Annotated in this window: 53 protein-coding genes and 1 pseudogene (1 of these 54 cut by a window edge); 10 read left to right on the top strand and 44 right to left on the bottom strand. The window is 67.2% G+C overall.

Annotated features, from left to right (window positions below):
- From CDO81_RS25155 to CDO81_RS25075, 17 genes are all read right to left on the bottom strand, one after another.
- Nucleotides 1-511, bottom strand: the 5' portion of a protein-coding gene (locus CDO81_RS25155; RefSeq protein WP_088486005.1) for a dihydrolipoyl dehydrogenase. It extends 911 nt beyond the left edge of the window; the window shows 511 of its 1422 coding nt (coding positions 1-511); the start codon lies at nt 509-511; its stop codon lies beyond the left edge, outside the window.
- A gap of 64 nt (nt 512-575) precedes the next feature.
- Nucleotides 576-1523, bottom strand: a complete 948-nt coding sequence (locus tag CDO81_RS25150) for a LysR family transcriptional regulator (protein WP_088486004.1) — start codon at nt 1521-1523, stop codon at nt 576-578.
- Nucleotides 1520-2293 (bottom strand): SDR family oxidoreductase, encoded by a 774-nt coding sequence (locus CDO81_RS25145; RefSeq protein WP_088486003.1) that lies wholly within the window; start codon nt 2291-2293, stop codon nt 1520-1522. The genes CDO81_RS25150 and CDO81_RS25145 overlap by 4 nt, the downstream gene beginning before the upstream one ends.
- Nucleotides 2290-3477: a glycosyl hydrolase 53 family protein gene (locus tag CDO81_RS25140; protein ID WP_088486002.1), complete on the bottom strand. Its 1188-nt coding sequence runs from the start codon at nt 3475-3477 to the stop codon at nt 2290-2292. Before CDO81_RS25140 ends, CDO81_RS25145 begins: the two co-directional genes overlap by 4 nt.
- Nucleotides 3477-4460 carry an L-arabinose ABC transporter permease AraH gene (gene araH / locus CDO81_RS25135; RefSeq protein WP_088486001.1) on the bottom strand — a complete coding sequence of 328 codons (984 nt, stop codon included), beginning with the start codon at nt 4458-4460 and terminating at the stop codon, nt 3477-3479. Before araH ends, CDO81_RS25140 begins: the two co-directional genes overlap by 1 nt.
- Nucleotides 4461-4462: 2 nt before the next feature.
- Complete coding sequence (araG, locus tag CDO81_RS25130; RefSeq protein WP_088486000.1) at nt 4463-5977, bottom strand: L-arabinose ABC transporter ATP-binding protein AraG; 1515 nt, start codon at nt 5975-5977, stop codon at nt 4463-4465.
- Nucleotides 5974-6951, bottom strand: a complete 978-nt coding sequence (locus CDO81_RS25125) for an arabinose ABC transporter substrate-binding protein (RefSeq protein WP_088486043.1) — start codon at nt 6949-6951, stop codon at nt 5974-5976. Before CDO81_RS25125 ends, araG begins: the two co-directional genes overlap by 4 nt.
- A 28-nt stretch (nt 6952-6979) precedes the next feature.
- Nucleotides 6980-7876, bottom strand: a complete 897-nt coding sequence (locus CDO81_RS25120) for an SMP-30/gluconolactonase/LRE family protein (RefSeq protein ID WP_088485999.1) — start codon at nt 7874-7876, stop codon at nt 6980-6982.
- Nucleotides 7876-10518, bottom strand: coding sequence for a TonB-dependent receptor (locus CDO81_RS25115; RefSeq protein ID WP_144397403.1), 2643 nt, complete (start codon nt 10516-10518; stop codon nt 7876-7878). Before CDO81_RS25115 ends, CDO81_RS25120 begins: the two co-directional genes overlap by 1 nt.
- Before the next feature lie 137 nt (nt 10519-10655).
- Nucleotides 10656-13049, bottom strand: coding sequence for a beta-galactosidase (locus CDO81_RS25110; protein ID WP_088485997.1), 2394 nt, complete (start codon nt 13047-13049; stop codon nt 10656-10658).
- A gap of 40 nt (nt 13050-13089) precedes the next feature.
- Nucleotides 13090-13707, bottom strand: coding sequence for a 2-dehydro-3-deoxy-6-phosphogalactonate aldolase (locus CDO81_RS25105; RefSeq protein WP_088485996.1), 618 nt, complete (start codon nt 13705-13707; stop codon nt 13090-13092).
- A gap of 1 nt (nt 13708) precedes the next feature.
- Nucleotides 13709-14620 (bottom strand): 2-dehydro-3-deoxygalactonokinase, encoded by a 912-nt coding sequence (locus CDO81_RS25100; protein WP_088485995.1) that lies wholly within the window; start codon nt 14618-14620, stop codon nt 13709-13711.
- Nucleotides 14614-15762 carry a galactonate dehydratase gene (dgoD, locus tag CDO81_RS25095; protein WP_088485994.1) on the bottom strand — a complete coding sequence of 383 codons (1149 nt, stop codon included), beginning with the start codon at nt 15760-15762 and terminating at the stop codon, nt 14614-14616. Before dgoD ends, CDO81_RS25100 begins: the two co-directional genes overlap by 7 nt.
- 783 nt (nt 15763-16545) lie before the next feature.
- On the bottom strand, nt 16546-16917 hold the full coding sequence (locus CDO81_RS25090) for a rhodanese-like domain-containing protein (protein ID WP_088485993.1): 372 nt from the start codon (nt 16915-16917) through the stop codon (nt 16546-16548).
- Complete coding sequence (locus CDO81_RS25085) at nt 16911-17120, bottom strand: YgaP family membrane protein (protein ID WP_088485992.1); 210 nt, start codon at nt 17118-17120, stop codon at nt 16911-16913. Before CDO81_RS25085 ends, CDO81_RS25090 begins: the two co-directional genes overlap by 7 nt.
- Nucleotides 17117-20317: an efflux RND transporter permease subunit gene (locus tag CDO81_RS25080; protein WP_088485991.1), complete on the bottom strand. Its 3201-nt coding sequence runs from the start codon at nt 20315-20317 to the stop codon at nt 17117-17119. The genes CDO81_RS25085 and CDO81_RS25080 overlap by 4 nt, the downstream gene beginning before the upstream one ends.
- Nucleotides 20317-21351 (bottom strand): efflux RND transporter periplasmic adaptor subunit, encoded by a 1035-nt coding sequence (locus CDO81_RS25075; protein WP_088485990.1) that lies wholly within the window; start codon nt 21349-21351, stop codon nt 20317-20319. The genes CDO81_RS25080 and CDO81_RS25075 overlap by 1 nt, the downstream gene beginning before the upstream one ends.
- Before the next feature lie 143 nt (nt 21352-21494).
- Here CDO81_RS25075 and CDO81_RS25070 point away from each other — a divergent pair, with 143 nt between their 5' ends.
- Nucleotides 21495-21854, top strand: coding sequence for an ArsR/SmtB family transcription factor (locus CDO81_RS25070; protein ID WP_088485989.1), 360 nt, complete (start codon nt 21495-21497; stop codon nt 21852-21854).
- Here the strand turns inward: CDO81_RS25070 and CDO81_RS25065 are convergent, their stop codons facing one another.
- The gene (locus CDO81_RS25065; RefSeq protein WP_088485988.1) at nt 21855-22130 is read right to left on the bottom strand and encodes an ArsR/SmtB family transcription factor; all 276 of its coding nucleotides are present in this window, start codon (nt 22128-22130) and stop codon (nt 21855-21857) included.
- Between the two features lie 153 nt (nt 22131-22283).
- On the opposite strand from CDO81_RS25065, the gene CDO81_RS25060 reads away from it, so the two are divergent.
- Nucleotides 22284-22433: a DUF3149 domain-containing protein gene (locus CDO81_RS25060; protein ID WP_088485987.1), complete on the top strand. Its 150-nt coding sequence runs from the start codon at nt 22284-22286 to the stop codon at nt 22431-22433.
- Between the two features lie 69 nt (nt 22434-22502).
- Here the strand turns inward: CDO81_RS25060 and CDO81_RS25055 are convergent, their stop codons facing one another.
- Complete coding sequence (locus CDO81_RS25055; protein ID WP_206602174.1) at nt 22503-23927, bottom strand: MFS transporter; 1425 nt, start codon at nt 23925-23927, stop codon at nt 22503-22505.
- On the bottom strand, nt 23924-24463 hold the full coding sequence (locus CDO81_RS25050; RefSeq protein WP_144397402.1) for a hypothetical protein: 540 nt from the start codon (nt 24461-24463) through the stop codon (nt 23924-23926). The genes CDO81_RS25055 and CDO81_RS25050 overlap by 4 nt, the downstream gene beginning before the upstream one ends.
- Before the next feature lie 135 nt (nt 24464-24598).
- Here CDO81_RS25050 and CDO81_RS25045 point away from each other — a divergent pair, with 135 nt between their 5' ends.
- Nucleotides 24599-25531, top strand: a complete 933-nt coding sequence (locus CDO81_RS25045; protein ID WP_088485985.1) for a LysR family transcriptional regulator — start codon at nt 24599-24601, stop codon at nt 25529-25531.
- Between the two features lie 56 nt (nt 25532-25587).
- Here the strand turns inward: CDO81_RS25045 and CDO81_RS25040 are convergent, their stop codons facing one another.
- From CDO81_RS25040 to cydP, 5 genes are read right to left on the bottom strand one after another with little or no spacing between them, the layout of a single operon-like run.
- Nucleotides 25588-25866 (bottom strand): cyd operon YbgE family protein, encoded by a 279-nt coding sequence (locus CDO81_RS25040; protein WP_088485984.1) that lies wholly within the window; start codon nt 25864-25866, stop codon nt 25588-25590.
- Nucleotides 25863-25985, bottom strand: a complete 123-nt coding sequence (cydX, locus tag CDO81_RS25035; RefSeq protein ID WP_088485983.1) for a cytochrome bd-I oxidase subunit CydX — start codon at nt 25983-25985, stop codon at nt 25863-25865. The genes CDO81_RS25040 and cydX overlap by 4 nt, the downstream gene beginning before the upstream one ends.
- An 11-nt stretch (nt 25986-25996) precedes the next feature.
- A complete protein-coding gene (cydB, locus tag CDO81_RS25030; RefSeq protein ID WP_088485982.1) occupies nt 25997-27139 on the bottom strand; it encodes a cytochrome d ubiquinol oxidase subunit II in 1143 nt (380 codons plus the stop codon).
- Nucleotides 27140-27149: 10 nt separating this feature from the next.
- A complete protein-coding gene (locus tag CDO81_RS25025; RefSeq protein ID WP_088485981.1) occupies nt 27150-28706 on the bottom strand; it encodes a cytochrome ubiquinol oxidase subunit I in 1557 nt (518 codons plus the stop codon).
- Nucleotides 28703-28879: a cytochrome oxidase putative small subunit CydP gene (gene cydP, locus CDO81_RS28390; RefSeq protein ID WP_168928275.1), complete on the bottom strand. Its 177-nt coding sequence runs from the start codon at nt 28877-28879 to the stop codon at nt 28703-28705. The genes CDO81_RS25025 and cydP overlap by 4 nt, the downstream gene beginning before the upstream one ends.
- A gap of 231 nt (nt 28880-29110) precedes the next feature.
- On the opposite strand from cydP, the gene trxC reads away from it, so the two are divergent.
- The gene (gene trxC / locus CDO81_RS25020; protein ID WP_088486041.1) at nt 29111-29536 is read left to right on the top strand and encodes a thioredoxin TrxC; all 426 of its coding nucleotides are present in this window, start codon (nt 29111-29113) and stop codon (nt 29534-29536) included.
- A gap of 200 nt (nt 29537-29736) precedes the next feature.
- Here the strand turns inward: trxC and CDO81_RS25015 are convergent, their stop codons facing one another.
- From CDO81_RS25015 to CDO81_RS25000, 3 genes are all read right to left on the bottom strand, one after another.
- Complete coding sequence (locus CDO81_RS25015) at nt 29737-33171, bottom strand: hypothetical protein (RefSeq protein ID WP_158218423.1); 3435 nt, start codon at nt 33169-33171, stop codon at nt 29737-29739.
- A gap of 675 nt (nt 33172-33846) precedes the next feature.
- A complete protein-coding gene (locus tag CDO81_RS25005) occupies nt 33847-34362 on the bottom strand; it encodes a TlpA family protein disulfide reductase (protein ID WP_088485979.1) in 516 nt (171 codons plus the stop codon).
- 8 nt (nt 34363-34370) lie between these two features.
- On the bottom strand, nt 34371-34727 hold the full coding sequence (locus CDO81_RS25000; protein ID WP_088485978.1) for an ArsR/SmtB family transcription factor: 357 nt from the start codon (nt 34725-34727) through the stop codon (nt 34371-34373).
- 113 nt (nt 34728-34840) lie between these two features.
- Between CDO81_RS25000 and CDO81_RS24995 the strand changes: the two genes are divergently transcribed.
- The gene (locus CDO81_RS24995) at nt 34841-35953 is read left to right on the top strand and encodes a YeeE/YedE family protein (protein WP_088485977.1); all 1113 of its coding nucleotides are present in this window, start codon (nt 34841-34843) and stop codon (nt 35951-35953) included.
- On the opposite strand, the gene CDO81_RS24990 is transcribed toward CDO81_RS24995, so the two are convergent.
- The 14 genes from CDO81_RS24990 to CDO81_RS24925 all read right to left on the bottom strand — a co-directional run bounded on the left by CDO81_RS24990 (nt 35926) and on the right by CDO81_RS24925 (nt 48122).
- Complete coding sequence (locus tag CDO81_RS24990) at nt 35926-36444, bottom strand: TlpA family protein disulfide reductase (RefSeq protein WP_088485976.1); 519 nt, start codon at nt 36442-36444, stop codon at nt 35926-35928. The two genes, CDO81_RS24995 and CDO81_RS24990, sit on opposite strands and share 28 nt — an antisense overlap.
- Before the next feature lie 78 nt (nt 36445-36522).
- Nucleotides 36523-36807 carry a heavy-metal-associated domain-containing protein gene (locus CDO81_RS24985; RefSeq protein ID WP_338139996.1) on the bottom strand — a complete coding sequence of 95 codons (285 nt, stop codon included), beginning with the start codon at nt 36805-36807 and terminating at the stop codon, nt 36523-36525.
- A gap of 109 nt (nt 36808-36916) precedes the next feature.
- On the bottom strand, nt 36917-37843 hold the full coding sequence (locus CDO81_RS24980; protein WP_088485975.1) for an MBL fold metallo-hydrolase: 927 nt from the start codon (nt 37841-37843) through the stop codon (nt 36917-36919).
- Nucleotides 37840-38943: a YeeE/YedE family protein gene (locus tag CDO81_RS24975; RefSeq protein WP_241517149.1), complete on the bottom strand. Its 1104-nt coding sequence runs from the start codon at nt 38941-38943 to the stop codon at nt 37840-37842. Before CDO81_RS24975 ends, CDO81_RS24980 begins: the two co-directional genes overlap by 4 nt.
- A 44-nt stretch (nt 38944-38987) precedes the next feature.
- On the bottom strand, nt 38988-39401 hold the full coding sequence (locus CDO81_RS24970; RefSeq protein WP_088485974.1) for a DsrE family protein: 414 nt from the start codon (nt 39399-39401) through the stop codon (nt 38988-38990).
- A 23-nt stretch (nt 39402-39424) separates the two neighbouring features.
- Nucleotides 39425-39934, bottom strand: coding sequence for a GlcG/HbpS family heme-binding protein (locus CDO81_RS24965; RefSeq protein ID WP_193466538.1), 510 nt, complete (start codon nt 39932-39934; stop codon nt 39425-39427).
- Between the two features lie 14 nt (nt 39935-39948).
- The gene (gene soxB, locus CDO81_RS24960; RefSeq protein WP_088485972.1) at nt 39949-41688 is read right to left on the bottom strand and encodes a thiosulfohydrolase SoxB; all 1740 of its coding nucleotides are present in this window, start codon (nt 41686-41688) and stop codon (nt 39949-39951) included.
- 7 nt (nt 41689-41695) lie between these two features.
- Entirely contained in the window at nt 41696-42328 is a 633-nt protein-coding gene (gene soxX, locus CDO81_RS24955; RefSeq protein ID WP_088485971.1) for a sulfur oxidation c-type cytochrome SoxX, read from the bottom strand.
- Between the two features lie 10 nt (nt 42329-42338).
- Nucleotides 42339-43160 carry a sulfur oxidation c-type cytochrome SoxA gene (gene soxA / locus CDO81_RS24950; RefSeq protein ID WP_088485970.1) on the bottom strand — a complete coding sequence of 274 codons (822 nt, stop codon included), beginning with the start codon at nt 43158-43160 and terminating at the stop codon, nt 42339-42341.
- A gap of 40 nt (nt 43161-43200) precedes the next feature.
- Nucleotides 43201-43512, bottom strand: a complete 312-nt coding sequence (gene soxZ / locus CDO81_RS24945) for a thiosulfate oxidation carrier complex protein SoxZ (protein ID WP_193466537.1) — start codon at nt 43510-43512, stop codon at nt 43201-43203.
- 49 nt (nt 43513-43561) lie between these two features.
- A complete protein-coding gene (gene soxY / locus CDO81_RS24940) occupies nt 43562-44029 on the bottom strand; it encodes a thiosulfate oxidation carrier protein SoxY (protein ID WP_088486038.1) in 468 nt (155 codons plus the stop codon).
- 67 nt (nt 44030-44096) lie between these two features.
- On the bottom strand, nt 44097-45188 hold the full coding sequence (locus CDO81_RS24935) for a c-type cytochrome (RefSeq protein ID WP_088485968.1): 1092 nt from the start codon (nt 45186-45188) through the stop codon (nt 44097-44099).
- A complete protein-coding gene (gene soxC / locus CDO81_RS24930; protein ID WP_241517148.1) occupies nt 45172-46533 on the bottom strand; it encodes a sulfite dehydrogenase in 1362 nt (453 codons plus the stop codon). Before soxC ends, CDO81_RS24935 begins: the two co-directional genes overlap by 17 nt.
- A 248-nt stretch (nt 46534-46781) precedes the next feature.
- On the bottom strand, nt 46782-48122 hold the full coding sequence (locus CDO81_RS24925) for a sigma-54 interaction domain-containing protein (protein WP_088485967.1): 1341 nt from the start codon (nt 48120-48122) through the stop codon (nt 46782-46784).
- A 252-nt stretch (nt 48123-48374) separates the two neighbouring features.
- Between CDO81_RS24925 and CDO81_RS24915 the strand changes: the two genes are divergently transcribed.
- The 4 genes from CDO81_RS24915 to CDO81_RS24900 all read left to right on the top strand — a co-directional run bounded on the left by CDO81_RS24915 (nt 48375) and on the right by CDO81_RS24900 (nt 52771).
- The gene (locus CDO81_RS24915; protein WP_241517147.1) at nt 48375-49298 is read left to right on the top strand and encodes an MBL fold metallo-hydrolase; all 924 of its coding nucleotides are present in this window, start codon (nt 48375-48377) and stop codon (nt 49296-49298) included.
- A 28-nt stretch (nt 49299-49326) separates the two neighbouring features.
- Entirely contained in the window at nt 49327-50994 is a 1668-nt protein-coding gene (locus tag CDO81_RS24910) for a bifunctional protein tyrosine phosphatase family protein/NAD(P)/FAD-dependent oxidoreductase (protein ID WP_088485964.1), read from the top strand.
- Nucleotides 50995-50998: 4 nt separating this feature from the next.
- Nucleotides 50999-51811 (top strand): sulfite exporter TauE/SafE family protein, encoded by an 813-nt coding sequence (locus tag CDO81_RS24905; RefSeq protein WP_241517151.1) that lies wholly within the window; start codon nt 50999-51001, stop codon nt 51809-51811.
- 636 nt (nt 51812-52447) lie between these two features.
- Entirely contained in the window at nt 52448-52771 is a 324-nt protein-coding gene (locus CDO81_RS24900) for a DUF6119 family protein (RefSeq protein ID WP_088485963.1), read from the top strand.
- 3 nt (nt 52772-52774) lie between these two features.
- Here the strand turns inward: CDO81_RS24900 and CDO81_RS24895 are convergent.
- A pseudogene (locus tag CDO81_RS24895) lies at nt 52775-53131 on the bottom strand (ATP-binding protein); the annotation flags it as partial.
- A gap of 125 nt (nt 53132-53256) precedes the next feature.
- On the bottom strand, nt 53257-54291 hold the full coding sequence (locus CDO81_RS24890; protein ID WP_158218422.1) for a DNA-binding protein: 1035 nt from the start codon (nt 54289-54291) through the stop codon (nt 53257-53259).
- Nucleotides 54292-54466: 175 nt separating this feature from the next.
- On the opposite strand from CDO81_RS24890, the gene CDO81_RS24885 reads away from it, so the two are divergent.
- The gene (locus CDO81_RS24885) at nt 54467-55627 is read left to right on the top strand and encodes a tyrosine-type recombinase/integrase (protein ID WP_241517145.1); all 1161 of its coding nucleotides are present in this window, start codon (nt 54467-54469) and stop codon (nt 55625-55627) included.
- Nucleotides 55628-56122: the final 495 nt, after the last annotated feature.

Genomic DNA, 56122 nt, shown 5'->3' with positions numbered 1-56122 from the left:
GCGGCAGGTCCTGCCAGTCGAACACATCATCGTTGACGATCAATCGCTGACCGAGTCGCTCCCGCCAGCCCGGCGGCACGACGGGTTGTGAGCCGGTGGCCACGACGACAGCACGCGCTGCCACCTGCTGGCCGTTCACGTCCAGCAGGCCCGGCGCCACGAAGCGAGCCCGGCCCCACAGACGCGTGGCCTGCGGCCAGCCCTCGATGGTGTCGAGCACGAAGCCGACGAAGCGGTCGCGCTCGCTGCGCACCCGCTGCATGACGGCCACACCGTCGATGCGAGGCGCTTCAGCCTGCACGCCGAAACGGTGGGCCTCGCGCACGGCCTGCGCGGCCTCGCCGGCGGCGATCAGCAGCTTGCTGGGCATGCAGCCGACACGGGCGCAGGTGGTGCCGTAATGCGCGGCTTCGATCAGCAGCACCCGGTCGGTGTGGGCGCGCGCGGCACGGTAGGCCGCCATGCCGGCAGAGCCGGCGCCAATGATGGCGACATCGCAGGACAGGGTCATGGGCAGCTCTCCGGGGCTCGGGCAAGTCAAGGATAGCCCGCCCAGACGCCGGTGCCGCCGCAGGTCAGCTGGACGGCGGTCGACCTGCGGCCTCGCGCAGGCAGGCGAGCATCAGCTCGGCGCCGGGCGACAGCTGGTGCCCCCGGCGGGTGACGATGCCATAGACGTCCATGCGCAGCCCCAGGTCGACGGGCAGTTCGATCAGCTGCCCGGCTTCGAGATAGGGGCGCACCAGTTCGCAGGGCAGGGCAGACACCATGTCGGACTGCGCCATCAGGCTGGTCATCACCGGCAGTGACAGGGTCTCGACCGTGTGCTGCGGCAGGTCGAGGCCGGCCGACAGGAATACCGCCGTCAGGCGGTCCCGCAGGATGCTGCCCGCCGGCGGCACGATCCAGCTCTGCCGCGCCAGCTCGGCCAGGCTCAGGTCTTGCCGGCCAGCCAGCGGATGGCCGGCGCGTGCGACCAGGGTGTGGGGTTCATCCGTCAGCGGCTCGAAACTCAACTGCGCTGCTGACTCGCTGTCCAGCACGCGGCCGATGACCACGTCCAGCTCGCCGTTTTGCAACTGCTCGATGAGGATCTTGCTGGTGTCGACCAGGATCGCGACATGCACCCGCGGCTGGCGGGCCTTCAACGCGGTGATGGCGGCCGGCAGCAGCGTGGTGGACGGCGTGAGCACCGCACCCACGGCCACACGCCCGGCCATGCCGGACAGCAGTTCCATGACCTCCTGGTGAGCCGCGTCCAGCTCCGCGAGGGCCGCGCCGGCACGCCGGATCATCACCTCGCCGTACCAGGTGGGCGCCACGCCGCGCGGCAGGCGCTCGAAGAGCTTCACGCCCAGGACATGCTCCAGGTCGGACAGCAGCTTGGAGGCCGCCGGCTGCGTGAGATTGGCTGCCTGGGCTGCATGCAGGATCGAGCCGTGACGGCCGAGCTCCACCAGCAGCACGAGCTGGCGGGTCTTGAGGTGGGAGCGGACGAAGCGATCCGATCGCGGGTCGGTCATTCGTGATAGAGCTGGGAGCGGCCGCCGTCGATGAGGATGTCGGTGGCATTGATGAAGCGCGCTTCATCACTGGCCAGGAACAGCGCAGTGTAGGCAACCTCGATCGGCTCCCCGATGCGCTTGGGCGGCAGCAGATCGATCTGGCGCTGCGCCGCGGCCGGGTCGCTCTGCAACCACTGCACCACACGCTCCGACAGGATCAGCCCGGGCGAGATGGAATTCACCCGCACGTTCTGCGCGGCGTACTGGATGCCCAGGGCCTTGGTGAGGCCGATCAGCGCATGCTTGGCGACCGGGTAGGGGAAGGCGTTCGGGATGATGCGATGCCCATGCACCGAGGCGATATTGACGATGCTGCCGCCGCCGCCCGCCAGCATGCCCGGCAGCACCGCGCGGCTGCAGTGCAGGGCGCCTTCGAGATCGACCGCGAGGCAGCGCTGCCACTGGGCGGCCGTCATCGCCAGCGGCTCGGCAAACACGTCCATGCCGGCGTTGTTGATCAGCACGTTGATGGCGCCGAACCGCTCGACGCCGCGCGCCACCATGGCCTTCACTGCGGCTTCATCGCCGATGTCCGCCGGTGCAAACAGCACGTGCTGTGCCCCCAGCTCTTCGACCAGCGCCTCACCCAGCGCGGCCTCGCTGGGCAGGCCATTGAGGATGACCTGCGCGCCTTCCTCCACGAACAGCCGGGCGATGGCCCGGCCAATGCCCTGGGTTGAACCGGTCACCAACGCGACCTTGCCTTGAAGACGGGGAACGAGACTCATGAGGTGTACTGGTGCCAGATGTCGAGCACGGGCAGGGCCCGGCCCTTGAAGTCAAAAAGGGTGGTGTTGGAGACCACGTTGGGGCCCGGCAGGTGGCTGCCTTCCTTCAGTGCCCAGCCGACCTTGGGGTTGGCGATCATGATCGGGTCCCAGTACAGCAGGCCAAGCACCCGTGGCGTGGCCTTCAGCGTACCGAGGAGATCGGCCATGAAATCGCGTTGGCCTTCAGGGCTGCTCATGCTGGCGGGGTAGGGGCCGTTGTGCTCCAACTGGCCCGGCCAGCCATCGGGCCGCAGGGGCGTCCAGTTGAAGCCGGTCTCCATGACGAGCAGGTCTCGGTCGTAGCGTTCGGTCACGCTGCGGCAGAAGGCTGCCATCTCGGCCACGGTCTTGCCGGTCCAGAACGGGTAGTAGCTGCTGCCGATCACATCCCAGTCGACGCCGTGGGCGCGGGCGTGGTCGAACCAGTCGCGGTACTTGGCGAGATCGCCCCCGCCGTCCAGGTGCAGCACGGTGCGCGCCGACGGCAGCACGGATTTCACCGCCGCGTGGCCCGCCTTCAGCAGCGCCGCCAGGCGCGGCCAGTTCTCGGGCGTCGCGCGGCCGTAGGGGTAGAGCATGCCGGCTTCGATCTCGTTGCCGAGCGACACGAAGGCCGGTGGCGTGCCCTGCTTGAGCAGGGCCTGCATCACGACGCGCGTACGGGCGGCCACCAGCTCCACCAGCCGGTCCATGCGGCTCGTCTCGTCGGGCAGCGTGGCCAGGTGCTCAGCCCAGCGGTGCGGGATGTCCTGGTCCTTGGCATTGGTCCAGAAGTCGCTGAAGTGCAGCGTGAGCTGGATCTGCAGGCCCAGCGCCGCCGCCCGGCGTGACAGGGCCAGCGCATCCGGCAAGTCCATGGAGCCGGCCGGCCAGTACCAGCCGTCGCGACCCGTGCCCGGTCCGGTGCGCTCGTAGAGCCGGATGCGCACGATGTTGTGGCCCGCCGCCTTCAGGATGGCGAGCACGTCGCCTGTCCTGCCCGTCCGGTCGCTGTAGCGCGCGCCGGCCGCCTCCATCCAGCTTAGCGCGGAGATGTCGCCACCCGCGAGGAAAGGCGGCGCCGGGTTCACCCCCGGATCAGCGCCGGTGTGCGCCGGCAGCGCGGCGGCCAGCGCCGACGCCAGCAAGCTGCGACGTTGCATCAGCGGCGCTCCCCGCGCGTCTTGAGCTGGTCGAGCAGCACCGCGGCCAGCAGGATGAGGCCGCGTACCAGGTACTGGTAGAAGGCATCCACATTGAGCAGGTTCATCACGTTCTCGACCGTGCCCATGATGAGCACGCCGATCACGACGCCGAAGATGCGCGCCTTGCCGCCCTGCAGCGACACGCCACCCAGCACGCAGGCGGAGATCACGTCCAGCTCGAAGCCTGTCGCCGCATTGGGCTGGCCGCTGGTGATGCGCGCCGACAGCACCAGGCCGGCCAGGGCCGTCACCACGCCCTGCAGCAGAAAGATCCACACCCGCAGACGCTCGACCCGCACGCCGGCCAGGCGGGCGGCTTCCGGGTTGCCGCCGATGGCCAGCGTGTTGCGGCCGAACACGGTGTGATTGAGCAGCACGCCGAACACGATGAAGCAGACGAAGGTCAGCCAGATCGGCAGCGGCAGGCCGAGCACGGCGGTGTCACCGAAGGAGATGAAGGTCTCGTCGGCGATGCCCACGGCCTGACCCTGCGAGGCGATGAAGGCCAGGCCGCGCACCATCAGCATGGTGGCCAGCGTGGCGATCAGTGCATTGACACGCAGATAGGCAATCAGCACACCGTTGCCCGCGCCGATCAGCGCGCCCGCGAGCAGGCCACTGCCAATCGCCAGGCCGACGCTGCCGGTGCGCTCCAGCACCATGGCCCCCAGCACGCCTGCGAAGGCGATGGTGGAGCCGACGGAGAGGTCGAAGTCCCGCGAGGCCAGGCACAGCATCATGGTGCAGGCCACCATGCCGATCTGGGCGACTGACAACAGCAGGCCGACGATGTTGGCCGTCGAGAAGAAGTTCTCGACCGTGAAGGACAAGGCGACGAAGAGCAGCAGGTAGCCCAGCGTCATGCTGTGCTCCTTGAGCAGGGCACGTGAAGTCGGGTTCATCGCGGGCGCGGGTGTCGCGGCGGTCGGGGTGGTGTTCATGGTCAGTGTGCGGGCGCGGCGGGCGCGCCGTCAGGGAGGGCGAGGGCGAGCGCGGCGGTCTCGCTGGCATGGGCGCGGTCCAGTTCACCGCTGATGCGACCGTCGCGCATCACGATGACCCGGTCGGCGATGCCCAGCACTTCGGGCAGTTCGCTGGAGATGACGATGACGCAGCAGCCGCTGGCCGCCACGTCGTGGATGATCCGGTAGATCTCGTTCTTGGCGCCCACGTCGATGCCGCGCGTGGGCTCGTCGAGGATGAGCACCTTCAGGCCCGGCTCGGCCAGCCAGCGGGCCAGGATGACCTTCTGTTGATTGCCGCCGGACAGCAGGCGGATCTCCTGCTCGCGGCTGGGGGTCTTGATGCGCAGCTTCTTGATGAAGTCGTCGGCTCGCTGGGCCTCCTGGCCGTGGCGCAGGAACACGCCGGCCGCCAGGCCGTGCCGCCGGCAGCTGACGTTGATGTTCTCGGCAACGGAGCTTTGCGCGAGGATGCCCTGCTCCTTGCGGTCCTCTGGGCAGAGCACGATACCGGCCGCAATCGCATCGGCGGGGCTGCGTGCCGCCACCGGCTGGCCGTCCAGCCAGACCTCACCTCCGCGTCGGGCATCGGCGCCGTAGAGCAGCCGCATCAGCTCGCTGCGCCCGGCACCCACGAGGCCGAAGAAACCCAGCACCTCACCCCCGCGCATGGCGAAGCTCAGGGGTTCGGGCAGGCGCTTGCTGTGCAGGCCGCGGACATCCAGCCGCACCGGGCCGTGGCCGCGGCTGCGGTAGTCGTAGATGTCCTGCAGCTCGCGGCCCACCATGTCCGCGATCAGGCGTTCACGGGGCACGTCGGCCATCACGTCGTGCGTGGTGATCTTGCGGCCGTCGCGGAAGATGGTGCAGGCATCGCACAGTGCGTAGAGCTCTTCCAGGCGGTGAGAGATGTAGATCAACGTGCGACCCTCCGCACGCAGGCGCTTGACGAGGCGAAACAGGATCTCGGTCTCACGGTGCGACAAGCTGCTGGTGGGCTCGTCAAACGCGATGACCTTGGCGTCCTGCATGACCGCCTTGCAGATTTCCACCATCTGGCGCTGCGCGATGGAAAGGTCAGACAGGCGCGCCGCCGGGTCGAGATCGACGCCGATGGCTGCGAGTTGTGCCGCGACCTGCCGGCGCGCGGCCTTGTGATCCACCAGCCCGAAGCGTGTGGGCAGCCGGCCGAGCAGCACGTTTTCGGCCACGGTGAGCTCCGACACGTACTGAAGCTCCTGGTGAATGATGGCCACGCCCGCGGCGATGGCGTCACCCGCCGATGCGAAGTGCCGGGCCTGGCCGTCGATGAGCAGCCGTCCGCCGTCCGGCTTGTACTGCCCGCCGAGGATCTTCAGCAAGGTGCTCTTGCCCGCGCCGTTCTCGCCGAGCAGGCCCATGACCTGCCCAGGGCGCGCCTCGAAGCTCACGCCGTTCAGCGCCTTCACACCCGGGAAGTGCTTGCTGATGTTGTCGAACTGCAGCAGCGCCATCACAAGCCCATCTGCTTGCGGATCTCGGCCTGGTTCTGCCGGGTCATCAGCACACCGCTGGTCAGCGTGACCGGCGGCGGTGCCTTGCCCTGGGTGGCCCATTCGAAGACGGCGACCGCGGTCTCGTAGCCATGCCGCTTGGGGCTGATCAGCACGGTGCCGTAGAAGGCGGTGGGCGTGGGTTTGGTGAACTCGTTGAGCGCCGTCTGGCTGCCGCCGATGCCGATCGCGAGCATCGCGTCCTGCTTGATGCCGCGACCCTCGGCGGCGCGCACCGCGCCGAGAGCGGCTTCGTCGTTCAGGCCGAACGCCACCCAGCGCTTGAACTTGGCATTCTTGGTGAAGGCGATGTTGGCGGCGTTGAAGGCGCTTTCGGTGTCGGTCTTGGCCTGCGGGGCGTCCACCACGTTGCTGGCTGGCAGGCCGCCTGCGCGCAGGGCGTCGACGGCGCCCATGGTGCGGTCGCGCGCCGTGGGGAGCTGGTCGAAGGCCACGCGCAGCACGCCCACTTCTTCCGGCTTCCAGCCGCGGGCCTTCATCTCGGCCAGCAGTCCCTGGCCGACCTGCTTGCCGATCTCGTAGCCGGAGATGCCCATGTGCGGGATATCGGCGATCGGCTTGCCGGCACCGTCGACCAATTGGTCGTCGACCGACATCACCTTCAGGTTGTGCCGCTTGGCCGCGCGGTTGACGGCCACGCCCAGCTTCACGTCGGGCGCGCAGATGACGAAGCCCACGGCCTTCTGCGCCGCGAGGTTGTCGATGGCGGCCATCATCTTCTCGCCGTTCGGGATGCCGATCTTGACCAGCGTGAAGCCCTTGTCCTTGGCGGCCTGCTCGGCGAAGCGCCATTCATCCTGGAACCACGGCTCCTCGGCCTGCTTGACGAGGAAGCCGACTTTCACCGGCTCGGCCGCCTGGGCCGCCAGCGGCAGCACGGCCAGCAGGGCCAGGGAGAGGGCGGCGCGTCGTTGCATCTTCATGGTTGTCTCCTTGTCTCGCGGTTCAATCTTCAAACAGGGGTTCGGGCACCGCCAGGGCCTGGGGCAGGCGCAGCCCGAACAGGCTGCCGGACAGCGGCTGCGCGGCCAGCGCGTCCCGTCCCAAGCCGGAGCGGGCGCTGGTGAGCAGCAGTTCATCCATGCCATCGCCGCCGAGGGCTGGGCAGGTGGTGTGGGCGGCCGGCGCGGTCAGCACGCCCATCAGCATGCCTGCAGGGTCGTAGCGTGCCACGCGGCCCGCGCCCCACTGCGCGTTCCACAGGCAGCCTTCGGCGTCAATGATCGAGCCGTCGGGCCAGGCGCCGGCGTCGTCCATTTGCGTGAACAGGCGCAGGTTGTCCACCTGGGCGGTCTCGGCGTCGTAGTCGCACTGCTGGATTCGCTGCGACAGCGTGTCGCAGAAGTACATCGTGCGGCCATCCAGGCTGAAGCAGATGCTGTTGGCGATGGCCACGGCCGGCAGCGCCAGCCGGCGCAGGCCGTGCTGCATCGAGAACTGGTAGAAGCTGGCGATGGCGCGCTTGTCTCGGGCCTCGTTCAGCGTCCCGAAGACGAAGTTGCCTCGCCGGTCGGTGCGTCCGTCGTTGATGCGCGTGCGCGGTTCGGCCGCGTCCACCGGGGCCAGGGTCTGCAGTTGCGTGAGCGCCATCGCGTCATCGAGGGCGGCGATGGCCAGCCGTTTGGTCAGGCCCAGCAGCAAGCGGCCCGAACGGCAATGGGCAAAGCTGCCCAGCCGATCGGGCAGACGGCAAGACTCGACCGTGCGCTGCCCCGGGCGCCAGGCATGCAGCACCGACGCCTCGATGTCGGTCCACCACCAGCGACCACGCTGCCAGAGCAGCCCTTCGCCGAGGGTGGCGCCGTGGGGCAGGACGAGTTCGAGTTCGCCGTCGAGCTTCATCAGAAGTTCAGGTGCAGGCTGACGGCGTAGCGGCGGTCATCGGCGTAGGTGCCGCGGGGCAGATCCCCGATGCCGTACTGGCTGTGGCGCACCGTGCGCGTCAGGTTGTTGGCCTCGACGGCGAGCTTCAGGCTCGGCGTCAGCGCCCAGCTGGCGTAGGCATCGAGCATGCCGTAGCCCTTCAAGATGATGGGCGTCTGGGCGATGACGGTGCCGTTGCTGGGGTAGTAGTTGCTCGTCCCGGCGATGTAGTTGCTACGGTAGTTGTAGGCCAGGCGCAGCGAGAAGGCATCGTCGTCATACATGCCGACGATGTTGAAGCTGTCGCGCGACAAGCCCTCCAGCTGCGTCTTCTGGCCATTGATCGGGCCGGGGGCGGAGCTGTCGACGTAGGTGTAGTTGGCCTGCAGGCCCAGGCCGCGCAGCCAGCCCGGCAGGCGGGTGAAGAAGGCCTGGTAGCCGATCTCCAGCCCCTTGATGCTGCCGTCCGCTCCGTTGCTGGGGGTGGACACCGTGTAGGTGCTGCCACCGTAGTTGAGGCTGCGCGTCGTCGTCTGCAGGAAACCGTCCACGCGCTTGTGGAAGGCGGCGCCATAGACGTGGTCGCTGTTGTTCAGGTAGTACTCCAGCGACAGGTCGAACTGGCGGGCATGCAACGCACCCAGGTTCGGGTTGCCGAGATAGCCGGTCTTGTCGTTGGCGTTCAGGCTGAGCGACGGCGTCAGTTGGTCGAAGTTGGGCTGGGTGACCACCTTGGACGCCGCCACGCGGGCGATCAACCGGTTCGTGAGGTCCAGGCGGAAGTTCGCGCTGGGCAGCCAGTCGTTGTCGCTGCTCTTCAGCGAGGCCGGCACACCGTCCGCGGTGGTGTAGTGGCGGGCGCCCTCGGTGCGCACGTAGCGCAGGCCCAGGTTGCCTGACCAGGGCAGGCCGGCGACGTCGCCCTCCAGGTCGGCCACCGCGTAGGCGGCCTGGGTCTTCTCGCGGTAGTCGAAGGTCTGCGCCGCATCGAAGGCCGGCACGCTCAAGCCCATGGCCGCACGCGCCGTGGCGGGATCATGCAGCCAGCCCAGGTCGGTGACCGACAGCCACTGGCGGGGCGTGTTGCCGGCGCCAGCGTTCTTCAGCAGGTCGTCATACGCAATGACGCCGATCTTGCTGGCCAGGCCGGGCGCCGCACCCGCGACGGGGCCGGTGGCAGCAGCGCTGAAGAGATCGTTGATGGTGTTGATCTCGGCACTCGTGGCCTTGCGGTCCGCCACGCGCAGGCCGGTACGCAGGCGCGAGACCAGGCCGTCGAGGCGACGTTCGCCGTCCAGGCGCCAGGTGGTCTCCTTGCCGTGGTTCTCCTGCTTGAAATAGAGCGCCTTGTCCGCCCAGTACTGCGACGGCGTCAGCAGATCGTTGGGACTGCCGAGCACGGGGTAGGCAGAGGGCAGCTCGGTCGTCAGGTCATAGGCGAAGCCGGGCGTGTTGGTCCAGAAGCCCAGCCGGGCCTCCTGGTAGAGGCGACTGAAGTCGCTCTGGGTGTGGCCGAGCTCGGACTTCACGCGCCAGTCGGCCACCTTCCACTGTCCGCTCAGGGCTGCTTGCGTGGTCTTGGTGTCGTTGTCGGCGACGAAGGCCGAGGTGCTCATGCTGGCACCCCAGAACTTGCCGCCGGCGAGGTTGCCATTGGCGTCCTTGGTGATGCTGCCGTTGGGCCACAGCGCGCCAAGGTTGGTGGTGGCGCTCCAGTTGGCCCAGAACGGCGAGCCGTAGAAGCCGTAGGTGTCCGTCTTGGTCTTCAGGCGGGTGTGGTGCAGGTCCAGCGCGTACTCGGTATCGGCATTGGGGCGGTACTGGACGGCGGCGGTCACGCCGGTGCGGTCGCGTGAGCCCAGCTCGTAGGCGTTCCAGACGCCGGTGGGCGCGTAGATGCCGGACCCGTCGGCCAACTGTGCGGGCGCGCCCAGCTCCTGGGTGTCGGCACGGTAGGCGCGCTTTTGCTTGGCTACGCTGACCAGCGCGCCCAGTTGCTGCCCACCGCCGAGTTGCCAGCGGTTGCTGGCCAGCACGGAACCCTCGGGCTTGCTCTTGCGCGCGAGGTCGGCGTAGGTGTCCTTCAGGGTGGCGGCGAACTTGGCGCCCGCGAAGTCAAACGGCTTGCGGGTGCGCAGGTCGATGAGGCCGGCGATGCCGCCCTCGACCTGGTCGGCGGTCGGGGTCTTGTAGACATCGGCGCCCGCCAGCAGCTCAGCGGGCACGTCCTGGAACGACAGCCCGCGTTCCTTGCCCGCGGTGAAGATGGAGCGGCCATTCAGCAGCGTCTGCGTCTGGGACAGGCCGCGCACCTGCACCCGGTCACCTTCGCCGCGGTCGCGCGAGATCTGGACGCCGGCGATGCGTTGCAGCGCTTCTGCTACGTTGGCATCCGGCAGCTTGCCGATGTCATCAGCCACGATGGCGTCGACGATCTGCTCGGCGTTGCGCTTGCGGTCCTGTGCCTTGCTGAGGCTGGCCTTCATGCCCGTCACCACAACGGTGTCCAGGGACTCGGGGGCCGCCGTGGGCGCTTGCTGAGACCAGGCGGGGGCGGCACACAGCAGGCTGGCCGCGAGGGCGAGGCGATGGCGGGACGGAACGGATGGGGTGCAGGACACGAGGCAGTCTCCGGGTGATGTTGTTGTCAGGCGCTGGGCCCGGTCGGCTCGTGGGAGCCGGCGATGCGTAAGTTACGACCCGGTTTCATTGCGCACTAATCGAATATCGCCCTGTCGCTATTCAGTTTCCCGATAGCTCAGGGTTGGATGCTGACGCGCCGCACCGCCAGCAGCCGGGCGTCGCGCAACGCCGCCACCTGGCGCTGCCCGGCGTCGAAGTTGGGTCGGTGGGCGGCGTCGATGTAGATGGGCGCATCGGCGCGCAGCGGCAGCACGCTGAGCTGGAGTTCGGCGCCCGGCTTCAGCGCGAGTGGCTTCAGGCCGATCTGCCACTTCTGGCCATTGAAGTACCAGTCGTCCAGCATCCGCGTGCCCGCAAAGAGCCGGCCGATGTCGCCGACGAAGTCCAGCTCCAGCAGCACATCGTCCGCGTCGGGTGGGAGCTGCGCGGGCAACTTCAGCGCCCAGGTTGCGGCGCCTGCGAAAGCCTCGGGCACCGGCTGTAGCGCTGCGCCGGCCAGGCCGCCGGTGAGCACCTTGGGGGCGTTGTCGGCCTGGCGTGTGGGGCTGACCTGGAGCAACGGCTGCGCCGGGACGGCCGCCACGTTCAGCCGCTGCAGCAGGCCATCCTGCACCACCTGCAGGCGCGGGGCGCGTGGATTCGGCAGCGCTGGGAACACGGCGGCCGACAGCGATGCCGACCCGACGCCGCGAAGCTGCAACTGGCCGCCCGCCACCCACGCTTGCTGCTCGCTGAAGACGAGGCGGCGCTGGCCCGCGATGTCCAGCACGCTCATCTGCCGGGCCTGCTCCGGCGACAGCAGCAGCACGCTCACGGCACGCCCGTCGCGTGCCGTGCCGAGGCGCTGCAGGCCTGTGCCGGCGGTGAGGGTCTTCAGCCCCCCGGCGAGATCGAACTCGCTGGGCACGCCGGGCGTGGCCATGAAGACGTGCACGATGCCCTGGGCCCCCGCATCGACGCGGGCGACCGGCTGGGCCGTCGCGTAGCGCACCGCCACGCCGTCCAGCGACAGGTTCAACGGCCAGATGAAGTAGGTGCCGTTGCGGATGTCGATGGGCTGGCTTGGCAGGGTCATGGCCCCGCTCGGCAGCTGGACCTCGAAGCGCACGCCGGCCTGGGTTGGCATGGCGTACTGCCGCACATGGTTGTTGAAGAACAGGAATCCGTGGTCGCCCCGGCTGCGTACGGACCAGCGCGGTGTCTGCAGATCGGCCGGGTCGGCTGGCACACGCTCGGGCTGGCGCACGGTCATGCTGGCGAGCTGGCTGCCGTAGTCGCGCAGGAAGTAGTGGAAGGGGCGCAGGTGGGTGAGGACCGGGCGTTGCTGGCCGTCAGGGCCAAGCGGCGCCTGGAAGTCGTAGCTGATGCGAGGCACGTCGTTGTAGCCACCGCTGAGCGTGCTCTCCTCCAGCCCGATGCCGCCAGGGCCGAGTGGGTTGCGACCCCCGTGGAACATGTAGTAGCCGAGCAGGTTCACGCCCGAGCCGAGCTGCACCGGCAGCATGGCGGCGATGTCGTCGGGCGACACCAGCGTGCGCCGGCGGTACATGGCGGGCAGGCCGGCGCCGTACTCTGCGCCGAGGAAGGGGACGAGGTCCTGGTCGGTCTCGGCGGTGCCAGGCTCATGGGCGCGTGTCTGGGCGCCGAGGTCGCCGCTCACGCGCGTGCCGAAGCGGAAGGCATGGGTCTCCTTGGGCGGGAGTTCCTTCGTGCTGGTGGCCCAGGGCTCGTCGGCATAACCGCCGAAGACCGGCATCACCTCGCCGGACGGATAGACCGTCTGGTCCCAGCCCGTCACCGTGTAGAGCGGCACGTCCAGCCCCGCCTTCAGGGCCAGTGCCTTGAGCGTGCGGATGTGGGCCTCGCCGCGGCCGGCGCCGCGCAGGTTGTATTCGTTCTCCAGCTGCACGCCGATGACGGGCCCGCCGTTCTTCCACAGCAGGCCCTTGAGCTGGGTGCCGATCTCGGCATAAAGGCGCTCGACGTGGCCGAGGTACTCGGGATCGTTGCGGCGCGTGGGCATCTTGTCGACCACCCAGTCCGGGATGCCGCCGTACCTCGCCTCGCCGTGCGCCCAGGGGCCCAGGCGCACGACCACCTTCAAGCCTGCGGCCTGGGCCAGCTGCACGAAGCGCCTGAGGTCTCGGTTGCCTTGCCAGTTGATGGCGCCCGGCTGGGCCTGGTGATGGTTCCAGAACACATAGCTGGCAACGATGTCGATGCCGGCCGCCTTCATCAGGCGCAGCTGTGTGTCCCACTGACTGGCCGGGGCGCGGCTGTAGTGGTACTCGCCCATGACAGGCAGCCAGGGCTGGCCGTCGAGCAACAGGGTTTGGTTGTTCGCGGTCAGCGTGTGCCCTTGCGGAGTGCGCACGCTGCCCAGCTGGAGATGCTCGCCTTGAGGGGCGGCCACGCCAGCCCTGCCGTCCAGCTTCAGCAGCGTTTCGGCCTGACCGGCGTGAGCGAGCGAGAGCAGCAGCGCGAAGCCGAGCGCGCGGATGCGGTTCATGGGGTGTCTCCGGGGCGTTGTCGTGGTGATGGGTCGGCGTTCAGCCGTGCTGCCAGGCCTCGGCAAAGGCGCGGGCGCGCCGCCCGACCTCATCGGCCGTCATGCCCGGCGCGTACAGCGCCGAGCCGAGCCCAAAGCCTGCGGCGCCGGCCTTGCGGTAGGGCGCCATGGTGTCGGGCGTGATGCCGCCCACCGGCAGCAACTTGAGCTCCCGCGGCAGCACGGCCCGCATGGCCTTGAGCACCGGCGGCGTGACGAGTTCGGCCGGAAAGAGCTTGAGCGCATCCGCACCCGCCTGCAGCGCCGCGAAGGCCTCGGTGGGCGTGGCCGCACCGGGCACGCAGGCCATGCCGCGCGCCTTGGCCACCCGAATGACGGCCACGTCGGCATGCGGCATCACGATGAGCCGGCCACCGGCCACCTGGACGTCGCGCACGGCGTCCGCGCTGAGCACCGTGCCCGCGCCGATCAGCGCATCGGCCGGCATGCGACGAGCCAGGCGAGCGATGGACTCCAGCGCCTGGGGCGAGTTGAGCGGGACCTCGATCACCCGAAAGCCCTCGTGGTAGAGGCTGTCGGCGACGGCCTCGACGTCGTCGGGCTGCACGCCACGCAGGATGGCGACGAGGGGCAGCTGCTGCAGTGCCTGATGGAGCATGTCAAAGACCCAGGGCTTGCGCCAGCTGCCAGAGGCCGGCCGGTGCGGTGTTGTCGAGCTGCAGCGGTGCCGTCACGCCGAAGCGGCTCAGCGCCAGCGCATAACGTTCGCAGAGCGTGGGCTCGCCGATGAGGGCGAGGCGTGCCGGCAGGCCACCCTGCAGTTCGTGGGCGATCTCATGGCCGATCAGCAGGCCGGAGAGGTAGTCCGGCAGCTGCTCAGGCGCCAGGCGCTTGAACAGGCCGAGGGTCCGCACCGAGAACAGCTGGTGACCGAGCGCCCCCGGCTGGCGCGCGGCGTCGACACCGGCGATGAAGCCTGCGGTGTCTGGCGCCGTGCCGCCGTCGGCTGGCATCAGCCGCGCCAGCACCGAGTGCTGCCGCAGCAGGGCATAGAGCTCGCCGGTCATGTGGGTGGCAAAGCCGGTGACGCGGCCCTCCTGCACGCGGGCCCACTTGGCATGCGTGCCGGGCAGCACGAGGCATGCGTCGGTCGCCAGCTCGGGGTGCCGTGCGAGGGCGCCGACGATCTGCGTTTCTTCACCTCGCATCACGTCGGGTTGCAGGCCGTCGTGCATCAGGCCGGGCACGATGCGCGCGCCTTCGTCGGCCAGGTGCAGGGTCTGGGCGGCCAAGGCGGCGGCATCGGCCGGGCAGGGCGCATAGGGCGCCTCGCGCCAGCCATGCTGGCTGCCCACCATGCCGCAGGCAAGCACTGGCACGCCGGGGTGATGCGTGCGCCAGTCACCCGCGACAGCGGCCAGGGCTTGGGCGAAGGCGGCGGGCCCGTGAAGGGTCGAGGCCCCGTCGTCGGACTGCTTTGAAGCCAGCACCTCGCCCTTCGCCCCCAGCAGGAAGGCACGCAGCCGGGTGCTGCCCCAGTCCAGCGCGATGAGCCGAGCGTCGGTCACCATTCGGCGACGCTCCCGTCCTCGTGGCGCCACAGCGGATTGCGCCAGTCGGGCGCGCGTTGGCTGGCCTCGATCACCTTCTCTTCGTCGACCACCACCCCGAGGCCCGGCTTGGGCAGCGGCGCGATGTAGCCGTTTTCGATGTGGAAGTCTTCCTTGTTGAGCACGTAGTCGAGCAGCTCGCCACCCTGGTTGTAGTGGATGCCCATGCTCTGCTCCTGCAGCACGGCGTTGTGCGAGACGAAGTCCACCTGCAGGCAGGCCGCCAGCGCGATGGGGCCGAGCGGGCAGTGGGGCGCCAGCGCCACGTCGTAGGCCTCGGCCATCGACGCGATCTTCAGGCACTCGGTGATGCCGCCGGCGTGCGACAGGTCAGGCTGCACGATGGACAGCCCGCCGGCCTGGAAGACGCGCTTGAACTCGAAGCGCGAATACATGCGCTCGCCCGCAGCCAGCGGAATGGCGGTGTGCTCGGCCAGGCGCGCATAGGTTTCGTCCTGTTCGGCCAGCACCGGCTCTTCCACGAACAGCGGGCGATAGGGCTCCAGCGCCTTGAGCATCACCTTGGCCATGGGCGCGCCGATGCGGCCGTGGAAGTCGATGCCGAACTCGATGTCGTGCCCGAAGGCCTCGCGGATCTCGGCGATGCGCGCCACGGCCTGGTCGACCTTGCGGGCGCTGTCGATGAGGCCCATCTCTTCGGAGCCGTTCATCTTGAAGGTGTCGAAGCCGCCTTCGCGCAGGCGCTTGATGTCGCGAATGACGTCAGCCGGGCGGTCGCCGCCGACCCAGGAGTAGACCTTCATCTTGTCGCGCACCAGGCCGCCGAGCAGTTCGTAGACCGGCGCGCCCAGCGCCTTGCCTTTGATGTCCCACAGCGCCTGGTCGATGCCGGCAATGGCGCTCATCAGGATGGCGCCACCCCGGTAGAAGCCGCCGCGGTACATGACCTGCCAGAGGTCGTTGATGCGGGAGGGGTCCTGGCCGATGAGGTAGGGCTCGAACTCATGCACCGCGGCCTCGACGCTGCGCGCCTTGCCCTCGATCACCGGCTCGCCCCAGCCGCTGATGCCCTCGTCGGTGTCGATCTTCAGGAACATCCACCGCGGCGCGAGGCGGTAGGTCGTCAGCTTGGTGATTCGCATGGGGCCGGGTCTGCTGGAGAAACGGCGGCAAGCTTAGGTGGCGTAGCTAGTCCTGAAATATCGTTTTTATGAGTGAATCTATATTGACTTTGCATGCCTCTTGCTCGCCCTGCTCGGCGCAAAAAAGCAAAAGGGGCTGCGATGCAGCCCCTGTCTGTGGTGCGGGCCTCGCCCGCCGTCGTGTGAATCAGCGACCGTTTTGGCCGAAGCGGCCGCCCGTGGCGTCCACCAGTTGACCCAGCGTGGCGACGGTGGCGATGGCGAGCGTGATGAACAGCAGTTCCATGTGTTTCCCTTTCTTCGTTGTTGATGCCGGCATCTTAGGGTTTCTACTGTGACAATTCAGGGAAAACCCTATGCAAAGCCGGTATGGAACGATGCGGTACTGGCCCGAACGTTCGAGAATTCACTTGAACTTTCCAACCTAATGCACTGTCGTGTAGGACATTTTCCGTCCAATAGCCGCGCTGATGGCAAGCCGACGGGGGCATTGGCTCCGCCGTCATGCATGCGCAGTTCGCGTCCATCGGCCTAGCCGGTTGCAGACTTAGGAGCCGGGCCAGCGGCGGCGTCTGCAGGCGACCGCGCCAATCAGACCGAAGGCCCGCCATGGCCGGACCCCCGGCGAGACGCTGTTGAGTCCTTCGCCATCGGCCACACACGGCACACGGTCACCGGCCCGCCACCGGCTGGCGTACGCCGCGAGCCATTGCTTGGATTCCGTGCCGAAGACTCAGTCGGGCGTCGGAAAACGGGCGTCCCAGGCCGTAGCAGCAGGATGGGTCATGGGTGTTCGATGGGCAGGTGCAAGCGGGCAGCCGCAACGAGCAGTCCGCCGGCGTTGTGGACATGCTGGTAGCCCAGCTGGCGCAGCAGGCGGCAAGCCCCTTCCGAGCGTGAGCCACTGGCGCAGAAGAGCTGGATGGGGCGGGCGCGGTCGGGGATGGCGGTGGCCACCCACCCGTCCAACTGGCTGAGTGGCACGTTGATGGCTCCGGCCAGCGTCCCGCCACGATGCTCCCTCACGGTCCGCACGTCGATCAACACGGGGCCGTCGCCGGGGATCACCTCGATGGTCGCTGCACTGTCGGTCGGTGAAGGCGGCGTGCCTCGGCGTTGCAGCCAGCGTTGCAAGGCGTCGAGCATGCTCAGCATCCGCCCTTCACGCCCAGCTTGCGCAGGATGATCTCCAGCGGGCACCAGCGGGTCAGGGCGCTCTGGAACAGGTTGGCTCCGACGAAGGCCGTGAACGCCAGCCACCAGGTGCTGGCGAACACCGGACTGCCGGGCACACCCAGCAGCAGGGACAGGAGGATGAAGCTGCCGGCGAACAGCCGGACGATCTGCCAGGAACTCATGAAGCACTCCTTGGGTTGTGGATCGGGACGTGGCGATAGGCCACGAAATAGAGCAGCGGGATGACCACCAGCGTCAGCAGCGTGCTGACCAGGATGCCGAAGATCAGCGAGATGGCCAGCCCATTGAAGATCGGGTCGTCGAGGATGAAAAAGGCCCCGAGCATGGCGGCCAGGCCCGTCAGCACGATGGGCTGCGCGCGGGTCGCCGCGGAGTGAACGACGGCCTCCTTGAGCGGGCGACCTTGCGACACTTCCAGGCGGATGAAGTCCACCAGCAGGATGGAGTTGCGCACGATGATGCCGGCGAGCGCGATCATCCCGATCATGCTGGTGGCCGTGAACTGCGCACCGAGCAGCGCATGCCCCGGCATCACACCGACCAGCGTGAGCGGGATGGGCGCCATGATGATCAGCGGCGTGAGGTAGGAGCCGAACTGGGCCACCACGAGCAGGTAGATCAGCACCAGGCCGACGGCATAGGCCGCGCCCATGTCGCGGAAGGTCTCGTAGGTGACCTGCCACTCGCCGTCCCACTTCAGCGTGTAGCCGCGCCAGGCATCGCTGGGCGCGTGGATGAACGTCTCGGCCAGCGTGCTGCCGTCCGGCGTCTTGAGCGCCGCCAGCTCGCCGCGCATCTTGAACATGCCGTACAGCGGGCTGTCCAGCGCACCGGCCATGTCGCCAACGACGAAATGCACCGGCAGGCCGTCCTTGTGGAAGATCGGCTGCTCGCGCAGGCTGTCGCTCACGGTGACCAACTCGCGCAGCGGCACGAGTTGCCCCGCCGGGCTGCGAACGCCCAGTTGCAGCAGCGTGTCCAGGTCGCCCTGGCGCTCCGCCGGCAATTGCAGCCAGGCGCTGGCCGGGTACTTGCTGCCGTCGTGCAGCCAGGTGGTGGCTTCGCCGCCAAGTCCCGCCGCCAGGGTGGACACCACGGCTGACTGCGGAATACCCAGCAGCGCAGCCTTTCGCCGGTCGACCAGCAGCAGCTTGCGGGGGGCATCCACGATGCCCGAGTCGTCGACATCGACCAGGCCCGGCGTGCGCTCGAACAGGCGACGCACGTCCTGCGCGACGCTGCGCCGGCCGGCGGCGTCAGGGCCGTAGATCTCGGCCACGATCGGCGACAGCACCGGCGGCCCTGGCGGCACCTCGACGACCTTCACGTTGGCGCCATGGCGGCGGCCGATGTCCTGAAGGGCGGGGCGCAGGCGCGTCGCGATGGCGTGGCTTTGCTGGCTGCGGTGGTGCTTGTCCACGAGGTTGACCTGCAGGTCACCCACCTCGCCGCCGGCGCGCAGGTAGTACTGGCGCACCAGTCCGTTGAAGTTGATCGGCGCGGCCGTGCCGGCGTAGGCCTGGTAGTCGGTCACCTCCGGCTGCTGCGCCACGTAGGCGCCGAGTTCGCGCAACGCGGCCGCCGTGCGCTCCAGTGTGGAGCCGGCCGGCATGTCGACGATGACCTGGAACTCTGACTTGTTGTCGAAGGGCAGCATCTTCAGCACGACCAGCCCGACCACTGGCAAGGCCAGGGACACCGCAATCAGGGCCGCCACACCGGCACCCAGCCAGCGGCGGTTGCGGCTGCCCTGGGCTTCGTCCAGCAGTGGCCGGAACACGCGCTCGAACAAGGGCCCGAGCTTCGCGGCCAGCCCATGCGACGCGTCGCTGCCATGCCCGCTGCGCTTGAGCCACAGCCGCGCCAGCCAGGGCGTGACGATGAAGGCGATGGCCAGCGACAGCAGCATGCCCATGCTGGCGTTGATCGGGATGGGGCTCATGTAGGGGCCCATCAAGCCGGACACGAAGGCCATCGGCAGCAGGGCGGCGATGACGGTGAGCGTGGCCAGGATGGTGGGCCCACCCACTTCGTCCACCGCGCCCGGAATGAGTTCGGCCAGCGTCTTGTTCGGGTGCAGGGCCATGTGGCGGTGGATGTTCTCCACCACGACGATGGCGTCGTCCACGAGGATGCCGATGGAGAAGATCAGCGCGAACAGGGACACCCGGTTGAGCGTGAAGCCCCAGGCCCAGGAGGCGAACAGCGTGACGGTCAGCGTCAGGATGACGGCGCTGCCCACGATGGCGGCCTCTCGCCGGCCCAAGGCGATGAAGACCAGCGCGACCACCGAGGCCGTGGCGAACATCAGCTTCTGGATGAGCTTCATCGCCTTGTCGTTGGCCGTGGCGCCGTAGTTGCGCGTTTCGGCAACTTCCACGCCGCTGGGGATGATGGTGTTGCGCAGCTCGGCCACACGCTGCGTCAACGCATTGGCCACCTCGATGGCGTTCTCACCAGGCTTCTTCGTGATGGCCAGCGTCACGGCGGGGAAGTCGCCCTCCCGCGTGCCGTGCCAGACGTAGCGCTGCGGGGGCAGGGGGCCGTCGACCACCTGCGCCACGTCGGCCAGGTACACCGGCCGGCCACCGCGAGCGCCGACCACCAGCTGACCCAGCTCACGGGCGTCACGCAGGAAGGGGCCGGCCTGCACATCCACGGCGCGGTCGCCCGCCAGCAGTTGGCCGGCAGAAGCGCCGGTGTTGGCAGACGTCAGCGCCTGGCGCAGCTCATTCACGCCGACGCCGGCGGCAGCCATGCGCGCCGGGTCCAGTTCGACGCGGATGGCGCGGCCCGGGCCGCCGAGGGTCATGACCTCGCGTGTGCCCGGCACGCGCTTGAGATCGGCCTCCAGGCTGTGGGCAATGCGTTCCAGGTCGAAGGTGCCGGTGCCGGCATCGCGCGCGTGCAGCGTCAAGGTCACGATGGGCACGTCGTCGATGCCCTTGGGCTTGACCAGCGGGGGCAGGGCCCCGAGATTGGCCGGCAGCCAGTCGGCATGGGACTGCACGGTGTCGTACAGCCGCACCAGCGCCTCGGTGCGCGAGACCCCCACCTTGAACTGCACCGTCATGACCGCGAGGCCAGGGCGAGACACGCTCATCACGTGTTCCACGCCGGCCATCTGCGACAGGACCTGCTCGGCCGGGGTCGCCACCATCTGCTCCACATCCTGCACGGCCGCGCCGGGGAAGGGGATGAGCACATTGGCCATCGTCACGTTGATCTGCGGTTCTTCCTCGCGCGGGGTCACGGCCACGGCAAAGACGCCCAGCAGGAGGGCCACCAGGGCCAGCAGCGGCGTGATCTGCGCTGACTGGAAGAAGCGGGCGATGCGCCCGGAGATCCCGAGTTCCATCACGGCCTCCTCGAAGCGGCTTGCGGGTCCAGCGCGATGCGCTCACCCGGCTTGATGCCGGACAGCACCTCGACCTGATCGCCGCTGGCGGGGCCGACGCGAACCTGGCGCAACAAGGCGCGCCCGTCAGCGCCGACGACGTAGACCGCCTTCAGTTCGGCCCGCTGCACCAGCGCGCGGGACGGGATGAAGGTGCGTGAGTCGCCTCCCGCACCGCCCGGCAGCCAGGTGCGAGCAAAGCTGCCCGGCGTGGCGACGGTGCCGGCCGGCAGGTCAATCCGGACGATGACGGTGTGTGTGACCGTGTCCGCCGCGGGGAGCACCTCCCACCGGGTGGCCGTGATTCGTTGGCCAGCGATCTCGACAGTCACCGGCGTGGTGAGGCGATTGCGCAGTTGGGTGGCGCTGGATTCAGGGACGGCGACGGCCACGCGCAGGGAGGCGGGGTCGAACAGCGTCAGCAGGGGCCGGCCGGGCATGGCCATGTCGCCGGGCATGACGTTGAGCTCCGTGACGATGCCGTCATACGGCGCCTTCACAGCGAAGTAACCGCTTTCCGTTCGCGCCGCCTGCGCGGCGGCCAGCTGCGCGTTGGCCTGGGCGGTGGCCGTCTTGAACTGTGCCTCGGCCTGATCGAGCGCTGCCTGACTGATGAAACGGCTGGCGAAGAGCTGGCGTTGGCGTTGCACCTCCAGCGTGGCCACCTGCTGGGCGGCTCGAGCCACTTCGACCTGGGCCGTGGCTGCGCCGGCCTGTTGTTCCGCAGCCCGCGCATCCAGCCGCGCCAGCAGCTGGCCGGCCTTGACCCGATCGCCCGCCTTGACGGGCAGGGCGACGACGGCACCCGCCACCTGCGCGGCCACGACCGTCTGTCGTACCGCTTCGACGGTGCCGTCATGGCTGCTCTGCCCCTGGAGGTTGGACGACGCGACGGTCCATGTGGCGAGGGTGTCTGCTGCGTGGGCGGGTGCCGTCGCGAGGGCGGTTGCCAGAGCGAAGGTGGCGGCAGCCAGTGCGTTGAAGCTGCGAGACATGTGAACTCCGGGCGTGACTTCTGTGAAGCGATGATCTAGTATTTAGCTATGTAGTTAAATAGTCAAGTGGCAACATGAGCAATCCGACGAATGCCGTGCAAATCGGGCATGATGGGCAGCCCGATCCACACCCTTGTGTTGCCATGCAGGATTTGCCCGACGAAGCGCTTCACCAGGTGGCCGCCTACTTCCAGGCGCTGTCCGAGCCGACCCGACTGCAGATCCTCAACCTGCTGCGCCAGGGCGAGCGCAACGTGGGCGAGATCGCGCAGGCCTGCGGCTTCACGTCGGCCAACATTTCTCGGCACCTGTCCGTGCTGATGCAGCAAGGCCTCGTGGCTCGAGAATCGCGCGGCTCGGCCGTCTACTACAGCATTGCGGACGACTCGGTCTACGCGCTGTGCGACCTGGTGTGCGGCAACATTGGGCGCCACATGGAACGTTCCGCGGCGCAGCGCAGCACCTTCCTCAAGTCGACCAAGGCGTCACGGCGCGCCGGCTGATCAGGCCGCTGCCAACTGCAGCGCCAGGCGCAGCTGCGGCGCGAAGCCTGGGGCCAGACGGTAGAAGATGTGCTTGCCCACCCGGCGCGTCACGACGAGCTCATGCTGGCGCAGCACGGTGAGCTGTTGTGAGAGCGTGGGCTGCTGAATGTCCAGGCGCTGCGCGAGTTGGCCCACGCAGAGCTCCTCGCGCTGCAAGGCGGCGAGCAGTTGGAGCCGGTCGACGTTGCCCATCACGCGAAGCAGGGCGGCAGCGCGATCCAGCGTGCCAGGCATGCATTCGGTTAAAGGGTTGAGAGCGTCCATCGATGGCGGTCCTGCGGTTCAGAGGCTATCGGGGCCACGGCAAGAGGTCTTGCGGCACATCAAGGCGTGGGCCGGTCGAACGGTCTGAAATCACCTGCACATCCACTGCACGAGGAGTGCGCCATGACAGTCTTCAAGGACATCTTCGCCAGCGACGCCGGGCTGCTGAGCCTGGCCGTCATTGCGTTCATGCTGGGCATGGGCGCGTTCTTTGTCCGCTACTTCGTTCGTCACATGCACGCGGACGAAGCCCGCAAGGGAGGCCAACGCTGAGGCTGGCGCGCTAAGGACCCAAGCCAATTGGCTTGATCCATGGTCAGGCCCTATCTCAGCCCAGGTGACTCAGCCTGACGAGCCATCCGACCCAGGCGGTCGGCTGCGGGTCTCCTGCGCAGACGGCGCTGCCGGAATGAACTGCCGACGCAGGAGGCTGGTCGCTCCGGCCGCGAGCGCGGAGACAGCGCCAAGCGCCAGCCCCATGCTCGCCGCATCATCGAGATCGGCCAGTTTGAACAGCGCGGACATCAGGAGTGCGCCGAACGTCTGACCGGACAAGCGGGCCAGACTCTGGAGCCCGCCTGCGGCCCCGCTGCGCTGCGGCGGGACCGACAGGAACATGTTGCGGTTGTTCGGCACGTTGAACATCCCGAATCCAACACCGCAGGCACCCAGGCAGGCCGCAACGGTCACCAGTCCAGCCGACGAATCCAGCGTCGCAGCCGCGCCCAGGCCCGCCGCCAGCAGCATGCCGCCAACCGCGCACAGCCCGGCGGTGCTCACTCGGTCGGCCAGCTTGCCGGCAAGCGGGCCTGTGAGGGCGACTGTGAGCGGCCAAACGGACAAGCACAGACCGGCCGCCAGTGGTGCCCAATGAAACGCGTGAAGAAGCAGGAAGGGCAGCGCGACCAGACCTGCGCTTTGCCCGGCAAAGCACAGCACCGAGGCGATGACGGACACCCGCATGGATGGCGCACGCAGCAGGTCCATCGGCACCAGCGGTGACTCGCGGTGCAGGTCGCGGCGAATCAGCAGGACTGCGAGTGCCGTCGCCATCAGACCCAGGGCGATCCCGAGCAGTGGGTTTTCCGTTCCTGACTCCGCTGCCAGCACGAGCAAGGCGAAGGTGCCGGCATTCAGCGCGAACCCGCGGCGATCGACGGGGCTGCCCGTGCCGACAGACGCTGGAAGCGCACGAGCACAGACCAGCACGACGGCACCGACGGGCAAGTTGATGGCGAAGAGCCAGGGCCAAGTCGTTGTGGACAGGACCAAGGCCCCGACGGCCGGGCCGGCGGCTGAAGCGAGTGCCACCGCCAGCGCGTTCCATCCGATGGCCGCGCCCAGGCGGTGGCCCGGGACGACGGTACGCAGCGTCGCGATACCCAGCGCCATGATCGCCGCGCCGCCCATGCCCTGCACTACCCGCGCCAGGACCAGCCACGTCAACGTTGTTGCGAGGGCGCACAGCAAGGACGCCGTGATGAACAACACCGTGCCTGCGACGAACACCCGGCGGAAGCCGACGCTGCCACCCAGCGCTGCCGAAGGAAGAAGCGCGACAAGCAAGCCGAGTTGGTAGCCGTTCACCACGCGCACCGCCTCGGCCGGCGTGACCCCCAACGACTGACTGATGGCCGGCAGGGCGACATTGGTCATCGCTGCGTCAAGCACCACGAGGGTCATCGCTGCCAGGACGCTGGCCACCGCGATGGCCATGCGCTCGGGCGTGCTCTTGCGGACGTCTGCCTCGGCTGGCTCGGCCGTCAAGGTGCACTCCACACGCCGTTGTGTTCCTTGAACCGCGTCACGCGGTGTTCGGTCAGATCCTCGTGCTTCAGGTCCCGCTCGGTGAAGCGAAAGAGCAGCGCGGGGCCGGCGACACACAAGGTGTCATGCACGTCCCCTGGCAGGTAGACGGACGCGCATCCCTGCCGCAACAGGGTGGCCTGACGGTGGGCGAGATGTTCCGTGCCGTCCGCGCCGGGGACACGGTCGTACGTGCCCATCTCGATTTCCCCTTGCTGCACCGCGTACACCACCCAGCTGCGCCCATGGTCGTGTGGCGGGCGGTACAGCGCAGGCGGCTCAAAGTGGGCCAGCAGCACGAATCCGTGCCGAGGATCGCGGTAGAGCTCGCGGTTCGCCGGGCGGTCGTGATGCAGCGACGCGAGCCACGGCTCTTCGGGGGATGCCTTGGCCAGGGCTTCAATCTGGCGATGCGCGAGTTGCGCGAGCGAGCTGTTCAAGGGCCCCCACGCGGCGCTGATCGTCGCCATGGAAGTTGCCAGTGTGTCGGTTGTCATGAAGATCTCCTTGCCGGTTCGGCGGGCGGGCTGCCCTGCGTCGAGGAAATCCTAGGCAGCGGTTGGGCATGGCGGAAGGCGCAGCGATTGCAATGTGTCCGTGCGTTTGACGCCATGTCACCTAGACTGGACGTCATGGGCCCGCCAGACCTCAACCTGCTGATCGCGCTCGATGTGCTGCTGGACACCGGCAACGTGGCCGAGGCGGCACGCCGCTTGAACCTGAGCCCGTCGGCGATGAGTCGCACGCTGTCGCGACTGCGTGAAGCGACGGGCGATCCCTTGCTGGTGCGCGCGGGACGAGGCCTTGTGCCGACGCCGCGCGCGCATGCGCTCAGGGAGCGCGTCGGCGCCCTGGTGCAAGAGAGTCGCGACTTGCTACGTCCGGCGGACACCCTCGATCTATCCCGCGTCACGCGAAGCATCACGCTGCGCACCAGCGATGGCTTTGTCGAGAGTTTCGGGCCGCGATTGCTGGCGCGGGTCGAAGCGCAGGCGCCCGGCATTCGCCTGAACTTTCTGCAGAAGCCCGACAAGGACAGCGCACCGCTGCGCGAGGGACGCATTGACCTGGAAACGGCGGTGATCGGGCCCACGATGGGGCCGGAGTTGCGCACGCAGGCGCTCTTCAGGGATCGGCTGATCGGAGTGACGGCCCGATCGCATCCTCTTGCCCGAGACGTGATCTCCATCGAGACCTACCTCGCCGCGTCCCACGTGATCGTCTCGCGCACCGGGCTGGACAAGGACGCGGTCGAGCGCCCATTTCTGCCTGAAGAGCTGTCGCGAAGGACCGTCGCCTCGGTCGGTGGCTTTGCCGCCGCATTGGCGCTGGCTCGTCAGTCCCATCTGGTGGCCACCGTGCCCGAACGTCATACCACGGGGCTGCGGGAGGGCATGTTCTCCTTCGATTTACCGGTGGACAGCCCCGGGTTCACCGTGTCGATGGTGTGGCATCCGCGCATGGAGGCGGATCCCGTCCATCGATGGTTCCGGGCGTGTTTGCGCGCCGTGTGTTCTCAGCAGAGCCCGGACGTGGCGAACCTGACCGACGACGCCCTGGAGTGAATCCGGCGGTTCGTGGCGATGGGCCGCCAGCAGCGGGTTGGCGGTTCAGCCCGCCTTCAGCCCGCCCTTAGGCCGACGCTCAACGCCGCCAGCGCGATTGCAGCGAGGCAAGCCCATCCAGAAAACAGCCCCCGCCAAGCCCGGTGCCGCGGGATGAAGCCCACCCCGCGCACGAACCCTGCGCTCATCGCCCAGAAGAGCAGCAGGGCCAGGCCATGGTCGGCATGTCCATCCGGACGGGCGAACACGAGGGGATAGGCCGTGCCGGCGAGCATCAGCACCAACCCCGCCGTGAGGCTGGGCCAATGCAGGCTTGTTGGGGCCGGGGCGCTCATGCCGCGTCATCCCGGCGATGCGAGGCGCGGCGGTCCTCGGCCATCTCGCCCCACATCGCATTCATCACGGCCAGCAGCACGGCAAAGCCGACACCGAGGATCCAGGCGAAGTACCACATGGCAGTTCCTTTCAGTAGGCGGTGTGTTCGTTGGCGCGGATGTGCTCGACCGTGACCTTGCCGCGCATCACGCGGTAGGCCCAGCTCGTGTAGAGCACGATCAGCGGCATGAAGATGACCGTGGCACCGAGCATCAGCGCGAGCGTCATCGGGCTGGAGACGCTGTCCCAGACGGTGAGGCTGGCGTTGGGCATGCTGGAGGAGGGCATGATGAACGGGAACATCGCAGCACCCGCCGTGCCGATGATGCCGAGCATCGCCAGAGACGAGGCCACGAAGGCCGACAGGGTGCGCCGAACGCTCACCAGTGCAGCCGCGGCGGCTGGGCCCAGCACGCCGAGCAGCGGCAGGGCCCACAGCGCGGGCTGGTGCTGGTAGTTGGTCCACCAGCCCTCAGCGCTGCGAACGACCACCTTGGCCAGCGGGTCCGGCAAGGCGTTCGGGTCGGGCGTCTGGGCCATCGCGAAGCCTTCGATGCCGCCGACTCGCAGCCAAAGACCGGCAGCCACGAAAGCCATGATCGTGACCAGCGCAGCACCGCGTGCAGCGGAGATTGCACGAGACTGGATCACACCCTCGGTGCGGTGCGCCAGGTAGGTGCCGCCGTGCATCGTGATCATCGCGCTGCTGACCACGCCAGCGAGCAGAGCGAAGGGATTGAGCAGCTGCCAGAAGCTGCCGGTGTAGGTGCTGACGAGGTAGTCGTCGAACTGGAAGGGCACGCCCTGCAACAGGTTGCCAAAGGCCACGCCGAAGATCAGCGGAGGCACGGCGCCGCCAACGAACAGGCCCCAATCCCAGGTGCTGCGCCAGCGGGCGTCATGGATCTTGCTGCGGTAGTCGAAACCGACGGGGCGGAAGAACAGCGCCCACAAGACCGCAAGCAGCGCCCAGTAGAAGCCGCTAAAGGCGGTGGCGTAGACCAGCGGCCAGGCCGCGAAGATGGCCCCGCCCGCCGTGATGAACCAGACCTGGTTGCCGTCCCAGTGCGGGCCGACCGTGTTGATGACAACGCGGCGTTCCTCGTCGATGCGGCCAGCGAAGGGCAGCAGGGTGCCCACGCCCATGTCATGGCCGTCCATGATGGCGAAGCCGACGAGCAGCACGCCGACGAGAACCCACCAGATGATCTTGAGAGTGGCGTAATCGAGCATCCTTCTCTCCTCAGGCGTGAGCCGGTTCGAACTGGTAGCGGCCGGTGCCCAGGCTGCCCGGGCCCTGACGGGCGAACTTCACCATCAGGTAGACCTCGACGATCAGCAGCACGGTGTAGAAGCCCACGAAGCCGGCCAGCGACCCGTAGAGGCTTTCGGCACTGAGCGTCGACACGCTCAGGTGCGTGGGCAGCACGCCGTAGATCGTCCACGGCTGGCGGCCGTACTCCGCCACCACCCAGCCCAGCTCACACGCAATCCAGGGCGTTGGCAGCATCCACAGCGCCCACTTCAGCAGCCAAGGCTTGTGGGCACAGGCGCCGCGCAGCGTCGTCCAGAACGAGAGGGCGAACAGGGCCAGCATCAGCATGCCCAGACCCACCATGAGGCGGAAACTCCAGAACATCGGCGCCACGCGCGGCACGGTGTCGTTCACAGCACGCTCAATGATGTCTGGCGTGGCCTGGCGCACATCGGTGACGTATTTCTTCAGCAGAAGACCGAAGCCGAGGTCGGCCTTGTGGCGCTCGAAGGCTTCCAGCGCTGCTGCGTCGCCCCGGTGCTTGCGCAGGGCTTCCAGGGCGATGACGGCCTGGACGCCGCGCTCGATGCGCTCGCGGTTCTTGGCCTTGATGTCGCGGATGCCGGGGATCTCTTTGCTCAAGCTGCGCGTGCCGATGATGCCCATGACGTAGGGGATCTCGACGGCCCAGTCGTTCTTCTGCTCGGCCTCGTTGATGCCCGCGATCATGTTGAAGCTGGCCGGTGCGGGCTCGGTCTCCCACATCGCTTCGATGGCAGCCATTTTGGTCTGTTGGGCCTCGCCGACCGTGTAGCCGGATTCGTCACCGAGCACGATCACGCTGAGCACACTGGCCAGGCCGAAGGCCGACGCCACGCGAAAGCTGCGCTTGGCGAACTCCACGTCCCGCCCCTTGAGCAGATACCAGCTGCTGATGGACAGCACGAACATCGCCCCCGTCACATAGCCGGCCGACACGGTGTGCACAAACTTGGCCTGCGCGTCGGGGTTGAACACGACGGCCCAGAAGTCGGTCATCTCCATGCGCATGGTCTGATAGCTGAATTCGGCACCCACCGGGTTCTGCATCCAGCCGTTGGCGATCAGGATCCACAGCGCCGACAGGTTGGTGCCGACGGCCATCAAGGTGGTCACGAGCAGATGCTGCGGGCGCGAGAGCCGGTCCCAGCCGAAGAAGAACAGGCCGATGAAGGTCGATTCCAGGAAGAAGGCCATCAGGCCCTCGATGGCCAGCGGCGCCCCGAAGATGTCGCCCACGTAGTGCGAGTAGTAAGCCCAGTTCGTGCCGAACTGGAACTCCAGCGTGATGCCCGTGGTGACCCCGAGTGCGAAGTTGATGCCGAAGAGCTTGCCCCAGAAGCGGGTCATGTCCTTCCATACCGTCTTGCCTGTCATCACATAGACGGTCTCCATGATGACCAGCAGCCACACCATGCCCAGCGTCAGCGGCACGAAGAGGAAGTGGTACATCGCCGTGGCTGCGAACTGCAGCCGCGACAGGTCGACGACATGTTCCGAGATCACCGGGGTTCTCCTTGGTCGGGGGCAGGCGCTGTGAGGTGCTGGGCGGCCGCGGCAGCGTCGGTGCGGACATGCTGGTCACGCACGAACACCCACCACAGCCCGCCGAGCGCCAGCAGCTTGATGACGACCACCCAGGCCAGGTGGCGGACGAGGCGGTGTTCATCGCGAGGCATGCCCACGTCATTCCAAGAACCGTGCCAGCCGAGGCGAGCTGGGCGGTTGCGCGCTAAGTCGCTGTCCCGGCTGACTTTCCCATCTGGCAGCACGGTTCTGCCAGGGGCTGGCCGGCTGGCAGTCACGACTGCCACATGAGAAATGGCAGTGGGCGATGGCAGATGGCATGCCGCCCTTGAAGCCCGTCGGCGCCGCCCGATATGCGCTCGGAATCCCTGTTGGAGCCCCACATGCTGCTCGTCTGCCCCCACTGCGGCACCCGCAACCGCGTCCCCGATGAACGCCTGGCCGACGACCCCACCTGCGGGCGTTGCGGCCAGCCGGTGGCGCCTCGCCAGCCCGTGGCCCTCGGCGATGCCGACCTCAGCGCCTACCTTCAGGGCACGGAGGCGCCCGTGCTGGTGGACTTCTGGGCGGCCTGGTGCGGCCCCTGCCGTTCGTACGCGCCGCACTTTGCGCAACTGGCGCAGGCACGGCCAGACCTGCGTTTCGTCAAGGTCGACAGCGACGCCGCGCCCCAGAGCAGCGCAGCGCTGCAGATTCGCAGCATCCCGACCACGCTGCTCTTCGTGGGCGGGCGGGAGGTGGCTCGCCAGAGTGGGGCCATGACTGCGGCGCAGCTGGGCGTCTGGGTGGATAGCACCCTACGGCGATAGGGGCGCTGGAAGCCCTGGTGCGGATTCCGGCCTCACTGAGCTCCACTGCTGGTGATGACCGGACTAGGCCGCTGATTGCAGTCGCACGGGGTTGCCCGCTTCGCCCACAGCAATCTGACGCACAGGAGTCATCCAGGCTTCTTGGAAGTCGACACTTGGACTAGCGGCGCCCCACCTTGCCTCAGGGCTTGCTCCCCTGGTTACCACTTCAGTGCGTCTTCTGCGGCTTCGACATCCGCGCGCTCGGCATACCGTGTCCAGTTCTCAGCAATCCGCCTGAGCATTGCCGCAGTACGCGGATAGCCCGGTACAGCGTCCGCCCACCGAAGGCACTGGGCTGCACGTTCACGTTCCTGAGCCCCACCTTCGCCGATGGACTTCGAATAGACCCCCCGTTGGTTCACGCGAGCCAGGGACAATCCACGCTCAAGTCGGTCGGAGGCGATCTTTTCAATTGCTACCCGCACCGCCCGGTGAGGCCATGCGCCGTCGTGGGGATCATGTGGGGCACAAGCCAGCACTTGCCCTATCCATTGTTCCGCCATTGCCAATCGGTCCGCCCTCGTAGCTAGCTCGCGCACTTCTTGGCACCACGCAAGCAGCTTCTCTTCATCAATCTGGCCGTCGGCTTGACCTGGCAGCGAGCGAAGCCCTTCAAGCAGCTCGTACGCGGAGGTCGCCATGACCTGCGCGCCTTCATCAATCGGTCCAGCTTCGCCGTGTTCGGGCTTGTAGACCGCAGTCACAACCTCGACAAACAAGCTGGGTCTCTCGGCCAGCAGGCGGTGAAGCACGAGCGGCTTTTCCCGCATGCGGAACATGGGCAAGTATGCGAACTCAAGCTGTGCAATGTCATCGAGCGGCGCATCGCTGCGCAGCCTCAGCTCATCGAAGCCGCGCTCGAGGATGTACTGCTTGTTCCCGCTGGCACGGTCCCGCGAATTGATTTCTGGTATCGCGCTCCTGAGCAAATCCATCAACAGGGCTGTAGGTAGGTCTTTGAGTCGCCTCGTCGCAGCGTCCAACGCAGCGATGAACCGGTCTCGGCTTGTGTAGTTAGCAATCGCCTCCAGTAGCTCCTCCGTGGTGCCATCGACGAAGTAGGAATGCTTGATTCGCCAGTAGGCATCCTCAACAGCTTCACCGAACGTGGCCACGTAGGTCCAGGCGCGTTTGCCCTCGCGCAAGCTCATAAGCAGCCGAGCTATGCGATCTGGCTCGAACCCGTGGGTCTGCAGCTCCGTGCGTACGCGAGCTTCTCCATCGTCGCCAAAGCGCTCAACGGCCTCGGCCAGAACGACATCGGCAAACCCAGCAAGCGCTGCCCCGACCTCCAGCGCTAAATGGAGCAGGCGAAGCAGCTCTTCTTTATCGAGCTGCAGCGTCCTGGCAGCAAATGCAACATGCTGAGGAAGCTGAACCTTTTCAGCCAGCTCCACAAGACCTCCTATCCCTCCCGCCGCGTACACCTCAGCAATGGCTTTTGCACGCGCTGCCTCGACGCTCGACATCGGATCGTCCGCGTCGGCACCCTTGCCTGGCACGTCTGGCATCCAGTCATCAAAGAGCCAGGAAACGAGCAGCACCGGGCTCTTAGGGGCGTGCAGGGTGACGAGCTCGTCGAGGAGGGACAGGGGGCGGTCCCGAAGCGCCCAATCTGTGCCCGCGAACGCCTTGTGCCGGTTCACCTCCTTTCGAAGGCGGTCCCAAATCTGGAAAGTCCCGTCGTGCGGGGTTGCCAGTTCGACGCGCAATGCCTCGACGGTTTCATGGAAGGCCGCCTCCGGGAACTGGTTGAGTGCGTCGATGAGCACAGCCCAGCGTGCCGGGTCGTGGCCAACCCGGGCGAGCGCGAGCTTGATGACGGCGGCTTGGCTTTCCCACACCAGCCCGTACGTCAAAACTTCCGGTTTCCCATCGCCGTACTCACGGAACTTCGGCTTCTGCGTGGGGCTGGAAGAGTCATGGGGTTTGGGTAGAAGCTTGGCCAGCAGTGGCCAGGCAATTTCGGACACGGTCTCCACGACGTGCGTGAGCACCCCCGTGCGTTGCGCGGCATTGGCGGAGGAGTTCGGCGACCACGACAGGAAGATGGCGCGCAAGCTGTTGATGGGGCGGTTGCTGTCCGATCCGCCGGGGTCGATGGCGGCCAGGCGAGCCAAGCACATTGACGCGCGCAGAAGAAGGTTTGGGTCCCATGCGATCACTTCCAGCGCCCACAGCACGCCGTAGTGGTAGGCGCGCGAGGTGAGCAAGCCGTCGAACTCTTCGAAGATGGGTTTAATGCCCGAGGCGTCGCCCTCGAGCAACTGCTCGAGGGCTTCAAGGAAAGGGACGGGGGCGGCCTCCGCGAGAAGAATCAGTTGGTCTTGGAGGGCCGCCAGAAGGCGGTGATCCTTAGAAAGGCCGGGCAGTGCTCGTACGATGCCGTTGACGTATTCGGTCGGCGTGCTGCCCGTGACAGTGAAGTAAGCCTGTTCGTGTAGCACTGCCATGTGCAGCAGCGTCGTCATGAGCCCATCCTTGAGCCAACTGCTATGTACCGCCTCGCGCTCGGCCTTTGGGCGGAAGACCTCGTCCGCTTTAGGGGGCTCGCTCACTTGAGAGAACACCGCGATGGCCGCTTCCTTGAAACGCTCTAGGTGTTTGGGTCCCAGCATGTAGCCCAAGTGAACGAATGCATCGACTGACGCGCGCATAGACCACACGTCACCAACGCGGTCCACGGGTGGGTCTTGCAGCCTGGCCAACCTACGGAGCGGGGCTTCGACGTTTTCGTAGTCTTGCGTCTGCGCCAACGCGCACAGAACGTCGGTGTCCGGCTTGGTGGGTGCGTGCCACGCGCCGGCGAGCATTGCCGGGATCAACGACTCGGCGACGTCAAGCCATTCGGGCTTCGCGGCATAGCCGTTGGGAAGAAGTCGAGCCAGGACCGCGAGACTGCGGCCGCACTTCCGCGCCAAATCGTAGCCTTCCTGCTGCGAGAAGCCCATTGCCACGAACGCCTCAGCCAGCTGGGAGCTATTCGGCCTGGCTAGCTTGATATGGTCAGGTCGCCGCTCGTCGGCGCCAGCGCTCACGACGGTAGGGCCGCTCCGCATCGTCAGGCCAGCCAGGCCGCGTGCCTGGCCCTTGAGGAGAAAAACGAGCCCCGTCCTATGTGAAAGCTGCCGCGCGGCGTCCTCCGAATCGACCACCAGCGTCTTCGCCTCGATAAACAGCCTAAGCGCCGGATCTGCGTTCCTGATGGCGGCAATGGCGAATGCGACGACCTCGTCCGGCGCGTCGGCCGCATAGAGCAGCTTTCCAGGGCCCGCGCTGAGTTGTTGGACGAACTGCCTTGCTTGATCCTCCCGGCCAGCCAGCAGAACCTTGTCGGCTAGCTCGGGAGCGAACCTGGTGGAGAACTCTTCCCAGAAGTCGGCAGAGCTCTGCGCACCGGCGAGAGGCATCTTCTTAAGGTGATGCTTGGCGTATCTGGCGGCGACGGCGGGGCGCTCCGTCAGCCAGACTTCGAGCATTGAGCCGTCGATGTACATGACGTCCTTCCACTCGTTGAGCCCGCGCTTCTCTTCGATCCAGTCCTCGCGCTTCTTGCCTGTGCTGCTGTCCCAAGTTCTCGGCGAAGCGAACACGAACGTCGTAGGCTTTCGCACCACTTCGTCGATCTGGTCCGTGCGCTTTTTGTAGTCACTGTTTGCCTTCGTCGCCCCCCCCCTTCGGTGACGCCGAACTCCCAGACCGACTCGCCGTCGGGAATGAAGGGGTAGTTGCTCTCCGCGTCGAGCACAGCGTCAAAGCCGCGAACCTGACCTTTGTCGCCGCTGGGAAACCGGAAATCCGAGATGTTCGCCACCGATGCTCGGATCAGGTCGCCAACCATCCCAGGAAAGTCGACTCGGGCAGCCAGGGTGTCTGCCCACTGGTCCAGGTCGAGTGCGGTAATCCACTTCATTCAACAATCCTCCAAACGGCGTCTTGATATTCGCATCTCATGCCGCGATGCCTAGCGGCGCGATCAGTCGGCCAGGACGGGGCCTGCCCGGGGGCTGCCGGACGCTTGGTGGCAAGATAGCAGAGCACGTTCTGGCGAATCTCAAAGGAGGAGCTGCCAACGCTTGTCTGGTCGACGACTGAGGTCATCAGCGGCGGCTTCTATGCAGAGCCAACAGTCAGAATGATCCGGCCAAGGGGCAGCTATCTCTGCAGAGCCGTCGTTCACGAAAGGGCCGCACAGGCGCCGTGGTCAATCGAAGCCAACACCGACCGGCAGTACAGGCCAGCGCCTGCACCCTAGAGGCCTATAGGCCCTAGAGGAAGCGCGCCAACGCTTCCACGTCTTCCGGGAAGATCTGGCCGGTCTCGGCAGCGGCCACACGGCCATCACGACCCCGCACCACGGTAACGGGCAGGCCCTGGGGCTTGGGCAGGATGGCTTCCACGGCGGGCGTCACACAGCCGCTCGGGAAGTCGTAGTTCCGGCGGGCGCGGTAGGCCTTGGCGGCGGCCAGGTCCTGGTCGATGGAGAGGCCCAGCACCTGCAGGCCGCGGTCTCGTTGGGCATGCCAGAGCTTCTGGATGTGCGGCGTGACCTGGGCACAGAACGGGCACCAACTGGCCCACCAGTACACGACGACCACCTGCCCCTGGGCCGCAGCGGCCTTGAACTCACCGCCTTCCAGCAAGGGCACATCCGGCAAGCGCAGGGCGGCCCCCAAGGCTGGCACGTTCTTCAAGGGCTCAGCGGCACGGGCCGCCGGTAGGGCTGCAGCGGCGAGGAATGCCGCCAGGCGGGTGTTCCATTGGCGCCGGTCCAGCAGAGGCATTAACCGTCTCAGCGCAGGCCGCCGACCAGCAGCCGTTCCTCGCTGGGTACCGGCTCATCGCCATCCAGCTCCACTGCGATCTGCGTGCACACGGCCCGGCACAGCATCGCCACCTTCTCGCTCTGCAGCCGGTAGTAGATCTGCGTGCCTTCCCGTCGCTTGCCCAGAATGCCGGCCCGGTAGAGCGTGGACAGGTGCTGCGACATGTTCGGCTGGGTGGTGGGGATCTGCGCCAGCAGCTCAGAGACGTTGCGCTCGCCGTTGCATACCGCGCTGATGATCTTCAGGCGGATCGGGGTGGCCAGCACACCGAAGAGTTCAGCAGCAGACTCGAAGACGCGGTCTTCTTCAGGGGCGTCAGTCATCGCGGAGGGCAGGGCGGACAGCTCGGGAAAATCACTGTATCAGCAAGCGCCGATGTGCGCCTCCCTTGAACCGAGAATGGCGAGGCATCCCAACTTGCAGAACGCTGACCGCCATGGACGAATCGAGCTTGCCCGCCCTCACACGCCAGGTGCTTGCGGCGGCTTTCGGCCTGGCCGTGATCTTCGGGGCGCTGTGCCAGCGCACGCGCTTCTGCACGATGGGCGCCATCTCTGACGTCTACACGATGGGGGACTGGCGGCGGGCGCGCCAGTGGATGGCGGCCAGTGGTGCGGCCATGCTGGGCTTCCAGGCGCTCGCGGCCAGCGGTGCCATCGACCCGGCCGCCAGCATCTACACCGGCACCCGACTGTTGTGGCTCTCGGCGCTGTTCGGCGGCGCCTTGTTCGGGTTTGGCATGGTGCTGGGTTCCGGCTGCATCAGCCGGAATTTGGTTCGGCTGGGGGGCGGCAACCTGAAGTCCCTGGTGGTGTTGCTCGTCGCTGCGATTGCCGCCGGGGCGACGCTGCGGGGCATTACCGCGGTGGCCCGCGTGGGCACCTTGGAGAAAGTCTTCGTCGAGCTGCCGGCCGGGCAGGCGCTGCCGACGCTGGCAGCCCACCTCGTGGGTGGGAGTGCTGTCACCTGGGCCTGGGGCATCGCCGCCGTGCTGGGCCTGGCGTTGCTGATGGCCGCGTCGCGCGGGCGGGATGAGCGTGCCTGGCCGGTGCTCGCCATCGGCGCGGGCGTGGCCGCGGTCATCACGGCGCTGTGGTGGGTGTCCGGCCACCTGGGATTTCTGCCGGAGGACCCGCGAACCCTCGAGCCTGTCTATCTCGCCACCAACTCCCGCCGCATGGAATCTCTCAGCACGATTGCGCCGGTGGCCTACGCGGTGGACTGGCTGCTGATGTTCAGTGACCAGAGCAAGACGCTGACGCTGGGCATCGCGACGGTCGGCGGCATCGTCGTCGGCGCGGGGCTGATGGCCTGGCGGGAGCGCAGCTTCCGGTGGGAGGGCTTTGCTGGCGTCGGTGACCTGGGTCTGCATCTGGTGGGCGCTGTCTGCATGGGCGTGGGCGGCATCGTCGCGATGGGCTGCACGGTCGGGCAGGGCATCACGGGGGTGTCCACCCTGTCCCTCGGCAGCTTCCTGGCTCTGGCCGCGATGGTGGCCGGCGCCTGGGTCGGGCTGCGATATCAGGAGTGGCGCCTGGACCGCGCCTGAGCCTTCAACAGGTCTCGCAGGTCGTCGTCACTCATCTCGCCCGGGATGCAGCGTGGCTGCGTGGGCGCGTCGCCGAGCCAGCAGGTCATCGGGATCACACGGCGCGGCGTCAGCTGCGGCCGCACCGCGCATGGCCCGCTGCCATCGGCAATGACGGGGAATGCATAGCCGCGGCGCTGCACGGTTCGTGTCACCGCCTCCGTCGGGCTGTCCACGGCAATGCCGATGACGGCAGCGCCGGGCACCTCGCGCAGCAGCGCGTCGAGCTTGGCGTTGTGGCGCTGGCAGAAGGCGCAGTCCGGCGACCAGATCACCGCCAGCACGGGCGTGTGGCGCCAGGCGACCCAATCCAGCGGCCGCCCTTGGACGTCGCTCTTTGGCAGGCCAGACGGGCATGCGGCCCACAGCGCCTCGGCGGCTGGATCAGCCTGGACCCAGCTGCTGAAGCCCAGCAAACCCGCCAGCAGCCAGCAGACCGGGACCTTCAGCATCTGGCGTTTGAGCGGGCGCACAAGTCGAGGGTCCTGGTGCGGCGGCAGGTGGCGATGGCGCGAGACACGGTGCTGACGTCAGCAGCAAGAGCCGCAGCACGACGAACGCCGGGGCGCAGCGCCGGCAAACGCGGGCGCTTCCATCTTGACCGGGTGGTAGCCGGCGTCCGTGATCGCGGCCGCGAGTGCATCGGCATCCACTCGCGCGCCGTCGATCCGCACGGCATGCTGGGCGAGGTCCACTTCGACGCGGGCATTGGCATCGACCGCTTGAACCGCCTTGGTGATGGCGCTGACGCAATGGCCACAGGTCATGTCGGCGACTTGGAACGTATGCATGGTGAACTCCTGGTTGAACAGCATGCTCAGTCTGAACCTTGCCCCCATGGGAAGGTCAAGCGCTGTGCCAACGAGCTTTGATGCAGGGCAAACCACGGCCACCGCGACCCCCGCCTGATCGGGCACGGCTCCCTCACGGCGCCGCGCGCTCCATCAGGAGGTAGGTGTTGTAGGCGTTCATGCGGTTCGCGGCCTTGAACAGCGGCAGCCTCTCGTAGGCGCTCCAGTCCGTGGCCGCGTAGGCTTCCTCGAAGGGTTGCATGTCGGCCGCGGCGCGGCCCATGGTGTCGCGGAGGTACTGCAGGTAGTCGCGTGTCAGCCGCAGGTCGGCCAGGGCTTCGGTGGACAGGGGGCCGTGCCCCGGCACGATGGCGGCCGGCGCGCTGTCGATGAGGCGGGTGAGGGCAGCGATCCAGCCCCGGCTGTCGGCCTGGCCCACGTAAGGGATGCGGCCGCGGAAGGCGAGGTCGCCCGCGAACAGCACGCGCGCGCCTTCGACGAACACGGTCAGGTCTTCCGGCGTGTGCGCCGGGCCGACGTGGCGCAGTTGCAAGCGCACGCCCCCCAGTTCCAGCACCTCGTCGGCGCGCAGCCAGCGGTCGGCGGGCACGAGGCGCGTCTTGGCGTCTATCCAGGGCGCGAGGCTTTCGCGGGTGGCTTGCAGCCGCAGCTGCGCGGTGTCGGACTGCAGGTACTCACGCCCCGCCTCGTGGGCCAGCACGGTGGCGCCCTGGTCCTTGAACACCTGCAGGCCGTAGATGTGGTCGGCGTGGTAGTGGGTGAGGATGACGTAGCGAACAGGGAGGGGCGTGATGCGCCGGATGGCCTTGAGCAAATCGGCTGCCACGGCGGGCGAACCCAAGGCGTCGATGACAACCACGCCCGCAGGCGTGACGACGACGCCGGCGTTGGAGATGAAGTTGCGGTTCTCCGGCGTGCCGAGGGCGGCGTCGCCCTGCGCGAACCAGATGTTGGGGGCGACCGGCTGCAACGTGAGTGGCGCTGCCCATGCACTGAGCCCGGACAGCAGCCAGAACGCAGAGATTAGGCTCCACTTCATCGCACAGCGCCCGCTTCGGTCACGGCGGGAGGGGCGTCGCCCTGGTCGACGAGGCGGTCGGTCAGCGCCGCCGCGATCCAGATGCCGGCCAGCGTCACCCACGATGTCGCGGTGAAGACCGCGGCACCGGAGAGCCCGGCGCCGACGGCACATCCTCCGGCCAGCATGCCGCCAAAGCCCATGCAGACCGCGCCGGCGATGTAGCGGCGCATGCTCGCGCCGCCCTGGAACCCTTCGAGCTTCAGGTCGCCCGACAGCGCCGCGGCCAGGAAGGCGCCGAGGAACACGCCCGGGATGAGGCCGACGTCGAAGCTCAAAGGCTTGTCGCTGACGAACAGCACGCGGCTGAGCACTTCGGCCGACGGGCCGGTGAAGCTGAGCGACTGGATGGGGTGCGGGTCGAAGGCGAGTTTGGAGACCGCATAAGTGAACCACCAGCCGGCCGCCACGGTCAGGCCCACGCCGATGGCCCCACCCCAGCCGCAGGCCCCCACACGCTGGCGCCGCGCCCAGAACACGGCGGCGACGAACCAGACGGCGGCGAAGAGCAGGGCGCCCGTGTGACCTATCCCGGTGCGCGCGAGCAGGTCGCGTGCGCCACCGCCGTCGATGGTCCACCACTCGGAGATGGCCAGGCGCAACGGGGACAGGGCGCCCGTCAGCGCGGATTGCGCCGTCACCGCAAAGATCAGGCCCGACAGCAGCGCGCGCAGATTGCCCTGTGCCGCCAGCACCAGCATGCGGCTGGAGCAGCCCCGCGCAAGGATCATGCCGATGCCGAACAGCGCCCCTCCGATGGCTGCGCCCGACAAGCTGCCACGTGCAGCGATCTGGCGGGCATTGCTGGCATCGAACGCGCCCAGCAGCGCCAGCAACTGCGTGGCGCCCACGGCGGTGGCGAAGGCAAAGAGCCACACGGTCAGGCGGCCGCCCGTGCGCTGGTTGCGTGCGAACTCGATGACCGCGGCCCGCAGGCAGAAGCGCGAGCGCTGGGTGAAGGCCCCGAAGGCCATGCCGATCACAGCCGCGCCGAGCGCCAGTGTGGCCGGTTCACCGAGCCGGTCGATCAGGGATTCGATGGACATGGGCATTGCGGCCATGGCCGCAGTCTGCGGCGAGGGGCGTCAGCGCGTGTTGAGCACGCTCAAGGCTTGATGTAGGCGTAGCCGGACTTCTGAAGTTTCACGAGGCGCACCACGCCGGAGGGCGTGTAGTCGGCATCCAGCACGAACTGGTCCTTGCTCAGGCCCCGGTTCTTCAGCGTGATCTCGCACACCTCGAAGCGCACGCCGCGTGCCTTCAGCGCTGACACCAGCGGCGCGAACTCGGTGCCGTTGGCCGCCTTCGCACCTTCCATCAGCAGGTCCACGCCCTCGGCGTGGGTCACCACGGTGATCTGCGCGGACGGGTCGGTGTCGAGGTGATTGCGGATGTTGCGCAGGCCCTTGAGGCCCTGCGCGGCTGCGTTGTCGAAGTGATAGACGACGAGGTCACCCGCCCAGGCGAGCGGAGCCGCCAGGAACATTGTGAACAGGACGAGCAGGAAGCGCTTGTGCATGGAAGTCTCCTCGCGGGTGGCGATCAGCCGTTCAGTTCGATCAACTCGGTCACGGCCTTGACGCCGGCCAGCGCGCAGGCGTCGTCCGCCTCGCCGCCGGGGGCGCCCGAGACGCCGATGGCGCCGACAACAGCGCCCGCTGCCTCGATGACCTGGCCGCCGCCGATCGCCATCACCTGGGCTGACTGGCGAATGCCGCTCATGGGCTTGCCGGCTTGCGTTTCGGTCGCCAGTGCCGCGGTGGGCATGCGAAAGCTCGCGGCCGTCCAGGCTTTGCGCGGAGCGATGTCGAGGGTGTGGGCACCGGCGAAGCGGTCACGCAGCAGCACCTGCACCTGGCCGCTGCGGTCCGTCACGGCGACGGCGACCTGGTGGCCAGCCGCGCGGCAGTGCGCCAGCGCGGCACGTGCGGCGACGAGGGCGGTTTCCGGCGTCAGCTGCTGCGTGCTGAAGAGCGGTGGTGCGTCTGCCGCGTGGGCTGCACCTACGCTGCTGAGCACCAGTGCCGCGAGTGGAGCAAGCAGTGTCCGCATCACGGTCTCCTCGTTCAGGAAGGCATCAGCCCGGGGTTGCCCTGCATGGCCACGAGCTTCGGCGTGTTGATCGTGCGCGGCTTCACGCGGCCGCCCTGGCTGCGCAGCCAGGTCTCCACGTGCTCCCACACGGGCTTCACGCCCGGCGCGTTCTTGGCGTCCTCCGCCACCGGCGCCCAGCCGGCCACCTTGTAGCGCTTGTCGGCCTCGATGGGCTTGCCGTGCAGGCGCATGTCGGCAATGCGCCGGCCCATGGCTTCCGTGGGCTGCATCGTGTAGGTCAGGCCCCCGACGCGCACCATGTCGCCGCCTTGCTGGTAGTAGGGGTCCGGGTTGAATAGGTTGTCGGCGACGTCCTCAAGGATGGTCTTGATCGTCGCGCCGGTCATTTCGGTGAGCGTGGCGTACGGGTAGGTGATGGCGAGCTGGTCCATCAGCAGCTCGCGCGTGATGGTGTCGCCCGGCAGCAGGCTGGTGCCCCAGCGGAAGCCGGGCGAGAAGGCGATGTCGGCGCCCTGGACGTCCATCAACGCATCGCAGATGAGCTGGTCCCAGCTGCCGTTGAAGTTGCCCCGGCGGTAGAGCAGGCCGTCGGTGACGGCCAGCTTCTCGTTCAGGCGCTTCTCGAACGGAGCGCGGATCTTGGTGATCAGCGCCTGCATGTCGGCGTCCGGGCGCAGCTGGTTCGCGAAGACGGGCAGCAGGCGGTAACGGAAGTCCACCAGCCGGCCGCCCTTGACGTCGAAGTCCATCACGCCGAGGAACTTGCCGTTGCTGCCGGCATTCGTGACCAGCGTGGTGCCTCCGGCGTTCTTGACCGGCACCGCCATCGGCACGCCGTCGTGCGTGTGGCCGCCGAAGATCGCGTCAATGCCGCGCACGCGCGAGGCCATCTTGAGGTCGACGTCCATCCCGTTGTGCGACACGATGCAGACGAGCTGGGCGCCCGCGGCCCGCGCTTCATCCACGACCTTCTGCATGTTGGCGTCCTGGATGCCGAACTCCCAGTCCGCCACCATGTAGCGCGGGTTGGCAATGGGCGTGTAGGGGAAGGCCTGGCCGATGATCGCCACGGGCACGCCATTGATCGTGCGTAGCGTGTAGGGCTTGAACACCGGGTCGCCGAAGTCGGCCGTCTTCACGTTCTGGGCGACGAACTCGACCTTGCCGGCGAAGTCCTTGTCGACGATCTCCTTCACCCGCTCCATGCCGTAGGTGAACTCCCAGTGCCCGGTCATCACGTCCACGCCGAGCAGCTTGCAGGCGTCGACCATGTCCTGCGCGTTCGTCCACAGCGACGTGGCGGAGCCTTGCCAGGTGTCGCCGCCGTCGAGCAGCAGCGCGCCGGGGCGGCTGGCCTTCAGGCGCTTCACCAGCGTGGCGAGGTGCGCGAAGCCGCCCACCTTGCCGTAGCGGCGCGCGGCCGCATCGAAGTTGAGTGCGGTGAACGCGTGTGCAGACGCCGTACCCGGCCGCATGCCTGCAGCCTTCAGCAAGCGCTCGCCCACGAGGTGGGGCAACTGCCCCTGCATGCTGCCGATGCCCAGATTCACGCTGGGCTCGCGGAAGTAGATGGGCTGGAGCTGCGCATGGCAGTCCGTCATGTGCAGCAGGGAGACGTTGCCGAAGGGTGGCAGGTCGTAGAACTGGGCTTCTGCCTTCTCGGGAGCCGCCTCGGCTACTCGGGCCAGCGGCAGACCGGCCGCCGCCGCGCAGCCGAGCACCTGCAGGAAATCGCGCTTGGACAGGGACATGGCGCGCCTACTGGTTGACCGGAGACTTCGGGTCCAGCAGCAAGGCCATCACGTCGCGGATCTGCTGCTCGTTGAGCAGTTCGGCATGGCCGAAGCGCGGCATGTTGGAGCAGGCCGAGTAGGCCTTGCTGTTGTAGAGCTTGCCCCAGGTGTACTTGACGATGGCGGCGGCCGCCGGGTCCGCGGGGTCGGTGACGCCGCGCAGCTTGCCGTAGTTCCAGAGGCTCGGGCCGATCGTGCCGAAGGAGATTTCCTTCTTGTCGATCTGATGGCAGTTGTAGCACATGGCCCCATTCTTGGCGGGGGCGGCGCTGGCGTCCGTCCAGGTCATGCCACGGCCGTTCTGGGCGAGCTTCTCGCCTTCCTTCCAGTCGCCGATGTACTGCCCGTCGGCCGGCCACTTGATGGTGGCCATCTGGGCGGCTTCGATCTTCTTCGTGACGGCGGCTGATGGCGGCTTGGCCTGCGAGCAGGCCCTTTGTGCGTCGTCCTGGTTCAGCCGGTCGAGCTTGGCAATGCCCTGCTCGCGGAACGAGGCGCGCATCATGGCGTCGGCCTGCTGGTCGAGTTGCTTGGCCGTCTGGGCATGGGCGCCGGTGGCCGCAATCAGCGTCATGGCCGTGAGGTATCGGATTTTCATGTCGGTCTCCTCAACGCTTGATGGCAGGGGCGATGGACTCGGCGCCCTTGGCGTTGACGCCCATGTAGACCCCGAGCGCGATGGTGACGTCGGAGGCGAAGCCGGGGTAGGGGAAGCGCTGCTGGCGGAAGCAGTCGTTGAGCCGCCGCTGCATGCTCCACATCTCGCCACTGGAGACGCGATAGGCAGGCCACGCCGCGAAGCCCACGCCGTCGCCCGGGTTCTTCGTCAGGTCGGGCAGATCCTGCAGGCGGATGCGCTTGCCGGCTTCGCCGTGACAGCTGGCGCAGGAGAAGTCCATCGGCCCGCCGCGGTAGAAGAAGGCCCGCTTGCCGAGCTCGTAGGCGCGCTTCTCTTCAGGATGCTTCTGCGGCAACGCCATCTTCATGCCGCGCGACATCGACGAGATCCACGCGGCCAGGGCCGTCACCGACTTCTGCTCATCCTTGTCGAAGGGCGTGGCGGCAATCTCGGCGGCATCGAAGCCCTGCAGCGTCTGCATGCAGGTCAACAGGCGCGACTCCAGGTCCTGCACCTTCTTCGTGTCCGGAAAGTAGCGAGGCAGCTGGGCCCAGGCACCCTTGACGACGCCGGGGCCGAGCCCTAGGTCGCAGGCCTCCAGCGTGGTGTTCTTCGGCCCGCGAGGCGTCTTCCAGAGGTCTTCACCCTTGGCTTCAAACAGCTCGGCGGGGTTGCCGTCTTCGAGCATCTTGCGGTATTCGGCGATGCCGTCGGCGGCCGTTTTGGGCTGGGGCGGGGTCTGGGCCACCAGGGGTAGGGTGGCAGTGGCACTGGCCGCGATGGCGGCGAACGCAATCAGTCGTGAGCGCATGGGCCCTCCTGCAGTGGCGAACGGGCGAATCAGCGGCCGGTCACGAGACCGTGGCTTCGTCGGTGCGGGTCTCGCCGCGGTTGTCGCGCCAGGTGACGGCGATCTTGTCGCCGGCCTTGGCACCCTTCACGATGAACTGCAGGAAGGGGTTCTTGGAAACGGACGGACCCCACTCGGCGGTGAGCACGGGCTTGCCGTTGAGTTGGGCGGTCACTTCCTGGATGAACCAGGCCGGAATCGTCTTGCCGGCGGGGTCCTTGCGGAGGCCGGTTTCCATCTCGTGGCTCATCAGCACACGAACGGTGGTCTTGTCGCCGGCCGCCTGGGCTCGGATGCGCATGGGATCGGGCATGTTTTGTCTCCTGATGTCGTTGTGCGAGAGATCGGGTGGGGCAGGGCGATCAGCCGCCGCAGCCACCGAGCGTGACCTTGACTTCCTTCTGGGCGTAAAGCACGCGGCCGTCGGCCATCAGCGCCACGGCGAGCACGTTGGAGGATTGGCCCATCTTGACCCGCGTGGTGAAGCTGGGCTCGACGAACTCGTTCACGTCGAAGGCTGCGGACAGCACGCTCGGGTTCTTCTCGACCAACAGCAGCAGGCGCTTGGCGCCGGGCAGCGAGGTAGAGGCGCCCACCGGCACGACGGCACCGTTCTCGGCGATGTCGGGCGCGGTGACGGTCACATCCTTGCTCTCGACCGGAGCGCCAGCGCCGAGGGCCTTCATCAGGTCGGCGATGGTCTTGGCCTCGAAGGCCGCGGTGGGGTAGGCGGCCAGCGCAGCACGGGGCAGCAAGCCCAGTCCGCCGAGCATCAAGGCCACCTGAGCGGAGCGGGCCAGCGCCATGCGGCGGTTGAGGGGGTTCGTCATGGGTGTCTCCTTCAGGCGGTCCACGTTAGAAGTGTTGGTGTGCGAATGCATGCGGGCAATCCAGGGGTCAGTGGCTGGCCGCACCGGTGGCGAGCCAGTTCGCCAAGGTCTTGAGATCAGCGTCGGATAGCGCCTGTGCGGGCATGGGAATCGGACCCCAGACGCCCTGGCCCCCCGCCTTGATCTTGCCGGCGAAGTAAGCCTCGGCGTCCGCGCGGCCGGCGTACTTGGTGGCGACCTGCTTGAAGCCCGGGCCGACGAGCTTTTGCTCCATGCCGTGGCAGGCCGTGCAGGAGTGCTTCTTGAGCAGAGCCAGTGCATTGGCCGTGCCGCTCGGCGCGGCTGGAGGCGGGGCGGCAGGCGTTGCAGCGACAGTGATCGGCCCGTCGCGCCGAGCGCCCGGCGGGCGAGTGGTGTCGACGCCGCGCTGGGGGCCGATCAGGCGCTGCTGTTCGGCCAGATTGCCGTTGTTGTTCCGCGCGAAGTCGGGCAGCAGCGAGGCCACCTTGGGCTCGGCCTCGCAGTCCTTCATGCAGGCGGTCGCCTTCACGTCGAAGGCGCCGGGCTTGCCCATGCCCTTGCCGGGCCACATGGCGTGCGCGGTCGTCACGCCATTGCGGTTGGGCATGCGCTTCTGCACGTCGGCGATGTTGGTGTCGCTCAGTGTGAAGCCGTCCGGCACGATGCCGCCCAGGTTGAGCAGGTAGGCCGTGACGGCGTAGACCTCATCCGTCTTCAGCGACTTGGGCGCGTTCCAAGGCATCGCGCGGTTGATGTAGTCCCACAGCGTCGATACGGTGGAAACCTTCATCAGCGTCGTGCGGCCCGGGAAGGTGGTGTCGTTCAAGCGTGCGACGCGGCCGGTCTTGATGTCTTCGGCCGTCGTGCCGCCCACCAGGGGAGAGAACACCTCGTTGCTCTCGCCGAACACGCCATGGCAGGAGGCGCACTTGGTTTCCCAGATGTCCTGACCCTGGCTCACGGTGCCGGCGCCTTTGGGCAGGCCTTTGAAGTCCGGGCGGACGTCGATGTCCCAGGCCTTGATCTCCGCGGGCGTGGCGGCGCGCCCGATGCCTGGGTAGGTCGACTGCGCCGAGGCGGTCAGGACTGCCAAGGTTCCGAGCAGCAGGGCGAGGAAGGGCTTACGAGAGCTGGACATTGCGCACCTCGCCGCTCTCTTCGACCAGCCAGGACTGGATCGCGTTGTTGTGATAGATCGACCGCGTGCCGCGAACCGCGCGCAGCTGGCGGGTGCTGGGTTGCACATAGCCGGTCTCGTCCATGGCTCGGCTCTGGATGAGGGCCGGCTTGCCGTCCCACTGCCAGTCGAGCGTGAAGCGGGTGAGGCACTTGCTCATAACGGGGTCCTGCAGGCGCGCCGTGCGCCAGTTGCGGCCCCCATCAGTCGTCACGTCCACGCGCTTGACCTTGCCGCGCCCTGACCAGGCCAGGCCGCTGATCTGGTAGTAGCCCTTGTCGAGCAGCACCTGGCCGCCGGACGGCGTTGTGACGACGCTCTTGCATTCCTGCGTGCTGGTGTACTGACGATGCAGGCCGCCGGGCATCAAGTCGATGTAGTGGACGGTTTCGTCCTTGGTGCCGTAGGGCTGATCGCCAACTTCGAGCCGGCGCAGGTACTTGACCCAGCTCACGCCCTGCACACCCGGCACGACCAGCCGAAGCGGATAGCCCTGCTCGGGCCGCAGCATCTCGCCGTTCTGGCCGTAGGCGACGAACACCTCGCCGCTCTCCACGAGTTCCATCGGCACCGTGCGCGTCATGCTGGAGCCATCGGCGCCCTCGGCGAGGACGTAGCGGGCGCGTTTGTAGTCGACGCCGCACAGGTCGAAGAGCACGCGCAGCGGCACGCCGGTGAACTCGCTGCAGCTGAGCATGCCGTGCGTGTACTGGCAGGTCGGCACGGCCACGTTGCCCCATTCCATGCCGGTGTTGGCACCGCACTCGATGAAGTGGAAGCGGCTCACGCTCGGCAGCCGCATCAGTTCGTCCATCGTGAACACGAGCGGCTTCTTCAGCAGGCTGTCGTCGCTGCCGTTGATCATCAAGCGGTGCTTGGACGGGTCGATGTCCCACCAGCCTTGGTGGTGGCGCTCGAAATGCAGGCCGCTGGGGGTGACGATGCCGAACAGCGATTGCAGGGGTGCGAAGGAGACCGAGGCCTGGGTCGTCTGCGTCAACCCGGGGCTGGGGCGACGTTGCACATTCGCTTCGTACTTGGACGGCTTGCCATACCCTTCCGCCGCCACCGGCTGGCCCAGGCCCTGGCTGTGCTCCGGCAAGTTCAGGATATTGGGATCGCCGGCCGATGCGGGCTGGGCTGTAGCCGCAGCGGCACCGCCCGCCAGCGCGGCGGCGAAGGCATGGCGCACGAAGTCACGACGGCCCTGCTTGGCCTCGTCGACGACAGCGCGGATGCCATCGCCATCGAGGAAGTTTTCAGGCGCCGGGCGCAAGCGGCCGGAGGGCAGGCTGGAGTGCGTCACGATGTCATCTCCCCCGAGGCGCGGCGAGTGCCGGCGGGTGCGATGCACGCGAGAGGCTGCGAGCACGGCATAGGAAGCCTTGTCTCCTGCGGCAGGCTCTGAACGCGCTGCCTTTGTTCATCTGAACGGCGCGATGCCGTCTGGCTGCGCGCCGGATGCTGCGCTGCCGCAACATCAGTCAATCGTTATATTAACGATTACAGAAGTAGAGAACCTTGGTGACAACCCTAGGCGATGCCCGGTGACGCTCAACTCAGCCCGAGTGCCTTCAGTCGCCGGTAGAAGGTACGCTCGCTGAGGCCCAGCGACTCCGCCATCTCACGGCGGCTGAGCTGGCCGTCCTGCACCATGCGGCGAATCTCGGCATCGACATCACGCGCGGGCGCCGGCGGCGGGCTGGCCGACGTGGCGGGTGCGGCCGGCGGCAGTGGGTGAGGGCGCCCGTGCAGCCACTCGGGCAGGTGTTCGGGTCGCACCACGCCGTCGTCAGCAAACAACCGGGCGCGCTCCAGCACGTTCCGCAACTCGCGGATGTTGCCGGGCCAGTTGTGGGCCTGCAGCCGGGCCATGGCGGCAGGCTGGATCACCACCGTCGATGCTGCCTTGCCGCCCCGCTGCAGGAATGAGTCCACGAGCAGGGGAATGTCGCCCGCACGCTCGCGCAGCGGTGGCAGGTAGATCGGAAAGGCGGCGATGCGGTAGTAGAGGTCTTGCCGGAAGCTGCCGTCGGCCACCATCTGCTGGAGCGGCTTGTGCGTGGCTGCCACGAGGCGGAAGTCCGCCTGCTGGGTTTCGGTTGCACCAACCCGCCGGAAAGTACCCGACTCGATCAGCCGCAGCAGCTTGACCTGCATGCCCAGCGGCACGTCGCCGATCTCGTCGAGGAACAGCGTCCCACCGGCCGCGGTTTCGACGAGCCCCGGCTTGCGGTGCATGGCGCCAGTGAACGCACCCTTCTCGTGGCCGAACAACTCGCTCTCGAAGAGCGTCTCGGGCAGCCCTGAGCAGTCGACGACGACGAACGGGCCGCCGTGCCGATCGCTCACCTCGTGGACAGCGCGCGCAAACAATTCCTTGCCCGTGCCGGACTCCCCCTGCAACAGCACCGGCAGCTGCGACCGAGCCACCCGCTGGACGGATTCCAGCGCGGTATTGAACGCCGGCGACCGCCCCACCAGACCTGCCTGGTTGGCACGGGCCGAGGCGTGCTTCACGGTGGTCAGCCGCTCGACGTAGGCCACCACCTGACGATCGCCGTCGAGGATGGGGCGCAGTTCCACGTCCACATGCTCCGGGCCGCGCGGCGTGTGATGGATGTGCAGCACGCGGTCAGGCCCCTTGAGCTCGAAGGCGCGGCGCATCGGGCAGTGCTCGCCAGCCTGGTCGCACGGCACGTCGTAGTGGTGCGAGACGCGGAAGCACTTGTGGCCGAGGTAGGGCCGGTCGGCTGTCCCGAACTGGCGCTGGTAGGCCGTGTTCGCCGCGAGGATGTTGTAGTCCGGGTCCAGCACGATCATGGGCTGCGACTCGTGTTCCAGGTAGGACACCAGGGCTTGAACTTGCGGAGTGGGCGAGGGTGGCGTGGGCATGGTGAGGCTGACGGAAGTGGTTGCCATCTTCTGCCATCTTCTGCCACAGCGTGCCAGGCAGCGGCAGATGGCAGTGGCGCAGCGGGCGGCAGGGTTCGGGCTTGATGCCTCTAGTTCTTTGCAAATCAGTTACTTAGCGGAGTCGTCTACTGATTGCCAGGGTTGGCACGGCTCTTGATCATGTTGGGGCACTTGACCACCCGCAACTGCCATGCCACCCCGGCTGAAGCAGTCAGCGACCAGGAGACCCCCTTGAGCACCACCCCAACGACAACCGCCCCGGCAACAGCCCCGCGCCTCCAGGTGGAGGGCTTCTTCGACCCTGCGACCTGGACCGTGAGCTACCTGGTGCTGGACGCACAGACGATGCAGTGCGCGTTGGTCGACAGCGTGCTGGACTTCGACCCCAAGTCCGGCCGCACGGACACCGCCAGTGCGGACCGGCTCATCGCCCGCGTGCGGGACCTCGGCGCCCAGGTTCAGTGGATTCTTGAAACGCACGTCCACGCGGACCACCTGTCGGCGGCGCCCTACCTCCAGAAGGCGCTCGGCGGTCGGCTGGGCATTGGCCAGCACATCACCACCGTGCAGAACGTTTTCGGCACGCTCTTCAATGCCGGGCCGGACTTTGCGCGTGACGGCAGCCAGTTCGACCACCTCTTCAAGGACGACGAGTCCTTCACCATCGGCGGCCTGCAAGCCCGCGCGCTGCACACGCCTGGCCACACACCGGCCTGCATGACCTACGTGGTGACGGCAGGCGAGGGCACCGATGCCGAGATCGCCGCCTTCGTGGGTGACACGCTCTTCATGCCCGACTACGGCACCGCCCGCTGCGATTTCCCTGGCGGCGATGCCCGGATGCTGTACCGGTCAATCAACAAGGTGTTGAGCCTGCCGCCGGCCACCAAGCTCTACATGTGCCATGACTACCAGCCCGGCGGTCGTGAGGTGCAGTTCGTCAGCACGGTGGCGGAAGAGCGAGCCAGCAACGTCCACGTTCGCGACGGCATCAGCGAAGACGCGTTCGTGGCCATGCGCAATGCACGCGACGCCACGCTCGGCATGCCCACGCTGATCCTTCCGTCGGTGCAGGTCAACATGCGTGCGGGTGCCTTGCCGCCGGCCGAAGACAACGGTGTGCGCTACCTGAAGATCCCGCTCAACGCGGTCTGAGTTCCCAACTAACAACCCGGAGACAACCATGGAACTCAAGACCCTGACGCCTGAATTGGCGGTCGCCGCCCAGATCCACGCGCCTGACCTGCAAGAGATTGCCAACGCAGGCTTTCGCACGGTGATCTGCAATCGCCCGGATGGGGAGGGCAACGACCAGCCCGTCTTCGCCGAACTGCAAGCCGCTGCGCGCGGAATGGGCCTTGCATTGCATTACTTGCCCGCTGAATCCGGCAAGGTGACCGATGAGCAGGGGCGCCAGTTCGGCGCGCTGATGGACGCGAGCCCCAAGCCCGTGCTGGCCTTCTGCCGCACCGGGATGCGCTCGACCACGATGTGGGCGCTGTCGCAGTCGGGCCAGCGGCCGCTACCCGAGATCATCGAGCGCGCCGCCCGTGCTGGCTACGACCTGAAAGGCGTGGTGCGCCGGCTGGTCAACGGCGGCAAGACGCCGGTCGAGGTGGCGGACGCCTCGCACGAGGTCGTCATCATCGGCGCGGGTGCCGCGGGCATCGCCGTGGCGTCGAGCCTGCTGGCACGCCAGCCCGGGCTGGACATCGCGATCATCGACCCAGCCGATGTGCACTACTACCAGCCGGGCTGGACCCTGGTGGGCGGCGGTGTGTTCGACGCCTCGACGACTGCGAGAACTCTGGCGTCCGTGTTGCCCAGGGGCGTGCACTGGCTGAAGTCGGCCGTGGCGGCCTTCGAGCCTGAGCGCGATGCGGTCATCCTCGATGGCTGCCGCGTGGTCAAGTACAAGCAGTTGGTGGTGTGCCCTGGGCTCAAGCTCGATTGGCATGGCATCGAGGGTCTGGTTGAGACGTTGGGGCGCAATGGCGTCACGTCGAACTACCGCTACGACCTCGCGCCCTACACCTGGGAACTGGTTCAGCGGCTGCGCGGTGGTCGTGCCGTGTTCACCCAGCCTCCCATGCCCATCAAGTGCGCTGGCGCGCCGCAGAAGGCGATGTATCTGTCGGCGGATCACTGGCTTCGCACTGGCGCGCTGCGGGACATCGACATCCAGTTCTGCAACGCCGGCGCGGTGCTGTTCGGTGTTGCCGACTACGTCCCCGCGCTGATGCGCTACGTGGAGACCTACGGCATTCATTTGAACTTCGGCCAGACGCTCACCGCGATCGACGGGGGCGCTCGCAAGGCGACCTTCAGCATGGCGAATCCCGATGGCAGCAAGACGTGCGTCGTCCGCGAATTCGACATGATCCATGTCGTGCCGCCCCAGAAGGCGCCGGACTTCATCCGCGTGAGCCCCCTTTCCGACGCGGCAGGCTGGGTCGACGTGGACCCGGCAACGCTGCGCCACAAGACCTTCGCCAACATCTTTGCACTCGGCGATGCGGCCAACACCAGCAACGCCAAGACCGCGGCAGCAGCTCGCAAGCAGGCGCCGGTCGTCGCACACAACGTGCTCGCTGCTCGCGGCGCCGCCAAGGGTGAGGCACGCTACGACGGCTACGGGTCATGCCCGCTGACCGTGGAGCGCGGAAAGATCGTGCTGGCGGAGTTCACCTACGGCGGCAAGGTCGCGCCGAGCTTCCCGAAGTGGCTGATCAACGGCACCGAGCCTTCACGCCTGGCCTGGCTGCTCAAGGAGCGCATCCTGCCGCCGCTGTACTGGGAAGGCATGCTCAAAGGGCGTGAGTGGCTGGCTGAACCGGAAATGGTGGGTTGAGCCCATGGTGATGGATGTCACCGCGCTCAGTCTGCTGATGGGCGCCGCTGTGGGGGTCGTGCTGGCGCTGACCGGCGCCGGGGGCGGCATCCTGGCGGTGCCACTTTTGGTGTTTGGTCTGCATCTGCAAATGTCGCAGGCGGCACCTGTCGGGCTCCTGGCGGTGGGCCTGGCGGCCTCCGTGGGCGCGCTGCTTGGGCTGAGGGAGGGCGTCGTGCGGTACCGGGCGGCTCTGCTCATCGGGTTGACGGGGATGCTGATCGCGCCGCTGGGCGTTTGGCTGTCCCACCTGCTTCCCAACGGGCCCGTGATGGCGGTCTTCGCGGCGATCCTGGGGTGGGTGGCTTGGCGCAACTTGCGCCAGGCGCGGCGCACATCCGCGTCGACACTACAGCGCAAGCGTCCCGTTTGTGCGATGAATCCTGCCACGGGGCGGCTGTCCTGGCGCGCGCCATGCACTGCAGTCTTGTCTGCAACCGGTGCACTTTCCGGGCTGCTCAGTGGGCTGCTCGGCGTCGGTGGAGGGTTTGTCATCGTGCCGATGCTGGGCGGCTTCAGCGATGTGCCAACGCGCGGTGTGGTGGCCACATCGATGGCCGTGATTGCACTGGTGTCCGTCGGCGGCGTGTTGGGAGCCGCGTCACAAGGAGGCATGAATTGGGCAATCGCTCTGCCATTCGCGGCCGGTGCCGCCGGTGCTTTGGTCGCCGGGCGGGAAGTGAGCCAGCGCTTGAGCGGCGCGCGGATACAGCAAGCCTTCGGGCTCTTGGCAGGCGGTGTGGCGCTGGCAATGCTGTATCGATCAATACTTGGGTAGTCCAAGCTGTCGGCTTCATCCGGCAGGTCGGAGACACCAGCAGATCAGATCAATAGCGACAATGTGCATTATGTAAAATATCAGATCAACCGACTGTCGCCTGGAATGTCGGTGACACCACTCCGGCGACAAGAATGTCTGTGACGATCGCCAGGGAAAGTGCGACGCAAATGCCCTACCGGCCTTAACTTGGGCAAGTCGCCCTTTTCTGTCGTACGACGCAAATGACTGGTCTCGGCAATCTGTGGCTGCCGGAAGTGAAGGTCTTCGGACGACATGAAACAACGGTGCTAGCCCACTCCACAAAGGCAGCAAGTGGCTCGCCGTGTGTGGCTAGCAGCGGCTCAAGTTTGCTGTCACAGGGCTGTGCCCCGCTCTTGCTGCAAGCGTACGGCAGCAAAAACCCTTTGTAAATCAATGCGTTGAATCACACGACGACACGCGTCGCCTGTATTGATTCATGAATTGGCGTCGTTGACCGGCGCCAGGCACGGCAATCGAAGAACCCTCTCATCAATGCTGCTCCTGCGATGCATAGCGTCGGCCCTGTTGACGAACACCATCGCCCACTTCAAATTCGCTTCATGAGCGGGATCAACTCGCCGGGGAGGAAGCGTGGCTACGAAGCCCAAGGTGTTGAGCCTGTCCATCTACCTGATCAAGAACAAGGATCTGCCGGATCCTGAACTGGTCAATCTGGACAAGGCCGATCCGCCGATCGACCTTGACATTGGTGAAGGCGCGGCGCAGCTCTACGTGAAGACCGAAGTTGTCCGTCAGCAGCCACCATGGACCCGGTTGTTTACCGCCCTCCCCGAGGTTCCAGATGGCACCTTCGGTCGGCCGAACAGCGTCGGCGCCGTGCTTATCTATCGCGCCGCCGACGCCACCTTTCTGCTGTCTGTTGAGGCTCGCAGCGAACTGACCCAGGGTGCTCGTTCAATACTGACCCACCCCTGAAGGCTACCCGAGGGAGCCCGAGTCTGTGGATATCTCTGAGGTCTTGGAGTCTCCCTTCTTGCGTTGAGTGGGTCGGGCACGCGCCGCCGCGACGGTCGTGCTGCTGTGCTTGAAGCGCCAGGACTCGTTGCCGGTCTCGACGATGTGGCAGTGGTGCGTGAGTCGGTCGAGCAAGGCCGTCGTCATCTTGGCGTCGCCGAAGACGCTGGCCCATTCGCCGAAGCTCAGGTTGGTGGTGATGACCACGCTGGTGTGCTCGTAGAGTTTGCTCAGCAGGTGGAACAGCAGCGCCCCGCCGGCCTGGCTGAACGGCAAGTAGCCGAGCTCGTCCAGGATGAGCAGGTCCACGTACATCAGTCGGGGGCATGCCGGGATAAGGCCAATTTTCTGTCATAACACTATTAGTTATGAGCATTTGCTCCAAGTGCGACTTGGACGAATTAGGCAATGTTGGTGTGCTGGGTTGGGACGATCTCTGTTCCGGGTCAGCCGTCCGCCTTCCCGGCCTTCTTGCGCGCTGGTCGGGCTGGCGCTGGGGCGCCAGCGGGCGTGAGCCGTGCGACCAAGCCCTGAAGCGTCTGGGCCTCGGCTTGGTGGCGTGCCGCGGCCTGCTGAGCATCGGCGAGCTGAGCGCGGAGCTCGCCCAGTTGCTGCTCCACACCTCGTTGAGCCTCCTGGGTGGCCTGCAGCGCGGCCTTTGCCGTGTTGGCCTCCATTTGCAACCGTGTGACGGCCTCAGCGTGCTCAAGCGACTGCTGGCGTTCACGCGCTTCAGCCAGAGCCAGCTTCTCGCGCGCTACCTCGGTGGCTTTCTCGGCCTTGGCTCGGGCCTGGCGCTCCTGCTCGATCTCCATGAGGGCACGGCGTTCCGCGGCGGCTGCGCGCTCCTGGGCGCCCTCGGTGGCTTCGCGGGCCTTGGCCAGCTCGGTGCTGAAGCTGTCTTGCAGCTCCTGCTGCTGGATGCGCGCCTGATCCAGCTGGGCCTGCATCTGTTGCACCCGGGCCTTGGAACCAGCATGGTCGCGCCGCTCCGCTTCGAGGTCGGCCAGGGCTTGCCGAGTGCGCTCCTCGCTGCTCGCCAGCTCGGTCCGCAGATGGTCCGCTACGACCTGGGCCTGGGCGGTTGCCTGCTCAGCTTCGGCCTGGGCCTGCTGAGCACGCTCCGCCGCGGCCTGGTGCTCCAGGCGGGAGGCGGCCAGCTCGCCCCTGGCTGCGGCCGTGGCGTGGCCCCACAGCCCGGCGATGGCCTCCGCTGCGAGCGCCTTGATCTCATCAGGCAGATCCGGGTGGTCGATCTCGACGCGGGCTCGCAGGCGCAGCTCTTCCCAGAAGGCAGCCAGTGCCTCCGCCGGCGTGGCCATGGTGCCCTTGCGTACGAACTGGTAGAGCTTGTTGGTCGTCGGCGTGATCCCATGCCTGAAGAACAGCAGGCCGCAGACTTCGCGGTACAACGCCTTCGTTTCGGGGATCTTGGCCTTCAGCGCCTCGATCTCGGCAAGGATCTCGGATTCGGTGCTCATGCGTTGATAGTACGGTGTATTACGTTGGATTTTCAACTCCTCTTTGTAGAGTTTTGACATTACTCCTATAATGTCAAAAATCTGTAAAAAGCGGTGTGCGCCAATGCGTGAGACCAAATCAGGCCGTGGGAACCCCGTCGAACTGGTGCTGGCGAGTCAGGCACCCTTGGGCGAAATGGTCGTGCTCGACGCCCTCACCGGCCGCGACGGCACGAACCGCTCGCGCGGCCACCGCCAGATCGACGCCGAAACCGACCAGGATGCGGTGCTGGCCTGGCTCGCCCGGTTCGTTGACAGCCCCAACACGTTGGCCAGCAGCCGACGCGAGGCCGAGCGGCTGCTTCTGTGGAGCGTGGTCGAACGGGGCAAGCCGCTGTCGTCGCTCACGCATGAGGACCTGCTGATCTACCGGCGCTTTCTGGCCAACCCGCAGCCGGCAGCGCGCTGGGTGATGCCGCCAGGGCGCAAGCTGGCCCGGCGCGACCCGGCATGGCGGCCTTTTGCGGGCCCGTTGGCCGATGCCAGCATCCGGCAGTCCATGGTGATCCTGAACTCGCTGATGGGCTGGCTGGTCGAGGCCGGCTACCTGTCAGGCAACCCCTTGGCGCTGGCCAAGCGGCGCCGCAAGGCGGCCGCACCCAGGGTGACCCGCTTCCTAGAGACCGACCTCTGGCAGGCTGTGCGCGAGACCATCGTGGCCATGCCCCAGGAGACGCTGCGCGAGCGCGCTGTCTACGCACGGTCCCGATGGCTCTTCAGCCTGCTGTTCCTGGCCGGCCTGCGCATCTCGGAGGTTGTCGGCAACGACATGGGCGACTTCTTCATGCGCACCGACGCGACGACGGGCGATCCGCGCTGGTGGGTGCAGGTCCTGGGCAAGGGCGACAAGGAAAGGCTGGTGCCGGCGACGACCGAGTTGATGATCGAGCTGATGAAGTACCGCCGCGCGCTGGAGTTGAGCGACCTGCCCTCCCCTGGTGAGCCCTCTCCCCTGCTCTTCCCGGTGGCTTGGCGGCGCTCCTCCCATCCTGCGCCGGCCTGGCCTGAGGCCATATCGCGCAGCGCCGTGCACACCATCGTCAAGGAAGTCTTCGCCGCCGCGGCAGACCGCTGGGAGGCTGACGGCCGTGGACAGGTTCAGGCCGACAAGCTGCGGGCCGCGTCTACGCACTGGCTTCGGCACACTGCGGCCTCGAACTTGGCCAACGGCGCCGACCTGCGCCATGCGCGCGACACGCTCGGGCATAGCAGCCTGACGACCACCAGCATTTACATCCACGGCGAAGACGACGCGCGGCACTCCGCGATCAGCGCGGTTCATCGGATCGGCTGGTAGCTGGCCGCAGCAACTTGATGCCCACGACCGCGCTGCGGTGGCACAGATCTAAATGGGCTTCAACGCCTTGACGGTTCCGGCGGGACCAGATCAAAGGCCGGCAACATTGATGGGGAGGCCGATATGGATGGAGAGAGCGCGAAGGCTGTTCAGGAGGTGTCTACACGGGCATGGGGATCAAGAAATTCCGCGCAGCGCCGTAGCGCGTGAACATCTACAGGGGGCGGCGATCCGAATGGGCCACCAAAGCTTTGCTAGGCTGCCTCAAGCACATCAATTGACAGGGAGAAGACATGGCAGCCAACGGCTCGAACAACATATCGCTGCTATGCGAGCCAGGCTGAAGCATGTGGGAGAACTTCTGCCAGTGGTGTTGACGCCGACCGAAATTTGACCCACCGGGGATGCGGACAAAAACTTGGACTGGTTATGCGGCGATGCCCAGGCGCCGACGATGCTGGGCGGGACTGCGAAAGCCCAGTGAGCTCTTGATCC

This window comes from Roseateles puraquae, assembly GCF_002205845.1.
Lineage (GTDB): Bacteria > Pseudomonadota > Gammaproteobacteria > Burkholderiales > Burkholderiaceae_C > Pelomonas > Pelomonas puraquae.
Note: the sequence above shows the minus strand (reverse complement) of the source record. Positions and strands in the feature narration are given on the sequence as shown.

Bases quoted from the DNA above. Each gene is read 5' to 3' on its own strand.
- araH (WP_088486001.1), bottom strand. From the start codon at position 4,460: ATGAACACCACCCCGACCGCCGCGACACCCGCGCCCGCGATGAACCCG.
- CDO81_RS24980 (WP_088485975.1), bottom strand. From the start codon at position 37,843: ATGAAGTGGAGCCTAATCTCTGCGTTCTGGCTGCTGTCCGGGCTCAGT.
- CDO81_RS25125 (WP_088486043.1), bottom strand. From the start codon at position 6,951: ATGCAACGACGCGCCGCCCTCTCCCTGGCCCTGCTGGCCGTGCTGCCG.
- CDO81_RS25000 (WP_088485978.1), bottom strand. From the start codon at position 34,727: ATGACTGACGCCCCTGAAGAAGACCGCGTCTTCGAGTCTGCTGCTGAA.
- CDO81_RS25050 (WP_144397402.1), bottom strand. From the start codon at position 24,463: ATGACAACCGACACACTGGCAACTTCCATGGCGACGATCAGCGCCGCG.
- CDO81_RS25150 (WP_088486004.1), bottom strand. From the start codon at position 1,523: ATGACCGACCCGCGATCGGATCGCTTCGTCCGCTCCCACCTCAAGACC.
- soxZ (WP_193466537.1), bottom strand. From the start codon at position 43,512: ATGCCCGATCCCATGCGCATCCGAGCCCAGGCGGCCGGCGACAAGACC.
- cydP (WP_168928275.1), bottom strand. From the start codon at position 28,879: ATGCCTCGCGATGAACACCGCCTCGTCCGCCACCTGGCCTGGGTGGTC.
- CDO81_RS25090 (WP_088485993.1), bottom strand. From the start codon at position 16,917: ATGCTGAGCATGCTCGACGCCTTGCAACGCTGGCTGCAACGCCGAGGC.
- CDO81_RS24970 (WP_088485974.1), bottom strand. From the start codon at position 39,401: ATGCACAAGCGCTTCCTGCTCGTCCTGTTCACAATGTTCCTGGCGGCT.
- CDO81_RS25045 (WP_088485985.1), top strand. From the start codon at position 24,599: ATGGGCCCGCCAGACCTCAACCTGCTGATCGCGCTCGATGTGCTGCTG.
- CDO81_RS25105 (WP_088485996.1), bottom strand. From the start codon at position 13,707: ATGCTCCATCAGGCACTGCAGCAGCTGCCCCTCGTCGCCATCCTGCGT.
- CDO81_RS24905 (WP_241517151.1), top strand. From the start codon at position 50,999: ATGGTGATGGATGTCACCGCGCTCAGTCTGCTGATGGGCGCCGCTGTG.
- CDO81_RS25085 (WP_088485992.1), bottom strand. From the start codon at position 17,120: ATGAGTTCCTGGCAGATCGTCCGGCTGTTCGCCGGCAGCTTCATCCTC.
- CDO81_RS25100 (WP_088485995.1), bottom strand. From the start codon at position 14,620: ATGGTGACCGACGCTCGGCTCATCGCGCTGGACTGGGGCAGCACCCGG.
- CDO81_RS25065 (WP_088485988.1), bottom strand. From the start codon at position 22,130: ATGCCTGGCACGCTGGATCGCGCTGCCGCCCTGCTTCGCGTGATGGGC.
- CDO81_RS25040 (WP_088485984.1), bottom strand. From the start codon at position 25,866: ATGAGCGCCCCGGCCCCAACAAGCCTGCATTGGCCCAGCCTCACGGCG.
- CDO81_RS25080 (WP_088485991.1), bottom strand. From the start codon at position 20,317: ATGGAACTCGGGATCTCCGGGCGCATCGCCCGCTTCTTCCAGTCAGCG.
- CDO81_RS24910 (WP_088485964.1), top strand. From the start codon at position 49,327: ATGGAACTCAAGACCCTGACGCCTGAATTGGCGGTCGCCGCCCAGATC.
- soxA (WP_088485970.1), bottom strand. From the start codon at position 43,160: ATGCGCTCACGACTGATTGCGTTCGCCGCCATCGCGGCCAGTGCCACT.
- CDO81_RS25060 (WP_088485987.1), top strand. From the start codon at position 22,284: ATGACAGTCTTCAAGGACATCTTCGCCAGCGACGCCGGGCTGCTGAGC.
- soxB (WP_088485972.1), bottom strand. From the start codon at position 41,688: ATGTCCCTGTCCAAGCGCGATTTCCTGCAGGTGCTCGGCTGCGCGGCG.
- CDO81_RS24925 (WP_088485967.1), bottom strand. From the start codon at position 48,122: ATGCCCACGCCACCCTCGCCCACTCCGCAAGTTCAAGCCCTGGTGTCC.
- CDO81_RS24885 (WP_241517145.1), top strand. From the start codon at position 54,467: ATGGTCGTGCTCGACGCCCTCACCGGCCGCGACGGCACGAACCGCTCG.
- CDO81_RS25070 (WP_088485989.1), top strand. From the start codon at position 21,495: ATGCAGGATTTGCCCGACGAAGCGCTTCACCAGGTGGCCGCCTACTTC.
- soxX (WP_088485971.1), bottom strand. From the start codon at position 42,328: ATGAAAATCCGATACCTCACGGCCATGACGCTGATTGCGGCCACCGGC.
- CDO81_RS24935 (WP_088485968.1), bottom strand. From the start codon at position 45,188: ATGTCCAGCTCTCGTAAGCCCTTCCTCGCCCTGCTGCTCGGAACCTTG.
- CDO81_RS25075 (WP_088485990.1), bottom strand. From the start codon at position 21,351: ATGTCTCGCAGCTTCAACGCACTGGCTGCCGCCACCTTCGCTCTGGCA.
- soxY (WP_088486038.1), bottom strand. From the start codon at position 44,029: ATGACGAACCCCCTCAACCGCCGCATGGCGCTGGCCCGCTCCGCTCAG.
- cydX (WP_088485983.1), bottom strand. From the start codon at position 25,985: ATGTGGTACTTCGCCTGGATCCTCGGTGTCGGCTTTGCCGTGCTGCTG.
- CDO81_RS25145 (WP_088486003.1), bottom strand. From the start codon at position 2,293: ATGAGTCTCGTTCCCCGTCTTCAAGGCAAGGTCGCGTTGGTGACCGGT.
- dgoD (WP_088485994.1), bottom strand. From the start codon at position 15,762: ATGCGAATCACCAAGCTGACGACCTACCGCCTCGCGCCGCGGTGGATG.
- CDO81_RS24890 (WP_158218422.1), bottom strand. From the start codon at position 54,291: ATGAGCACCGAATCCGAGATCCTTGCCGAGATCGAGGCGCTGAAGGCC.
- CDO81_RS25005 (WP_088485979.1), bottom strand. From the start codon at position 34,362: ATGCCTCTGCTGGACCGGCGCCAATGGAACACCCGCCTGGCGGCATTC.
- CDO81_RS24995 (WP_088485977.1), top strand. From the start codon at position 34,841: ATGGACGAATCGAGCTTGCCCGCCCTCACACGCCAGGTGCTTGCGGCG.
- CDO81_RS25110 (WP_088485997.1), bottom strand. From the start codon at position 13,049: ATGAACCGCATCCGCGCGCTCGGCTTCGCGCTGCTGCTCTCGCTCGCT.
- CDO81_RS24985 (WP_338139996.1), bottom strand. From the start codon at position 36,807: ATGCTGTTCAACCAGGAGTTCACCATGCATACGTTCCAAGTCGCCGAC.
- CDO81_RS24975 (WP_241517149.1), bottom strand. From the start codon at position 38,943: ATGGCCGCAATGCCCATGTCCATCGAATCCCTGATCGACCGGCTCGGT.
- cydB (WP_088485982.1), bottom strand. From the start codon at position 27,139: ATGCTCGATTACGCCACTCTCAAGATCATCTGGTGGGTTCTCGTCGGC.
- CDO81_RS25120 (WP_088485999.1), bottom strand. From the start codon at position 7,876: ATGAAGCTCGACGGCGAACTCGAACTCGTCCTGCCCCACGGCGCCACC.
- CDO81_RS24990 (WP_088485976.1), bottom strand. From the start codon at position 36,444: ATGCTGAAGGTCCCGGTCTGCTGGCTGCTGGCGGGTTTGCTGGGCTTC.
- CDO81_RS25140 (WP_088486002.1), bottom strand. From the start codon at position 3,477: ATGCAACGTCGCAGCTTGCTGGCGTCGGCGCTGGCCGCCGCGCTGCCG.
- CDO81_RS24965 (WP_193466538.1), bottom strand. From the start codon at position 39,934: ATGCGGACACTGCTTGCTCCACTCGCGGCACTGGTGCTCAGCAGCGTA.
- trxC (WP_088486041.1), top strand. From the start codon at position 29,111: ATGCTGCTCGTCTGCCCCCACTGCGGCACCCGCAACCGCGTCCCCGAT.